We start from the raw sequence: 57,671 nt of genomic DNA, 5'->3' as shown, positions 1-57,671 counted from the left end.
CCGAGTAGTAGTAGGCGTCGCCGACCCGGATGATGTCGCCGTCGGCGAAGTCCTGCCAGACCACCGGGTTGGTGTAGTTGCCGCCCGGGGTCGGCGTGGGGGTGGGGGTCGGGTTCGTTCCGCCGACCTGGACGAACTGCCACTGCTGGTTGGCGCCGCCCCAGTCGTCGTACTGGACGATGTTGGCGCCGTCGGCGGTGGAGGCGCCCTGGACCTCCAGGGCCTTGTTGCTGTTGCGGTTGATCAGGCGGACGTGGCCGCCGTCGGAGTCGGCCAGGCGCCACTGCTGGTTGGTGCCGTTGAGGTCGCTCCATTGGACGACGGCGCCGCCGTTGGCGGTGGAGAAGCCGCTGACGTCCAGCACCTTGCCCGAGTGGCGGGACTTGACGCGGTAGTAGCCGCCGCCGGAGTCGACGAACTGCCACTGCTGCTGGTTGCCGTTGTTGCGGGTCCACTGGGTGATGCGGGCGCCGTCGTTGGTGGCCAGGTTGTAGACGTCCAGGGCCTTGCCGCTGGTGCGGTTGACCAGGACATACCAGGCGTTGGTGTCGACGGTCGCCGCGGTCGCGGAGGAGGTGGCGAGGGTGAGCATCGCGCCGGTGAGCACGATCGACGTTATTGCGGCGATCAACACGCGCAGGCGATTTCGCCTGGTAGGACGCATGATTCTCCTTTCAGGAACTTGTTAGCGCTAACACGGCGATCATGAAGTTACTCGGGAGGTGGTGTCCTGCCGGTTCCCGGCGCTCGACGAGGTGCTGATCGGGTCGACGCGCGACACGCGATCGTCGTCACGAGGACGGTCGGCCGCCGATGCGGCGAGGGGCCGGCGGCCGTTCCGTGACGGGTGGGCGTCCGGGGAGGGGATGCGTCCGACGCTTCCGGGCCGCTCAGGGGCCGGACGTCGGCCGCCACAGGTTGTTACCGCTAACATTTCGGGTTCCGGATATCCATGGCCTGCTCCTGGGGGGTGGTGTCGGAGTACATCCGACCGGTCGGGCGGCGTCAACGAGCCGCGATCCTCGCTGATTCGGGCGTCGCCGTCGATACGCTTTCCTGCCTGGACATTCGCCGGGAAGGAGATCACCCGACGAAGCCCGCGAAAGTGAAAGTTTCATAGAAGTTACGACTTGGCAACCATAAGTTTCGGACCAAACCGCGCCAACTTTCGTGACCTGGCTGTCAGATGTGGCGATTCCTCTTCCGATCTGCTTCCGACACTCGTCGGGCCGACGGCAGAAGTGCCCCTGGGAGGGAAGTTCCCGCGGCGGCCGTGAGCGGCGGAACGATCGTGATCGGTACCGTGGGGCTTCCCGGTGCGACCGCGAGCGCAGGGCTCCTGCCACCGGCTCGGCACCGTTCGCCGGTCGAGGCGGGCGCCACGACGGCCGTCATGGTGATCCATTCGATCCGGGAGGCCGCCCCGGCGAACGCGCGTCGAACCGGGGCGCGAGCGCGTCGTCCGCGAAAGTGCTACCGCCTCAGGAGGATTCGAAACATTTCCTGGATATCACATAAGTTTCTGACGCGAATGATTGACAGCGTTCATGCCGTGGGCCTACCGTTGATCACGGTGTGTTAACGCAAACAGTCACGTTGAAAACGACTTCTGCCGCCTTCCGGTCGCCGTGCCGACCGCGAGCGGTGCCGGCCGCGACGAGCTCCAGGAGATGGCCGACGCCGCCCTGCGCAACCGGCCGCTCTCCTGGGAGTCGCCCGGCGTTCGTCCTCGCGGGCGACCGCTCGCCGTGACGGCCGGTTCCCGGAAACGGTCCCTCGCCGGAGCGCGATCGTCGCGAGGCCGGAAGGGCCCCGGCGGGCCTCGGGCCGGTTCGCGCGACCCGTTCTCACCCGGAAGCGGGATCGATCCCCAGCTGGGAGTCGCATCGGGCGAAATCCGGACCCGTGGCCGCCCCTTGCGGCGCGCCGGTGTCCGACGCCGACGAAATCGAGCGCCACCCGCGCTCTCGACGACTTAAGTGTGCCCCCAGGGCAGGGTGTTCACTCGTGGGCGAATGCACCGATTCGAGCCCAAAAAGGAACTTTTCGATGGATATCCCAGGAACCGATGATCCTCGAGACGAGACGTCTCGTCCGGGCTCTCTGGCGCGGGAGCGGTCCCGGCCGGCCGTCGACGGCTCCCGGCCGTTCGGCGCCCACCTCCGCATGAGCTGGTGGAAGCCGCTCGTGGTCATCGTCGTGCCGTCGCTGGTGATGGTGGTCCTGCAGGTTCTGTTCTACCAGGTCGTCGGCGTCATCGAGGGCAGCGACGACCCGCTGGCGGCCACCGTCACGCCGTTGAAGTTCCTGGCCGTCAACCTGAGCGTGGGCGCGACGGGCGTGCTGGCGATCCTGCTCCTGGCGTGGACGGCCAGGGTGCCGTGGCGCAGCCTGATCAGCTGGCCGCGAGCGTTCGACGCACGTCGTCTGGCGCGGTACCTGGCGGGCGCGGCTCTGCTGCTGGGCGCCGGGGTCGGTGTGGTGGCGCTGGTCGCACCCGACGCTCCGGGCTGGACCGCCTTCGGTTTCACCGCCACGACGGCCGTCGTGCTGGTGATCATGGTCCTGACGACTCCGCTCCAGGCCGCCGGTGAGGAGTTGATGTTCCGAAGCGCCATGCTGCCCGCCGCCGCGTCCTGGGTGCGCGCGGTTCGCCCGGCGCTGGCCGTCGGGCTCGTGGTCTCCAGCCTGGCCTTCGCGGTGATGCACGGGTCGACCGACCCCTGGCTGTTCGGATATTATGCCGTATTCGGCTTTTGTGCCGGGTTGATGGCGATCATCAGCCGCGGCATCGAGGCACCGGTCGCGTTCCACATCGCCAACAACCTCCTGGCGACAACGGTCAACACGTTGATGGCCGACGGCGAGGCCTTCCCCCTCGACCGGTCCACCGACACCGGCGACGCGTCCCTGCTGATCCTCGTCGTCGTCGACATCGGCATGGTCGTGTTCGTCTGGCTGCGCGAGCGGCGGGCGCGGGCCGCGAGCTAGTGCCGTCGCGGGCGTCGGGCAGGCCGAAGCACGCGACGACGAGGAGCGGGGGAGCATCGGTGGATCGCCCCCGCTTCGACGCCGGCATCCACCGAGAGGCGCCGCCGGACGTGCGGTGCCGCATGAGGAGGTGAGGAACCCATGACCTGGAGCACGCGTGAGATAGCCGAGCTGTCGGGAAGCACGGTGAAGGCGGTGCGCTACTACCACGAGATCGGTTTGCTCGACGAGCCCGACCGGGAGCCCAACGGCTACAAGCGGTACGAGGTCCACCACCTGACGCGACTTCTGCAGATCAAGAGACTGACCGGGCTGGGCGTGCCACTCGCCCAGGTGGCGGCGATGGAGACGGGCACCGACGGTCGCGCCTCGATCTTCCGGACCATCGACGCCGAGCTCGAGGCGACGGTGGAGCGGCTCCAGAACATCCGGCAGGAGCTTGCCGTGTTGTCCCGGCCGGGCGCGTCACTGGACGTGCCGACCGGGTTCGGCGGCGTCGCGGAGCATCTGCGCGACAACGATCGCGCACTCATCATGATCTATTCCCAGCTGTTCTCGGACGAGTCGATGGACGCGGTGCGGCGGACCCTGGAGGCGCATCCCAACCCCGAACTCGACGAGGAGTTCCGCGACCTTCCCGAGGACGCCGACGAGACCACACGGCAGGCCGTCGCCGAGCAGATCGCGCCGTTCATCGACGCGACCGCCGATCACGCGGTCACGTTGGAGCCCAAGGACTCCACGCCGCACAGGGCGGAAGCGGCCCGAAGCGCCGTCGGCCACGCCCTCCACGCCCTTTACAACCGCGCTCAGGTCGACGTGCTGCGCCGGGCGAACCTGATCAGCAAGGCCGGCGGCGCGCGCCCGGCACGTGATCGACATGACCCGGTGCCGATCGAGAGCGACGGCCACCCGTCGTAACGAACTCGGGAGCGTCCGCCGTTCTCACCTGCCGCGCGCAAGGGGGACACGGCCTGAAACCCGCCGGTCGCATCGCGCCGCGGAGTTCGGCGAGCGTCCGCCCGGACGACCTCGGCGGTCGGCACCGAGCCCCGATCGAGTTCGGGAATCAGCCCGCCCGACCCGCGAGAAGCCCGGTGGCGGCCCCGCCGCGACCGGTGGCCGGTCGCGGCGGGGCACACACGGATCGGGCCCGAGCGGGTGCCGGCCGTCACACGCCCGTGATCGTCCATTGGTTGTTGGTGTTGGTGTTCGGCGCCCACATGGCGACGTTGGAGCCGGCGGTGCCGTTGCCCATGCCGTCCAGGGCCGTGCCGGTGCCGCGGTTGATGATCTGGTTGCGGCCGTTGCCCACGCTGTTGAGGCGCCACTGCTGGTTGTTGGTGCCGCTCCAGGCCGCCTGCCGGGCGACGGCGCCGTTGGCGGTGTTGCCCCAGCTGTCGATGACCATGCCGTTGGTGCGGTTGACGATGCGGTACCAGCCGCCGCCCAGGTCGACGAGCTGCCACTGCAGGTTGGTGCTGCCGTCGTTGTTCCACTGCTTGAGGTTCGACCCGGAGGCGACGTTGCCGCCGCTGTCCAGGACCAGGCCGGTGGTCCCGTTGGCGATCCGCACGTAGGTGGGCTGCGGCGCGCCGGTCCCGGTCAGGCGGTATGTGCGGCCCGCCTGGCCGGTCAGCGCGATGACGTCGGACTCGGGTTTGGTGACGGTGACGGCGGCGCCGCTGCCGGTGTCGACCACCTGGTGGGTGCCGGTGAAGATCCGGTTGCGGACGTTGACGGTCCCGTCGCGGTCGAACCTGACGAGGATCTCGGTGGCCGCACCGGAGCTCCACGTCGTGTCCACGGTGTAGCCGCCACGCCCCCGCAGGCCCTGCACCTTCCCGGCCGGCCAGGCGGACGGCAGCGCCGGCAGCACGTGCAGCTCGCCGTTGTGGCTCTGCAGGAGCATCTCCGCGATGCCGGAGGTGGCGCCGAAGTTGCCGTCGATCTGGAACGGCGGGTGCAGGTCGAACATGTTCGGCGCGAGCCGGGCCGTCGTCACCAGGAGGCGGATCAGGGTGTGCGCGCGGGCGCCCTCCTCCATCCGCGCCCAGTAGTTGATCTTCCAGGCGAGCGACCAGCCGGTCCCGTCGTCGCCGCGCAGCTCCAGGGTGCGCCGCGCGGCGTTGTACAGCGCCGGGGTGCCGCGCTTGGTGATCTGGTTGCTGGGGTGCAGGCCGTACAGGTGGGAGACGTGCCGGTGGGCGGGCTCGGTCTCGATCCAGTCGTACAGCCACTCCTGGATGTTGCCGCGCGAGCCGGTCTTCATCGGGGGGAGCCGGTCCCGGGCGGACAGGACCCGGGTTCGGAAGTCGGAGTCGACACCGAGCGCCTGGCCGGCCTTGGCGCAGCCGTTGAACAGGTCGCGCAGGATCTGGTTGTCCATCGTGGGGCCGGCGCAGACGCTGACGCCGCTGTGGTGGGCCAGTTCCGGGGAGTTCGACGGGTTCGTGACCAGGAACCCGAGGCTCGGTTCCTGCACGAGGGTGTCGAGGAAGAACTGCGCGGCGCCCTTCATCGCCGGGTAGTACCGCTGGAGGAAGGCGAGGTCGCCGGTGAAGGTGTAGTGCTCCCAGATCAGGGTGGCCAGCCACGCGCCGCCGGTCTGCCACATGCCCCAGAACGCGCCGTCGACGACGGAGGTGGCCCGCCACGCGTCGGTGTTGTGGTGGGCCACCCAGCCGCCCGCGTTGTACTGGACCTGGGCCGTACGGGCGCCGGTGACCGCCAGATCGTTGATCATCGCGAAGACCGGCTCGAAGCACTCCGACAGGTTCGTCGTGTCGGCGGGCCAGTAGTTCATCGGCAGGTTGGCGTTGATGGTGTACTTCGAGTCCCAGGCCGGCGCCAGCGAGTCGTTCCAGATGCCCTGCAGGTTGGCCGGCTGGGTGCCGGGCCGGGAGGAGGAGATCAGCAGGTAGCGGCCGTACTGGAAGAGCAGCACCGAGAACTGCGGGTCGTTGACGCTGTTGTGCTGCGCGATCCGCACGTCGGTCGGCTGGTCGGCCGCCGAGGTGCGGCCGAGCTCCAGCGTCGTGCGCCCGAACAGCCGCTGGTAGTCGGCGACGTGCCGGGAGCGCAGGTCGGCGAAGCTCCTGGCCACGGCGGCGTTGAGGTGCTGGCGCGCGATGCCCTGGTAGTCGCCGCCGACGTCGCGGAAGTTGCGGTAGCTGGAGCCGATGGAGATCAGCACCGTCACGCTGGTCGCGCCCGTCACCTGCAGCGTGCCGTTCGAGCTGCTGACGCTGCCGCCCTCGACGACGGCCCGGGCCAGGCCCAGGAACCGGACCGCGCCGGTCTTGCCCTCCATGTTGCCCGAGACGCCGCTGAGCGCCACCGTCGCGCCGTCCGGGCTGGACCGCGTCGTCTGCTGGGGGCTGTCGAACGTCGCGGAGAACGAGATCGAGCCGGCCCTGTCGGCGGTCAGGCGCATCACGATCACCTGGTCCGGCGCGCTCGCGAACGTCTCGCGCTGGTGGCGCACGCCGTTCTTCAGGTACGACACCGTCGTGGTGGCCGTGGTGAGGTCCAGGTAGCGGTTGTACTCCGAGACCCCGGAGGTGTCGCCGAACGCGAGCCGCAGGTTGCCGACGGTCTGGTAGGCCAGCTGGCCCGCGGGGCTGCCGAGCATGTTCTGGTCGATCAGGGTCTGGGCCTGGCTCCACTGGTTCTGGAAGACCAGCTGCCGGATCTGGCCGAGCGCCCCCGCGCCCCGGGTGTTGCTCTGGTCGTACGGCCCGCCGGCCCAGACGGTGTCCTCGTTGAGCTGCAGCCGCTCGGTGTCGACGTTGCCGAACACCATGGCGCCCAGGCGGCCGTTGCCGATCGGCAGGGCGCGCAGCCAGTCGGTGCCGGAGCTCTCGTCGTACCACAGGGCCAGGTCGCCGGCGGCGGCCACCGCCGCGGGGGGCGCCGAGGCGGCTCTGGCGGCCGCGGTCCACTGCAGGGGTAACAGCATGGAGCCGGCTCCGGCCGCCCCGAGCTGCATCAGTCGCCTGCGGGTCAGATGGTTCTCGTCGGACATGGTCGTTCCAATCGGTTGGGGGGTGTGACACGAGGAACGGGTGTTCGGAGGAGACGTTCGGAACGGGTTATTCCTGGACTTTTCCTCCGGTGAGGCGGGACAGGACGAGGGCGATGAGGATGATGGCGCCGTTGAGGGCCTGGATCCACTGGGCGGGCACGCCGGCCAGGGTGAGGACGTTCTGGATCATGTAGAGGAGCAGGATGCCGGTGAACGCGCCGAACATGGTGCCCTTGCCGCCGTTGAGGCTGACGCCTCCGATGACGGCCGCGGCGAACACGGTGAAGATGGCGCCGTCGCCCTGGGCGGCGGCCACCGAGGCGAGGCGCCCCGACAGCAGCAGGCCCCCGAGGGCGGCGAGCAGGCTCGCGCCCACCAGGGCGGTCCACAGCACCCGGCCGGTGCGGATGCCGGCGGCCCTGGCCGCGTCCACGTTGCCGCCGATGGCGTACAGGGCGCGGCCGTAGCGGGTGAAGCCGAGCAGCACGATGCCGGCGGCGAACAGCAGCAGGCACAGCCAGATCGAGGCGGGCACGCCGAACCACAGGGCCGAGCCGAGATAGAGCATCGACGGCGGCAGGTTGAAGAAGGTCTGGCCGCCGGAGACGCCGGTGAGCAGGCCGCGCAGCACGATCAGCATGCCGAGGGTGACGATGAAGCCGTTGAGCCCGAACCGCACGATCAGCAGCGCGTTGACCACGCCGATCAGCGCGCCGACGGCCAGGGTGACCGGGATCGACCAGGCTCCCGGCAGCAGGCCCAGCCCGGCGCCCGAGCCGACGGCGACGGTGAGCCAGGCGGCCACGCCCGGCGCGAGGCCGAACGTCGACTCCAGCGAGAGGTCCATCTTCCCGGCGACCAGGACGATCGTCTGTGCCATCACCAGCAGCGACATCTCCGACATGGTCTGCAGGATGTTGATCAGGTTGTCGCCCTGCAGGAAGATCGGGTGGACGATCTGGCCGACGATCGCGATCACGATGATCGCGGGGACCAGCGCGAGGTCGCGCAGCCGGGCCAGCCGCACCCGTGGCCGCTCCCGCTCCGGGGCGGCGCTCTCCGCGGCGGGCGTGAGCGTTCTCTCAGGCGTCGAGGGCATCGAGCCGGACTCCTTCCATGGCCGCCACCACGTCGTGGTCGTGCCACCCGGCGGCCATCTCCGCGACGAGACGGCCCTGGAACATCACCAGCAGCCGGTCGCACAGTCGCAGGTCGTCGAGCTCGTCGGAGGCGATCAGCACGCCGCTTCCCCTGGCGGCGGTCTCCTCGACCTTGCCGAGCAGGAACTCCTTGGACCTCACGTCCACCCCGGCGGTGGGGGTGATCAGCACGAGCAGCCGGGGGTCGGAGGCCAGCGCCCTGGCCATGACGACCTTCTGCTGGTTGCCTCCGGACAGGCCCGTCACGGGCAGGCCGGGGCCGGGGGTCTTGATCGCCAGTTTGGTGATCAGGGTCCTGGCCAGCCGGTCCCGCCGGCGGCCGTTGATCAGGCCGGCCTCGCCGAGCCGTTCGGGGACGGTCATGGTGGCGTTGTCGGCGATCGACATCATCGGGACGAACCCCTGGTGGTGGCGGTCGCGGGGGACGAAGCCGACCCCGGCGGCGAGCGCGTCGGGCACGCTGCCGGGACGGGGGTGGCGGCCGGCGACCTCGATCGCGCCCGAATCGGCCGCGCGCAGCCCGGCGACGGTCTCGGCCAGCTCGGTCCGGCCGCTGGCGGCCGCGCCCGCCAGGCCGACGATCTCGCCGGCCCGCACGTCGAGGTCGATCTCCCGGTAGGCGTCGCCGTAGGACAGGTCGCGCACGCCGAGCACCGGGCCGGCGTCGGCGGGCACGGACGCCCGGGAGAACGCGGAGGCCAGGCCGGTGGCCTCTCCCGTCATCGCCGCCACCAGCTCGGCGTGCGTCAGGTCGGCCACCGCGGTGGTCAGGATGTGCCGGGCGTCGCGGAAGACCGTGACCGTGTCGCAGATCTCGTAGATCTCCCGCAGGTGGTGGCTGATGAACAGGAAGGTCACCCCCTGCTCCTGCAGGGCTCGGATGCGGGTGAACAGCCGGGCGATGGCGGCGGCGTCGAGCTGGGCGGTCGGCTCGTCGAGGATGATGAACCGGGCGCCGAAGGACAGCGCGCGGGCGATCTCCACGAACTGCCGCCGCTCGACGTCCAGCTCGCCGGCCGGCAGGCGTACGTCGACGTCCACCGACCACTCGGCGAGCAGCGTGGCCGCCTTGCGCCGCAGCGCGCCCCAGCTGATCAGACCGAACCGGTTCAGGTCGTGGCGGTGCAGGTAGAGGTTCTCCGCCACGGTCAGCTCGGGGATGATCGTGGACTTCTGGTAGACGCAGGCCACCCGCCGCCGCCAGGCGTCGCGGTCGGCGAGGCGCGGGGCGGCCTCGCCTCCGAAGCGCACCTCGCCCTCGTCGGGGGGCTGCAGCCCGGTGAGGATCGAGACCAGGGTGGACTTCCCGGCCCCGTTGCGGCCGACCAGGGCGTGGGTGCGGCCGGGCATGACCTGGATTCCGGCGCGGTCCAGCGCGACGGTCTCGCCGTACCTCTTGGTGACGCCCACCGCCTCGACCACGGGGGTGGGCGCCGGGTCAGCCGCCAAGGCTGTTGCCCCACAGCGAGGTGTCGTCGGGCTTGACGCTCGGGACGTCGCCGTAGGTGCCGCCGTCGGCGGTGACCAGGGGCGCGGAGAGCTGGTCCTCCAGCAGGCCGGGGCGCACCTGGACGATGGTGCTGTCGTGGTCGGTCGCGCCGGGCTTGAACGTCTTCCCGTCGATGGCGGCCTTGGTGTACTCCAGCGCGTACTTGGCGTACTGGTCGGCCGGTTGCGAGACGGTGGCGTCGATGTTGCCCGCGGCGATCTCCTTCAGCTCCTGGGGGATGCCGTCGTTGGAGATGACGAAGACGTGCTCGGGGTCGGACGGGGGGACCAGCAGCCCGCGCTGCTTGAGCACCTGGAGGGTGCCCGACAGGGCGAAGCTCGACTGCATGTAGACGCCCTTGATGTCGGGGTTGGCGGTGAGCTGCGTCTGGAGCTTCTGCGAGGCGACGGCGCCGTCCCAGTTGGTGGCCTCGCCGAACACCGTGATGCCGGGGTAGCCGGCCTTCATGCACTCGTTGAACGCCTCGGTGCGGTCGCGGCCGTTGATGGAGGCCAGGTCGCCCTGGAGCATGATGACCTTGCCCTTGCCGGACAGCTTCTCGCCGAGGAACTTGCACGCCTTCTCCCCGTAGGCCCGGTTGTCGGCGCGCACCACCATGTAGGCCTCGCCCTGCTCGGGGCGGGTGTCGACCATGACGACGGGGATCTTCTTGGCGGTGAGCTGCTGGAGGGTGGGGGCCACGGCGGCGGTGTCCTGCGGCGCCAGCACGAGGCCCTTGACGCCCTGGCTGACGAGGCTCTGCACGTTGGCGGTGAGCTTGGAGATGTCGTTCTGGGAGTTGGTGGTCTTCAGCTCCAGGCCGTTCTCGGCGCCGAACCGGGGGACGTACTTGATGAAGGAGTTCCAGAAGTCGGTGTCGGAGCGGGGGTAGTCCACCCCGACGACCGGCTTGCCGCCCTCGGGGGCGGCCGCCGTGCCGCCGCTCGTGCCGCCGCCGGTGTCGCCCCCGCAGGCGCCGGTCAGGCCGGCCGCCAGGGCGGCGGCCGCTCCCAGGGCGAGTCCTCGTCTCATGGTCGTTCCTTTCCTGTGCTGGGTCGCGGCGGAAGGCGGTGTGTGCCGCCGTCCACGGCCGGGCCGGTGACGAGCGTCTTCGACGGCCCCGAGCCCGTCGAGGACGCTCCTCACCTCACCCCTCCCGCGTCGGCGGCGGTGCCGTCGGCCGTGCTGCCGGCCGTGCTGCCGGCCGTGCTGCCGGCCGTGCTGCCGGCCGTGTCGGTGGCCCACCGGGGGCCGTGCGGGTAGGCGTACTCGGCGCGCGAGGCCGGACGCATCTCGGCGCCTCCGCCCGGTTCGAGGGGAGCGGCGTACCGGCCGTCCGTGATCACCACCGGGTCGGTGAAGTGCTCGTGCAGGTGGTCGATGTACTCGATGACGCGGTCCTCGGTGGTGCCGCTGACGGCCACGTAGTCGAACATCGCCAGGTGCTGGACCATCTCGCACAGGCCGACGCCGCCCGCGTGCGGGCACACCGGCACCCCGAACTTGGCGGCCAGCAGCAGGATGGCGATGTTCTCGTTGACCCCGGCGACCCTGGCCGCGTCGAGCTGCAGGACGTCGATCGCGCCCGCCTGCAGGAACTGCTTGAACATCACCCGGTTGTGGGCGTGCTCGCCGGTGGCGACCTTGACGGGCGCGACCCGCTTCCGGATGGCGGCGTGGCCGAGCACGTCGTCGGGGGAGGTGGGCTCCTCGATCCAGTACAGGTCGAACTCGGCGAGCGGGGCCAGGCGTTCGATCGCCTGGCCGACGTCCCACGCCTGGTTGGCGTCCACGGCGATGCGCACGTCGGGGCCGACCGCCTCGCGGGCCAGCCGCACGCGCCGCGCGTCCTCGGCCGGATCGGCGCCGACCTTCAGTTTGATGAGGCGGAACCCGTCGGCGACCGCCTCCTTGGCCAGCCGGACCAGCTTGTCGTCGGTGTAGCCGAGCCAGCCGGGGGTGGTGGTGTAGGCCGGGTAGCCCTCGGCGAGCAGGCGCGCGCGGCGCCCGTCGCGGCCCGGCTCGGCGTCGCGCAGGATGGCCAGCGCCTCCTCCCGGGTGAGCGCGTCCTCCAGGTAGCGGAAGTCGACGACGTCGACGATCTCCTCCGGCGACAGTTCCGACAGCAGCCGCCACAGCGGCTTGCCCGCCCCGCGCGCGCGAAGGTCCCACAGGGCGTTGAGCACGGCCCCCGCCGCCATGTGGATGACGCCCTTCTCCGGGCCGAGCCAGCGCAGCTGGCTGTCGCCGGTGAGCCGGCGCGACACCCCGCCGAGGTCGCCGAGCACCTCGGCCACCGGCCGTCCGACGACCAGCGGCGCCAGCGACCGTACGGCGGCGACGGCGATCTCGTTGCCGCGCCCGACGGTGAAGGCGAGCGCGTGCCCCTCCCGCCCGCCGCCGGTCCGCACGACCACGTAGGCGGCGGAGTAGTCGGGCTCGGGGTTCATGGCGTCGGAACCGTCGAGGTACCGGGAGGTGGGGAACCGGATGTCGTGGGCCTCGACCGCGGTGATCAGTTCCGTCACGGCGACCCGCTCTGGCGATACATGCGCACGAAGGTCTACCTCCAGCGGATGTTTCCGAAAGGTGAAGAGATCTTCACCACATGGACATGGGATGTCTTTGTAATCCTCCCGGCGCTACGTGTCTAGACCTTCCGGTGAAATAGCGTAAATATGCTGAATTCAATGAATATTTCAGGCGCTGTCGTACGGATGCGTCCCATGTTTGCCTTGCGGTGGATCTCCCTCCCGCGCGAACATAGGATGTCTGTTATGTTCCCGCGGTGACCCGCGTACCGATCGATCGACTTCACGACCGGAGGTCGTGCCCATGTCCCTGACCGACGAGGCGATCTCCCGCATCCGGGCGCTCGTCCAGTCGGGCGACCTCCCCCCCGGGGCGCGGCTCCCCCCCGAGCACCAGCTCGCCGCCCAGCTCGGCGTCTCCCGCAACCCGTTGCGCGAGGCGGTCAAGGCGCTGGTCGTGGCCCGGGTGCTCGACGTACGGCGGGGCGACGGCACCTACGTGACCAGCCTGGAACCCCGGCTGCTGCTGGAAGGGCTCGGGCTCGCCGTCGAACTGCTGCGCGACGACACCCTGCTGGAGATCGTCCAGGTACGGAGGATGCTGGAACCCGCGGCCACCGCGCTGGCCGCGTCCCGCATCTCCGCGGAGCAGCTCGCCGAGATCGGCGAGCACCTCGCCGCGATGCGCGCCGCCAGCGACGAGGTGGAGAAGCTGAACCACCATGACGCGGCCTTCCACCGCGCCGTGGTGCGGGCGACGGGCAACGAGACGCTGTCCACCCTGCTCGACGGGATCTCCGGCCGTACCCTGCGGATGCGGGTGTGGCGCGGCACGGTCGAGACCGGCAGCTCGCACAAGACCATCGCCGAGCACGAGGCGATCTACGACGCCCTGGCCGCCGGTGACGCGACACTCGCCCAGGCGGCGGCGCTGGTGCACATCGGCACGACCGAGACGTGGCTTCGCTCGGTGCTGGAGGACGTGGAGGGCTCCCCGGCCGGGGCCGACGGCGATCCGTCCCCGGCCGGTACTAAAATCGCCGACGGGCTCTGGCCGGAGCTCGGTGGTGAGGAGACACGATGAAGGTCCGCTTGGCCTACGGGGAGACCGGTCTGACGGTCGAACTGCCCGACGAGGCCACCACGGTGGTCACCCCCGTCCACCACCCGGCCGCGCCCGACCAGATGGGCGTGCTGCGGGCGGCCCTGCGCGACCCGGTGTCCGGGCCGCCGCTGCGCGAGAGGGTACGGCCCGGCCAGACCGTCGCCATCTCGGCCTGCGACATCACCCGCCCCCAGCCGCGGCACCTGATGATCCCGGCGATCCTCGACGAGCTCGACGGCGTCGTCGACCTCGGCGACGTGACCGTCCTCGTCGCGACCGGCACCCACCGCGGCAACACCGAGGCCGAACTGCGCGCGATGTTCGGCGACAGGGTCGTCGACTCCGTGCGGATCGTCAACCACGACGCCCGCGACCTCGCGTCCCTCACCTACCTCGGCCGCTTCGGCAAGGACGTGCCGGTGTGGCTGAACACCATCTGGGTCGAGGCCGACGTGCGGATCACCACAGGTTTCGTGGAGCCGCACTTCTTCGCGGGCTTCTCCGGCGGGCCCAAGCTGGTCGCCCCCGGCCTGGCCGCGCTGGAGACCGTGCTCACCCTGCACGACGCCGCGCGCATCGGCGACCCCCGGGCCACCTGGGGAGTGATCGAGGGCAACCCCGTGCACGACGACGTGCGGGCCATCGCCGAGGGCACCGGGGTGACCTTCGCCCTCGACGTGATCCTCAACCGCGACAAGGACATCGCGGCGGCGTTCGGCGGCGACATCCTGCCCATGCACGCCACCGCCACCACCGCCGCCCGCGAGGCCGCCATGCGACGGGTCGAGGCGCCCTTCGACGTGGTGGTCACCACCAACTCCGGCTACCCCCTCGACCAGAACCTCTACCAGGCGGTCAAGGGCATGTCGGCGGCCTTCCAGGTGGTCCGGCCGGGCGGAGTGATCGTCTGCGCCGCCGAGTGCCGCGACGGCTTCCCCGACCACGGCTCCTACCGCGAGGTCCTGGCCTCGGAGTCCTCCCCGCGGGCACTGCTCGACGCGATCGCCGCCCGGCCGGTGACCGTCCCCGACCAGTGGCAGGTGCAGATCCAGGCGCGCATCCAGGCGGGCGCGCGGGTGGTGATGCACACCTCCTACCTCAGCGACGCCGACCTGGCCACCGCCCACCTGGAGCAGACCGGCGACATCGCGGCCACGGTGACCGAGGCGCTGGCCGCCGCCGGGCCGGGCGCCCGCGTGTGCGTGCTGCCGGAGGGCCCGCAGACCATTCCCTACCTGTCCGGCGGCCGGGCGTGAGCGAACGCGCGACGGACGCGGTGGACGCGGTGGACGCGGTGGACCTGGGGTTCGCCCGGGTCGACGTGGACCGGGAGGCCCGCCAGGGGACGCCCGAGGTCGTCTACGGGCCGGGCAAGACCGCCGGGGAGATCGCCGCCATCGCCTCCGCCCTGCTCGCCCGCAACACCGGCCCGGTGCTGGCCACCCGGGTCGAGGAGACGGTCGCCGGGGCCGTCCTGGCGGCCGTGCCGGGCGGATCCCACGACCCGGCGGCGCGGCTGCTGGTGTGGCGGCCGGCGGCGACCGGGCCCTTCGCGGTAGTGGTGGTCACGGCGGGTACGTCCGACGGGCCGGTGGCGGCCGAGGCGGCGGCCGTGGCCCGGGCGCTCGGGCTGGACGTCACCGTGGTCCGCGACGTGGGCGTGGCGGGGATCCACCGGCTGCTCGCCGAGACCGACCGGCTGCGCGCGGCCGACGCGGTGATCGTCGTGGCGGGCATGGAGGGCGCGCTGGCCAGCGCCGTCGGCGGTCTGGTGGCGGCACCCGTGATCGCCGTGCCCACCTCCGTCGGGTACGGCGCGGCCCTGGAGGGCGTCACCGCCCTGCTGGCGATGCTGTCCTCGTGCGCCGCCGGCCTCACCGTGGTCAACATCGACTCCGGCTTCGGCGCCGCCATGGCCGCCCACCGCCTCGCATACACCTTCACCCGTCGCACCCGTCGCACCCGTCGCACCCGCCCGCCGTCCCCTCCCGTCCCCGCGCCCCAGGCGTCCCCGGGATCCCCGGAATCCCCGGGATCCCCGGGAGAAGAACGGTGATCTGCTGGGTCAACCCGTTCACCGGGCTGGCGGGGGACATGCTGCTGGCGGCGCTCGTCGACGCCGGGGCCCCGCTGGAGGGCATCCGCGCGGCGGTGGGATCGACCGGTCTCACCGGCTGGGAGCTGACGGCCGGGCGGGCGGTCAGCCACGGGCTGGCGGTGACCCGCGTACGGGTCACGGTCACCGACACGGCGACCGAGCGGCGGGCGGCCGAGCTGATCTCCATGGCCGGGGCCGCCCGCCCGGAACCGGTCGCCGCCCTCGCCACCGCCGCGCTGCGGGCGATCGCCGAGGCGGAGGGCCGGATCCACGGCACCGACCCCGGCCTGGTGCACCTGCACGAGCTGGGCGGCCACGACGCGCTCGTGGACATCGTCGGCGTGGCCGCCGCGCTGCACCTGCTCGGCGTCACGGCCGTGCACTGCGCCCCGATCCCCCTGGGCACCGGCACGGTGAGGACCCGCCACGGCGTATTGCCCGTACCGGCCCCCGCGACCGCCGCCCTGCTGGAGGGGGCCCTGGTGACCGGCAGCGACCTGCCCGGGGAGACCGTGACCCCCACGGGGGCGGCGCTGCTGCGCGCCATGGGGGCGCGCTACACCCCGCCGCCGGCGATGACCCCGGTGGCGACCGGCTACGGCGCGGGCACCCGGGAGCTCCCCGACCGCCCCAACGTCGTCGCCGTCACCGTCGCCGAGCCCGCCCGCGACGCCGGCACCGAACCCCTGGTCGTCCTGGAGACCAACCTGGACGACGTCACCGGCGAGGTGCTCGGCCACACGATCGCCCGGGCCCTGGAGGCCGGCGCCCTGGACGCCTGGGCCACCCCGGCCACCATGAAGAAGGGCCGGCCCGCGCACGTGCTGCACCTGCTGTGCCGCCCTCCCGCCGCACCGGCCCTGCGCGAGCTGCTCTTCGCCGAGACCGGCGCGCTCGGCGTGCGCGAGGTCGCGGTCGAGCGCACGGCCCTGCCTCGGCACACCACCGAGGTCGACCTGGAGGGCCACCGCGTGCGCGTCAAGCACGGACCCCACTCGGCCAAACCCGAACACGACGACGTGGCCGCCGCCTCGGCCGCTCTCGGCCTGTCCCTGCGCGAGACGGCCGCCCGGGCGCTGCGGCTGGCCCGCGAGCGGCCCCCTACGCGAGAGAGACCGGGTTGACTTCCTCCCCCTCGGAACGAGGGGGATTCCCACGGTCGCCCGTGAGAGTTCCTGCTTCATCGCCGGTCGCCCGCCAGAGAGGACTCTGTGAGGTCTTACACCAGCTCCACAGGCGTTTCACCTCTCCGCCAGCCTGGCGGCGAGGATGTTCTTCGCGGCGTTGACGTCCCGGTCGTGGATGGCGCCACAGGCGCACGCCCAGTCCCGGACACCCAACGGCATGGACCGCTGGATCGTGCCGCACGCCGAGCACAGCTTCGACGAGGGAAACCACCGGTCGACGACGACCAGCTCCCGCCCGTACCAGGCCGCTTTGTACTCCAGCATCGTGCGCATCTGGCGCCAGGAGGCGTCCGAGATGGCGCGGGCCAGAGTGTGGTTTCGCATCAGGTTGCGCACGGTGAGGTCTTCGATCACGACCGTTTGGTTTTCACGGACGAGACGACTGGTGACCTGCTGCAGGTGATCACGCCTGCGGTCGGCGATGCGGGCATGCACCCGCGCCACCTTGAGCCTGGCCTTGGCCCGGTTGGCCGAGCTTTTCTCCTTGCGGGCGAGGCGCCGCTGAGCCTTGGCCAGCTTGCGGCGGTCGGCCCCCTCATGCCGAGGGTTGACGATCTTCTCGCCGGTGGAGAGCGTCACCAACGCCGTGATCCCCGCATCCACGCCGACCACCTTGGTCGTCGGGGTGAGCGGCCGGATCGTGTCCTCACACAGGAGGGAGACGAACCAGCGGCCCGCCGCATCCTTGGTTACGGTCACCGTGGACGGCGCCGCGCTTTCGGGCAGGGGACGCGACCACACGATGTTCAGCGGACCGTCCATCTTCGCCAGCGTGAGCCGACCATCCCGATAGGTGAACGCCGAGCGGGTGTACTCGGCGCTGAGCCGGGACTTCTTGCGGGACTTGAACGTCGGATACCTCGCGCGCTTGGCGAAGAAGTTCGCGAACGCCGCCTGCAGGTGCCGCAACGCCTGCTGCAGCGGCACCGACGACACCTCGTTCAGGAACGCGAGCTCCTTGGTCTTTTTCCATGCGGTGAGTGCAGCCGAGGACTGCACGTAGGAGAGCCTACGGTTTTTGAGGGTGTAGGCGCGAGTTCGTTCTTCCAGAGCCTTGTTGTAGACGAGGCGGGCACAGCCGAACGTGCGAGACAGCTCCGCCGCCTGCTCGTCTGTCGGGTAGAAGCGGAATTTGAACGCCCGCTTTACAATCTGCGCCACGCCTCACACGATGCCACATGAAGCCGACTGTGGACGTGTGTTCGATCCCAGACCTGCGGCACTGCGCCGCGTTTCCTCCCTGGCCTGAAGGCCGGGGTCTCCACGCTGGAGGTATTCGATGACCTTCGACGCCAAGATCACCGCACTGCTCGACCGGCTGGCGGCCCTGCCCTCGCTCGCCGTCGCCTTCTCCGGCGGAGCCGACTCCGCGCTGGTGCTGGCGGCGGCGGTCCGGACACTCGGGGCCGGGCGGGTACTGGCGGTGACGGGAGTCTCCGACAGCCTGGCGGCCGAGGAACTCGCCGTGGCCCGGCGGTTCGCGGCCTCCCTCGGCGTACGGCACCTGCTGCCGGCCACCGCCGAGACCGAGAGCCCCGGCTACCGCGCCAACGGCCGCGACCGCTGCTACTTCTGCAAGTCGGAGGTGCTCGACGTGATCGGCCGGGTGGCGGCGGAGCACGGCTTCGCGCACGTCGCCACCGGCACCAACGCCGACGACGCCGTGGACCCGTTCCGGCCGGGGATCAGGGCCGCCGACGAGCGCGGGGTGCTCGCCCCGCTGCGCGACGCCGGCCTGACCAAGGCCGAGGTACGACGGGCCAGCAAGGCGTGGGACCTGGTCACCTGGGACAAGCCGGCCGCGCCCTGCCTGGCCAGCCGGGTCGCCTACGGCCTGGAGGTGACGCCGGCTCGGCTGCACCGGATCGAGACGGCCGAGCGGGCGGTGCGCCGCCTGCTGGCCCAAGCGGACCTTCCGGTCACCGACCTGCGGGTACGCGACCTCGGCGACCGGGTGAGAGTGGAGGTGCCCGCCGACCTGAGGCCCCGGGCCGCCGGGCTGCCGGGCCTGGTGCCGGCCGTACGCGAGGCCGGTTTTCCCGGCGCCGAGGTGGAGGTGGCGGCCTTCCGCTCCGGAGCCCTGAACACCGAGCCGTCCCGCCCTTGAGAAGAGACCTACCGGGATCCGAGACCGGAGCTTCCTCACCGGTCTCGGATCCCGGCCGATCGCCTACGCCCCGCCGAGCGGGACCGGGCGGATCCGCTCCCGGTGGACCGCCCCCGTCACGGCGGTCCCACCGTGACGGGCGGGCGACGTGCCGGTTCCCGCTGTCCGTTCCGCTGTCCGTTCCGCGGTCTCCCGCTTTCGCTCATGATCACACCTGGGCGCGCAGCCACTGCTGGTTGGTGCCGGTGCCGCAGGTCCACTGCACGGCCTGGGTTCCGTTGGCGGTACCGGCGTTCAGCACGTCGAGGCACTTGTCGCTGTGGCGGGCGACGAGACGCACGTAGCCGTTGCCGGCGTCCTGGAGCCGCCACTGCTGGTTGGTGCCGCCGTTGCAGGTCCACTGGACCACCCGGGCGCCGTCAGCGGTCGCGGTGGCACCACCGTACACGTCGAGGCACTTGCCGCTGCTGACGCTCGTCACCGTGTAGTGGCCGCCGCCGGCGTCCTGGAAACGCCAGCGCTGGTTCGCCTGCCCGTTCGCCGTCCATTGCACGATGTCCGCGCCGTCGGTCGTCGCGGCGTTGTTGACGTCCAGCAGCTTCGCGCTGTGCCGTGCGGTCAGCGTGTAGGTGGCCGGTGTCGGGACGGTGGTCTGGGGAGCCAGCCGGTAGATCCCGGAACCGTGGGGAGGCAGCAAACGGGTGAACGTCCCGGCCGAGGTGCCGAGGTTCGCGCCGGACCACAGGTCGGTCACGACGGCCGAGCCTATGCCGAGGTCGGCGAGGTTCACCGACACGTTGGCCGTCGCGCTCTCCCGGTTGAACAAGGCGACGTACCGGTGGTCGCTGTTCGGCACGTCGGCGGTCCACACCTGCCGGGTCCCTCCGTAGAGCCGGCGGTTGCCGGTGCTGTGCTGGTCGACCGCGAGCACCGCGGAGTTGGTCATCAACGCCAGCTCCGACGCCCGGTTCTCGACGAGGTTGCCACCCCACATCAGCGGCGCCCGGTTGATCGCCCACAGGGTCATGAGCGTGCGCTGCTCGTCGGCGGTGAGGTTGGAGTACCGCGGCGAGCCGACCGGGCCGTACTTCGACAGCCGTCCGATCGGGATCATGTCCGGGTCGGGCCAGGCTCCCGTCGTCCGGTGCGGCGTCCAGTTGTGCAGCTGGTCGAACAGCGCGTCGAGAGCCGGCCAGTTGTCCCAGAGATCGTTGACGATTCGCCACATGTGCGCGTTCGCCCGTACGTGCGACCCGCCGGCCAGCGGCGTCGCGCCGGGCGACAGGCTCAGCACCATCGGGCGGCCGCTGCGCTGGATCGCCAGCCGGTACCCCTCGACCTCCGCCTGCCGGTAGGTCGGCGCGGCGATGTCGTCCACCTTCACGAAGTCGACCCCCCACGAGGCCAGCAGCTGGAACACCGAGTCGAGGTACGCCTGCGCGCAGGGGTTGGTCATGTCCAGACCCCACATGAGGTTGAGCCAGGCCGCGGTGGTGTTGTTGGCGATCTGGCCGGCGCGGCAGCTGGTGCCGAGGATCGGCACGTTGTCCGCGACCGCCTGCCGGGGAACGCCCCGCATCAGGTGTACGCCGAACTTCAGCCCCCGCGCGTGCACGTGGTCGGCCAGCGGCTTGAACCCGTTGGCGCCGGTCGCCGAGGGGAACCGGGTGGTGTCGGGCAGCAGCCGCCCGTTGGCGTCCATCCGGAGCCGGGGTTGCAGGTTCGCGTCCTGGTTGGGGCTGCCGTTGTGCTGCCCGGGGTAGTACCAGGCCCAGTCGATGACGACGTACTGCCAGCCGTGCTGCCGCAGGTTCGTGGCCATGTAGTCGGCATTGGCCCGGACGTCGGCCTCGGTGACCCTCCAGTTGAACGAGTCGTAGCTGTTCCATCCCATCGGCGGGGTGTCGGCGACGCCGTTGTCCCACGTCAGCGCCCGCTCCGCCGAACCGCTGCCGACCAGGTTGGCCACGAGCATGAGCGTCGCGGCCACCAGGACGGCCGTCCGGCGGAGTACCGGATGGACCGTGCGTTTGTCGTGCATTGGACCTCCAGGGGAATCGGGGCGGGGGTGAGGGCCCTCTCAGGAGGGTTGGTCCCCGGCGGCGCCCGGGCGTCTGTTCCCGGGGGTGGCCGGGAGCCGGAGGCTCGTGCGCCGGTGGCCGGACGGCGCCCGGGTGTCGCCGTCCGGGAGGCTCGCCCGGACGCCGAACCGGCCCCGGCCGAGGGCCGTGCGCTCCCCCTTGCCGTCGTCGATGTCGCCGGTCCGGTGGAGGTGCGCGCCTTTGAGGTCGTCGGTGCCGAAGGCGACGTAGGGCGGCCCGGAGGGGGAGCGGGGGGACACGGACATGCGAACTCCGGAGGCGAAGGGGCCACGAGTGCCCGGACGTGATCGTTGACGTGCCTGCCGGGGCGCGCCCCGGAGATCGGAGAGGAGCGGGGGGTCGGCGCCGGCTTCGTCGGCCGGACTGCTCATCGGGCGTGCCGCCGCGTGAGTGGCGACGGCGATCCGCCGGACGCGGAGACGGTGGTGGAGTCCGCCGCTCTTAGGTCGACTTCGTTCTCGATGAGGGCGGAGTGCGGCGACATGATGTGTTAGCGCTAACAAAAACGGGCGTGACGCACACCCGGGATCCGAATCGCAACACGGGAGACCCTTTCGGGAGAATGAGGGGGCGGGCAGCGTTCGTCGCACCCTTCAACGGGATGGCGGTAAATTTCGCAAGACTTTCATGACCCTCGTGTGAGACTGTAAATTGACGGGGCATTCCAGACAAGAGCTCTTTCGAAAGATGCCCGAAACAACCGGGGAACCCGCTGCGGCACCCGTGGGCGAGCGGGGGCGGGCCGCCCGGAGCCGGCCTGGCTCGCCGGGGGCGTGGACCAGCGCCGGAATCCGGGCCGGGAGGACTCGCGGCGAACCTGCCGCGTACGACGGGGGGTCGCCGCCGTCCCTGAGCGTTTCCCCCCGAAGCCGGTCCCGCACGATGCGATCGGGTGTCCGTGAGGGCGGCCGAAGGCCCGCCGGGGTGGGAGTGCGGGGAAAGGGCCGAGGGTCTTTCCTTGACGCGGATCGGCCGCATCGTATTGGCTCCGCACGCCCCCTTCCCGCCGGAAAAATGAAGCGGCCCACCGGCGAACTTTATGTGAGCGCTAACACCACCGGCGGTCCCATGCGCACATCCGGGGCGAATCCCCGGCGCCGCCGAAGGGGCACCGCCGGGGGCGGCGTTTCCTTCTCGGCCGGGCCGAGGCCACGGGCGCCGGATTCGAAGTGGCCGAGGTCACGGCGCCGGATTCGAAGTGGCCGAGGCCGGCCTTCCCGGTCGTGACGATGCGGGCGGCGAGCCGCCGGCCTGGCCGTACCACGACCTCATCGACGGTGCCCGGGACAGGGCCGGCGACCGGGTGCGGTTCGCGCCCCGGTCACCGGCCTCCCCGTGGCGCGCCGGGCGCGGTCAGCGTCAGCGACCTGTCCAGGACGTGGTCGGCCTCACCGGCCCGGAAGACCACCGACGCCCTGACGGGCACCCGGCCGGCCTGGGGCGCGAACTGCTCGGGGGCCGTGATCCTCCACCTCTCGGTGTCCGAGGCGCCGGGGGGCAGCACACGCCTCACCGGCCTGCCGGAGCGTTCGGCCCGCCAGCCCTCGGGGACGGTGATCGAGACGGCCAGGCCGGTGACCGGACGGTCGCCCAGGTTCTCCACCGTGGCGGTGAGGGTGGCCGGATCACCGGCGCCCACGGCGGCCGGATCGGCCGCGAGGAAGGCGCCCACCGGGGGACGCCGCGGGTCGGGGGCGCCGCGGTACGGGCCGGTGGGGCCCGCGTTGTAGATCACCCGGCTCGCCTCGATCGGGAGGTTGCCGCCGGCGACGGTGACGTTGCCGCGGACGACGTTGCCGCGCTCGCCGTCGTCGATGCCGGTGACGGCGGGGTCGGTCACGTGGTTCCCGATCAGCGTGAGGTCGCCGGTGTGGTTGCCCTCGCGGGTGTTGGCGTGCGCCCACCGCCCCGCGGTGCCGAGGAACACGTTGCGGCTCACGCTCAGATAGCGGGAACCCTCGTCGAAGTACAGGCCGTGCTGCCCGCTGTTCTCGCAGTAGTTCTCCTCGACGCGGCTACGGGGTATCGCCGAGAGCGTGTAGACGCAGCTCGCCTCCGACAGCGCCCGCACGACGTCGCGCACGTGGTTGCCCGCGATACGGACGTCGCTCAGCGTCGTCGGCGTGTCGTGGACCGGCCGGAAGTCGTAGAGCCCCCGGCCGAGGTAGTCGGGGCTGCCTCCCGGGTCGTTGGCGCCCCAGCCGTAACCGACCCCGATGCCTATGTATGGCATGTCGGAGACGTGGTTGTGTTCGACGGCCAGCCGCGTGACGTAGCTGGCGAAGATCGCGGCCTGGTCCAGGTATTCCAGCGCGGTCGCGTGGACGCGGTTGTCGCGGAGCGTGATGTCGCTGTTGACCATGCGCGGGTCGGACGGGTGGTGCGCGTCGGGGCCCACGCCGCCGGCCACGATGCCACCGCCGGAGCTCGCGGTGAACGTGCTCCCCACGACCGAGACCCGGTGCGCGCCCAGTCCCACGCCGGTGGCGCAGGCGCCCGCGTCGTTGCCGATTCCGAGCCCGACGGAACCGAGGTTGACGAAGGCGCAGCCGACGAACGTGATGTCCTCCGCCGCCGACACCTGCACCGCCGCGGCGGCCTGCTCCCAGCCGTCACGAGAGGCCTCGAACCCCGCGCAGCCGGAGGAGCACGAGGTGAACGCGTCGGCCGGCCGGTGGGGCTGGACGCCGCTGACGAACACGCCGGTCTGCTGGTTCGCGTACCCGTCGGGCGAGCCGGGACGCAGCCACGTGGTGCCGGTGAAGGTCAGGCCCTCGAAGCGCAGGTCGCGGGCGGGCTCGTCGTAGGTGCCGCCGACCTGGAGCAGCGACTCCAGCCGCGGCAGCTCCACCCGCGCGCGCGAGATCTCCTGCCCGGGGAGGGGCTTGTAGTAGAGCGTTCCCGTCGCGGTGTCCAGGTACCACTCGCCGGGGTCGCTCAGAAAGCCCCTGGAGTTGAGCAGGAAGAACGCAGGCGTGCGGAACGGAGCCTGGACGGTGTCGTAGCCGTAGGTGTTGTTGTCCCAGGCCGGCTGCCGCATGACGACCGTCGAACCGGAGACGCTCCGCACCGGCGAGAACCGGTTGGTGAACGTCAGCCTCGCCTGGAAGTCGATGCGCCCCTGGTCGGGCAGGGCGGCCAGGTAGGCGAGGTCCGGGTTGTCGACGGTGAAACCGGTCGGGGTCAGCGTGATGTCGCCGGGTGCCAGCTCGATCCGGGCGCGCTGCGCAGGGATCCCGTCGACGTAGAGCTGCCGGCTGTCGAACCCGGTGCCGACGTGGGCCCGGTAGACATCCGTGGCAGCGCCGCCGGGGCCGTCGGGCTCCCAGCCGGTGACGGGCCGGGCGCCGCTCAGCACGGGCCGGGCTCCGCGCGCCGCCCTCCAGGTCACGGTGTGCCCGCCGCGGCCGGAGTCGGCGGCGCCGAGGCGCAGCGGCGAGGCCAGCCGGTAGGTCCCGTCCAGGAGCAGGACGGTGACGTCGCGGTCCCCCTCGGCCGCGACGTCACGCGCCCGTCTGCGTGCCTCCTCCAGGGTCGCCAGCGGCCGGTCCGCACTACCCGGCCCCTCGTCGTCGGCGTTCCCGGCCCCGGTGGGCGCGACCACGATCACGCGGCCCGCCCGGGTCGCGGCCGGTTTACGTCCGTGCGGCACGGGTGACGGACACACGTGCGTTCCCTTCTTCCGGTACGGGATGCGTCATGGGCGGCCGGCGCCGGAGGGCGGGCCTCACCTCAGCGTCCGGTGCTGACCGTCCATGACCAGGGGGGCGAGCAGGCGCTGCTGCGCGAGGTGGCCGTTGTCGGACACCGCCAGCAGCCGCCGGCCGGCCTGTTCCGGCCGGACGCCGGGACCGTCGGCCGACAGGGTGCCCGGCCGCCGGGTGATCCCCGTGATGACGCCCTCGTCGATCGTGAGGCCCAGGCCGGGCGAGTCCCCGAGGACGAAGGCGCCGCCCTCGACGTACAGGTCGACGGACACGCCGAGCGGCGGCCGCAGGTCCTGCAGCTCGCTGGCGATGTGGTTCGGCACCGACGTCGCGGCGTGCAGCAGGCCGGCCGGGACGTTGCCGACCGGGCTGACCGGCAGGTCGTGGGCGTGCGCCAGGGCGGACACCCGCAGGAAGTGGGTGATCCCCCAGACCACGGCCGTCTGGACGATGTCGACGGCACCCGAGGCCAGCAGCGGACGGTACTGCTCGAGCCCGGTGAGGTTCTCCCCGGTGGCGACCGACGCGCGGATCCCGCGGCCGACGACGGCCAGGCCCTCGGCGTCCCACCGCCGGACGGGCTCCTCGACCCAGGTGAGGTCCAGGGTGCGCTCGAGCTCGCAGACGTGCCGGATCGCCTGCTTGCGCGACCAGGCCTCGTTCGCGTCGAGCATCAGGCCCGGCCGCGTCCCGCGTCCCGCCTCGGTCAGGACCTCCCGGACCAGCGTCAGGCGATGCCGGTCACTCTCGACGTCGAGGCCGCCCTTGAGCTTGGCCGCCCGCAGGCCGTGCCGGGCGTAGACCTCGTACACCGAGACGAGCTCGTCGTCGGTCAGGCCGATGTCCAGGCCCGAGGCGTAGGCCGGGACCCGCCTGTCACGACCGCCCAGCAGGCGCCAGAGCGGTTCGCCGGCCGCCTTCGCCTTGATGTCCCACAGGGCGGTGTCGAGCGCGCCGATGGTCCCGAAGACCGCCCCCGCGTGGCCCGCCTTGAAGGTCTGCCGCAGCATGCGGTCGTACAGCGCGGTGACGCCGCGCGGATCCTCCCCCTCGATGGCGGCGAACACGCTGTCCAGCTCCACGTGCGGCCCGACGCCGACGCCGGTGATCCCCTCGTCGGTGTCGACGACGATGATCGAGACCGGAACGACCCCGTCGGCGTAGACGCCGTTGGCGTCACCGACCGGGCGATCCCATTCCTGGACCGTCGTGAAAGTGCGATACCCCGAAATACGCATGTCAGCCCTTCGTGGAACCGGCGGTGACGCCGTCGGCGATCTGACGTTGGAGGAAGAGATAGACCATCAACACGGGTACCGCGGCGATCAACACCCCGGAGGCGAAGGTGGGGATGTCGTCGGAGTACTGCCCGCGCAGCGAGGTGACCCCGACCATGAGGGTGCGATGGTCGGCCGAGGGCATCATCAGCAGCGAGATGAGCACGTCGTTCCAGCAGAACAGGGCGTTGAGGATGCCGACCGACAGCAGGGCCGGAGTGCCTATCGGCAGCATGACCCGCCGGTAGACGCCGTACGTCGTGTTCCCGTCGATTCTCGCCGCGTCGACGATCTCCCCCGGAACGGTCTTGTAGTAACTCGTCATCAGGAAGATCGTGAACGGGAGGAACTGCGCGACGTAGGCCAGGATCAGCCCCGGGTAGGTGTCGATGAGACCGCTGTCCGCCATCACCCGGGCGAGCGGCACCATGATCACTTGGAACGGGATGAACAGTGCCGCGAGGCAGCCCAGGAAGAGCGCCTTGGAACCGCGGAACCGCAGCTGGCTCAGCGCGAAGCCCGCCATCGACCCCAGGAGCAGCAGCAGGACCACCGAGATCGTCACCACGACGAGCGAGTTGACGAAGTACCGCCCCATGCCGACGCTGGTCCACGCGGTGACGATGTTGTCCGGCTGCAGGGAGGCCGCCGGGGAGAACCGGTCGAGGACGTACTCGCGCCGGGTCTTCATCGCGACGTTGGTGGTGAACACGAGGGGATAGATCGTCGCCAGCGCGAGGAGCGCCATCGGGACGGCGAGCACCCACCTGGTCAGGCGGCTGCCGGACATCAGTCCTCCCTTCCGGCGCGGCGGAGCACGCTGATCTGCATGAGCCCCACCACGAGCATGATGAGGAAGAGGACCGTCGACGCGGCCGAGGCGAGCGCGGGGCGGTTCATCTGTCCCTGCTGGATCCAGACGTAGTACTCCGGCAGGTAGGTGGACCCCTCCGGCCCCCCGCTGGTCATGACGTACAGCAGGCCGAACATGGACGTCAGCATCCCGATCATCGTGGTCACGAAGACGAACTGGATGGTGCGGGTCAGACCCGGGATGATCACGTGCCAGATGATCTGGGGGAGCGACGCGCCGTCCACCCGGGCCGCGTCCAGGAGCGCGGGGTCCAGGGTGGCGAACCCGGCGAGGAACACCACCAGCGCCATCCCGAACGTCGCCCAGATGTGCACGCCGACGACCGCGAACATGGCGACGTCCGGGTCGCCGAGCCAGTCGACCGGGCCGATGCCGACCGTCGCGAGGGCGGTGTTCAGCGGGCCGTCGAAGGCGAGCATGAGGTTGAAGATCGCACCGACGATCACCGGTGAGAGCACGGCCGGGAAGAAGTAGACGCTGCGGAAGACCCGGTGGCCGGGCACGCGCAGGTAGATGAACGTCGCGAGCAGGCCGGGGATGGCCACCGCCACCGGAAGCAGCAGCACCAGCAGCCCGACGTTGCGCAGCGCGCTCTGGAACGTCGCGTCCTGGAACATCTCCAGGTAGTTGTCGAGGCCGACCATCATGCCGTTGCGCTCGCCGTCGCCCGTGAAGGAGAAGTTGACGCCGAGCAGCAGCGGCCACAGCCGCAGCGCCACGATGATCAGCAGGGCCGGGGCCACCAGGACGTAGGGCGCGAGACGCTCGGAACGCCACGCGCGGGAGGAGGGCCGGGGAACGGTCCCGGTGTCGTCGCGGCGTTCCCGCGGCCCCGTCTCCCCTCCGCCGGTCCGTCCGGGACCGACCGGGCGGACCAGCGGTGAGGAATCTCGGATCGGCACAGGATCAGCTCGCCCGATCCGAGGCGGCCAGCTGCTCCACCACCTCGTCGACGGTCGCCGATCCGCTCAGGAGCTGCTGGGAGAGCCTTCCCATCAGGTCCAGGGTCTTGGAGGACAGCGCGACGTGCAGGGCGGGCTTGCCCTCCTTGAGCTGCGACACGAGCGTGCCGACGGCCGCGGGGCCCTGCGTCACGTCGATCGTGGTGTCGGACGCGATCGCGCCGGCGTCGGCGTAGAAGGAGGTCAGGGCGTCGGTCGTGGTCAGCGACCGCACCATGTCGGCGGCCAGCTTCGGGTCCTTCGCCCACTTCGCGACCGCGTAGCCGATGCCGCCGTCGTACGCGAGGCTCGGGGTGGTTCCGGCGGTGACGACCGGGGACGACATGACGCCGACCTTGTCGGCCCCCAGGAACTCGCTGAAGTCCTTCCAGTGCCCGATGTCCGACATCAGCCCGATGATGTGGGCGGCCTTGCCGGAGTTGAAGACCGTGAAGGCGTCGTTGAACATCGCGGTCGAGTTGGCCCCCTTGTTGTTCAGCCCCGAGTCGCCGGCCTCCTTCCACAGCTTGAAGATCTGCTTGACGTTGGGGGAGTCCCAGGCGCGCTTGCCGGCGATCCAGTCGTCGTACTCCTGCGCCGTCAGGATGCCCGAGCCCAGGCCCGACATGAAGAACTGGATGCCGGCGCCCTCCTTGTTGCCGAGCGCGAAGCAGTCGGCCCCGGTCTTCTGCTTGATGGTGGCGCAGTCGTCGACGAACTCCTTCCACGTCGTGGCGGGGCTCGCCGGGTCGAGTCCGGCCTTCTCGTACAGCGTCCTGTTGTAGTAGATCGGGTGGCCCTGCAACGTCACCGGCGCGCCGTAGATCTTGCCGTCCTTGCTGAAGGCGTCCCAGCCCGCCAGGCGCTCCTTGTCCTCGGCCACGTACTGGTCGAGCGGGAGGAGCGAGTCCACGCGGTCGCGGATCTGGCCGCCCCCGTTGAAGAGCATGACGTCCGGTCCCGTACTGGACTGGATGGCCGCGCCCAGCAGGGTGTAGTACTGGTCGAACGGCTGGGCCACGAACTCGACCGTGACGCCGGGGTGCTTCTTGGCGAAGTCGTCCTTCGCCTTCTGGACGTAGGAGGCCGCGGCCGCGTCGCCGGACTTCCAGTCCCAGACCACGAGCTTCGTGACCTTGCCGGAGTCGCTCGGCGACGACGTGGGCCGGGTGGCGCTTCCGCAGCCGGTCAAGGCCAGACCCGCGACCAAGACGGCGGACCACAGTGTTCGCTGCTTCATTGCTGTTCGCTTTCCAGAGGACGGCCGGCTCGCCCGGCCGCGGTTTGAGGCGAAACGTAATTCGTATGACGTCTGACGTCAATATGTGTGGCATATACTGACGTCGAAATGTGGCGCCGCCCGCGGCACCGGAGGAGATATGACGACATCGCAGGAGTCGCCGCCGAGCGCCGCGCCCCCGCCGGCCTGGGTACGGCGGCCGGCCAACCTCGCCAGAGCGGTGACGGCGGAGCTGGTGGAGCGCATCGTGCGGGGGGTGCACCCCCCGGGCACGCCGTTGCCCGCCGAACCCGCGCTGTGCGACGCCTTCTCGGTCAGCCGGACCGTCGTCCGCGAGGCGGTGAAGATCCTTCAGGAGAAGGGGCTGGTGCAGGTCCGCCAGGGCAGCGGCACCATAGTCACCCCGCCGACGAGGTGGGACATGCTCGACGAGCTCGTCCTCGCGGCGACCATCGCCGAGGACGAGAGCCTCGCGATCCTCGACGACCTCGTCATCACCCGGCGCGTGCTGGAGTCCGACATGGCGAACCTCGCCGCCCGCTTCGCGGACCAGGACACCGTCGACCGGCTGCGGGCGCTGGTGGATCGGATGGACGAGCTCGTGGACGACCACGTCACGTACGCCGAGCACGACCGCGCCTTCCACGACGTGATCATGCAGGCGTCCGGGAACCGCATCGCCCGGGGCGTGGTGCGGGCCCTGGAGAGCCAGGTCATCAACACCGCCCGCTACATGGGCCAGCCCCAGCGGGCCCTGTGCGTGGCGTCCAACCTCGGCCACCGCCGCATCTACGAGCGCATCGCCGCCCACGACCCCGACGGCGCCGCCGAGGCGACGTTCAACCACATCACCGACGCCTGGCTCGTCCGTCGCGGCGGGCCGGGCGAACCCGTACGCCTGGAGCGTTGAGCGCGGACCCCGCTCGGTCATGACGGCCTCCGGTGGCTACGAACGCGCTTTTCCCCGCGCGGGGCCGCCGGGGAGGTTCGAGGGCTCGGTGGCGGGGGCCGGGTGGCGCAGGCCCAGGGCGGTGATGCGCCGCACCAGGGCCTCGCGCCGCACCCGGACCCGCCGGCCGCCGTCGTGGCCGGCCAGGGTGGCGGCGCGGACCTCGGCGATGACGTGGGAGTGCGGGACGTTGAGCACCGCGGCGGCCGTGGCGACGCTCACCAGGGGCTCGTCGGGCAGCATCGCCAGCCGCTCGGCGATCATCCGCTCGCACGACTCGGCCGCGAACCACACGGTGGCGTCACCGACGCCGAGGTGGAGGATGAGGCCCTCGCGTTCCAGATACTGCAGGAGGTCGTCGATGTCGCCCGGCCCGCTCATACGGCGTTCTTCCCTCGTGTCGGTGGTGTCGTCGGGGTGGGGGAGGCCCGGCACCGCGTTCCGGTGACGTCGTCCCCCGGGCCGCCCCGGACAGGTGGGTTCGTCCGGGGCGGCCCCCTGTCCCGGCCTTCCGCGGCCGGGACGTTCGGTCGATGGCCCTCGCCGGGACGGCGGACCGTCCCGGCGAGGGTGTGAGACGGGCTGGATCAGCTGCGCAGGGTCCACTTCTGGCTGGTCGTGCCGGTGCAGGACCACAGCTGGACCTTGGTCCCGTTGGCGGTGCCGAAGTTGCTGGCCTCCAGGCACTTGCCGGACTGCACGCCGGTGATGCTGCCGTCGGCGTTGACGTTCCACTGCTGGTTGGTGCCGCCGTTGCAGTCCCAGATGATCACCTGGGTGCCGTTGGCGGTGCCCTGTGCGTTGGCGTCCAGGCACTTGTCGCCGTACACCTGCAGCTGCTTGCCCGAGGTGTGGGTGAAGCGCTGGTTGGTGCCGCTGCCGCAGTCCCACAGCTGGACCTGGGTGCCGTTGGTGGTGGTCGCGTTCGGGACGTCGACGCAGCGGTTGGACTGGGTGCCGACGAGCTGCACCCCCTGCTGAGGGGTGCTTCCCTGGGGTCCGGCGGCCGCCATCACGGCCTGGGCGCCAGAGGGCCAGTTGCCGTTGGTGACCGTGACGTTGTTGTTCACGACGTTGCCGCGGTCGCCGTTGGTCACGTTGGTGCTGCCGTTGGTCGACCAGTTGCCGGTGACGGTGAAGTTCCCCATGTTCTCGGCGTACCAGTAGTTGGCGGTGGCCCAGGTGCCGGTGGAGGAGAAGACGTTGTTGCGGGCGGTGTAGTACCGCGATCCCTCGTCGAAGTAGACGCCGAAGTGGCCGTTGGTCCGCAGGCAGTAGTTGTCGCTGATCAGCCCGCCCGTGTTCGCCGACAGGGTGTAGATGCATCCGCCGTCGTTCATCTGCTGCATGACGTCGTGCACGTAGTTGCCGGAGAGCCGGTTGTCGGACGCGGTGGTGGGCGTGCTGTACCGCGGCTGGTAGTTGTACAGGCCGCGGCCGGCGTAGTGGTCGCTGCCGCCGGCGTCGTTGGCGCCCCAGCCGTACCCGATCGACATGCCGGTGTAGGGCATGTTGTAGACCTCGTTGTCGGTGACGGCGGCGGTGCTGACGTAGGTGGTCAGGACCGAGACGATGCCCCGATACTCCACGCCGAGGTCGTGGATGCGGTTGTCGCTGACGGTGACGTTCCGGTTGACCATCCGCTGGTCGCCGGGATGGTGCGCGTCGGCGCGCACGCCGCCGACCACGATGCCGCCGGCCGAGTTGCGGGCGATCTCGGAGCGGGTGACGGTGATGTTGCTCGCGCCCAGGCCGACACCGCTGGTGTGGCCGTTGGCGTCGTTGCCGATGCCGATGGCCGTCTGCCCCAGGTTGAAGAACTGCGAGTCGCTGAAGGTGATGTTGTTGGCGGCGGAGACCTGCACGGCGGCGGGCATCTGGTACCAGTTCGGCCGGGTGGCCTCGAACTGCGGGCACCCGTTGTGACAGGAGGTGAAGGCGGGCCGGCTCCAGTTGCCGGCCATGTAGACGCCGGTCTGCTGGTCCACGTAGCCCTGGTTGCCACTCGGCGCCATCCAGGTCGTGCCGGTGAACGTGATCCCGGTGAACGCGATGTGGTGCGCGGGCGCGTCGTAGGTGCCCCCGACGTTCACCAGGGACTGCAGCACCGGCAGCTCCACGCTGACGCTGCTCATGTTCTGCCCGGAGAGCGGGATGTAGGAGAGCGCGCCGGTCCAGGGTTCGATGTACCACTCGCCCGGCGAGTCGAGGAACTCGTAGGCGTTGGCCAGGTAGAGCGGGCCCGCCCGGTGCGGGCTGGTGAAGGTGTCGTAGCCGAAGTTGTTGTTGCTCCAGCCGGGCTGCTGCATCGTGATGAAGTTGCCGGTGATGTTCTGCACCGACACGTACCGGTCCGTGAACGAGTTGACGCTCTCCATCTGGACCCGGCTCTTGTTGGCGAGGTTGTTCAGGTAGCCCAGGGCGCCGTTGGTGAAGGACAGGCCGCTGCTGTTCGCGGTGAAGTCCGCCCGGTTCACCTGGGTGCGGGCGCGGGTGGCGATGGCGCCGTCGACGTACAGCTGCCGGGTGTCGGTCCCGGCGCCGACGTTGGCCCGCCAGATGTTCTTCCCGGAGTCGGCGAGCGACCAGCCGGTGACCGCCCTGGCGCCGCTGATCACGGGACGGGCGCCCGAGGCGGCCTGCCACCTGACGGTGTGGCCGTTGTTGCCCGAGTCGGCGGCGGTCAGCCGTAACGGCGCGGAGAGCCGGTACGTCCCGGCCGCCAGCTCCACGACGATGTCACCGGACATCGCGCCGGTGAGCGCCCGCACCGCGGTCTGCGCGGCGGGCAGCGAGCACGGCTGGGCCGCGGAACAGGTGGTGCCGGTGCCGGAGGGAGAGGCGTACAGGGTCGTGGTGGCCGCCAGCGCGGGGGAGACCGGCGCCACCAGAGCGGTCGCGGCGGTCAACCCGATCGCGGCCGCTCCGGCCAGCACCAGCCTCCGCATCGCGGGGTAGGAGAATTCGAACACGGGACTTCCTTATGTGGGGGGTGGGGTAAACGGCCGGTGAGACATCCCGCTGGAGCCGGTCCGGCGGGTGTGACTCCTATCCCGTCGTGCACGTGGCCGGTACGAACGGCGAGACATCCCGCTGGAGCTGGTCCGGCGGGTGCGACCCCGGCGTTCGCGGCACCGTCGCGCCGAGCGCGCGGCGCGCTCACGGGCCGGGTGACACTCCTCGGGCGCGGCCGTCCGCACGCGGACGGCCGCGCCGGCCCGCCGGGACGGGCACGCGGGAGTGGCCCTGCCATGAGAGGGGATCCCTCGCCGGGGCGTCGCTTTCCCCGGCGAGGGATCCTGGAGGTGCCTCGAAGCGTCAAGGAAGGGGGTCAGGTCCGGGTCCAGCGCTGGTTGGTGCCGCCGTTGCAGGTCCAGATGGAGAGTTTGGTGCCGTTGGCGGTGGCGCTGTTGGGGACGTCCAGGCATTTGTTGGCGCCGATGGCGGTGATGGTGCCGTCGGAGTTGAGGCGCCATTTCTGGTTGTTCTGGCCGTTGCAGTCCCAGATCTGGACCAGGGCGCCGTTGGCGGTGCTCTGGCCGGCCACGTCCAGGCACTTGTTGCCGTAGACCCGCAGTTCACCGGCGCCGGTGGTCGCCCACTGCTGGTTGTTCTGGCCGTTGCAGTCCCAGAGTTGTACCTGGGCGCCGTTGGCCTGGGAGACGCCGCTCACGTCCAGGCACCGGCCCGAGCCCACACCCCGGATCGGCCCCGCGGTCCCCGGCGTCGGGGTCACCGTCGGCGTCGGCGTCGGCGTGGGGTCGGGGGGCTGGGTGCCCCCGAACTGGGAGAAGAACCTCCACACCTCTCCCTTGGTCCAGGTCGTGACGCCGCTCTCGGCGTAGGTACCGTCGACCGGGCCGGGCATGTGACCGTTGTCGAAGGCGGCCCACACGACCGGGTACCCGGATCGGCACCCCGAGTAGGTGGTGGTGATGTGCGTCCTGCTGCCCGACCCCGGCTCGGGCGGGTTCTGGGCGGTGCAGCCGTTGTTCCTGACGAACCTGTCGCGCAGCGACCGTCCCTGGGAGATGTTGAGGACGTTGTCGGTGATGCCGTGCAGTCCCATGTACGCGATGGGCTGGCTGCCGTCGCCGCACCCGCTGAGCTGCGCGCCGGCGTAGACCGCGACCGCGCGGAAGACCGTCGCCCTGCTGCACGCGAGCGAGTAGCTCATCCCGCCGCCGTAGCTGAAGCCCATGGCGAAGCGCTGCGAGGTGTCGACGCACAAGGAGGAGTCGAGCAGCCTGTTCAGGTCGTCGACGAGGACCACGTCCTCGTTGCCGGAGTTGGCCCAGCCGTTGCCGATGCCCTGGGGCGCGACGAAGATCCCGTTGTTGTTCGACTGCTGCCGCATGCCGTAGAAGGACCAGGGGTAGCCGCTGGTGCCGCCCGAGTCGACGTCGTTCATCGTGCCGCCCCGCCAGTGGAACCCGAAGAACACCCGGTAGGGCGTGGTGTTGTTGTAGTTGTCGGGCAGCCTCAGGATGTAGGAGCGCGTCTTGCCGCCGCTCTGGATCGTGTGCGTGCCGCTCGCCAGCGCCGGGGCCTTGCCGCACCCGGCGGTCGGCGCGAGGGCGGCGGCAGCCGTGGACGACGCGGTCGCGCCGACGCTGTTGCTCAGCGCCGCGTGGCCCGTGGCCAGGACGAGGAGTGCCGCGACCGCGATCGCCCCGAGGAGGGATCCGCGCTTGGCTCGGATATCGACACGTCTGGATGGGGACACCACTTTGATCTCCTTCATTGGGGGGTGGGAGCCGCAGCCGGTCGGCGAGGCGGCTCAACGCCGTTTCGTCGGCCCACGCGCCGACACCACGTCCGGCGGGTCCTCGCCGGTGTCGCCGAACAACCGCGCCCTGGTCCGAGGTGGCCGGAACCGTTCGCGTCACCGCCATGGAGTGCCCCACTCCAGACGCGGTCCAGCCGATGGGGAACCTCCGACAGGAGGCGTCCCGGAGACTTAGCTACTAATTACGTTCCTCACGCCGAGGCGCGTCAAGACCTTAAGCCCACTTATTTCTGACTCCTCACAGGGGAAGCTTTGTCAGGGTGGGAACTCTTTCGAGACTAATCGCAGGTAGAGGGCTTTTCCTTTTCTCTCGTCGGTTCAAGGATCCGGCGATGCGGCCAGATGTATAGCATTCAATGCCCCGGAGGTCGGGAAAGTTTGTGGTGATCCGGACCCCGGTTGGTCGTACCCTTGAGGAGGTGGTGGCAGGGAGGGAGCGGCAGCGTGGTCGATACTCCGCGCGCGGAAGGCGTGTACCGGCCGGGCTATGAGGTGGCCGCGGAGCAGGTGCTGGAGTTGATCAGCCGGTTGCGCCTGCGGCCCGGCGACCGCATGCCCACCGAGAACGAACTGGCCCGGCAGCTGGGCACGAGCCGGACCGTCGTGCGCGAGGCGGTGAAGATACTCTCCGCGCTCGGCCGGGTACGCGCCCAGAAGGGCCGCGGCCTCTACGTGGCCGACGACGAGGGCATGCTCGGCACCGGGCGCTGGGCGTCCTTCTTCCTGCCCACCGACCTGGACCACGTCTACATGCTCTTCGAGTTCCGGCGGGCCCAGGAGATGGAGACCAGCCGGCTGGCCGCCCGCCGCGCCACCCCGGCGGAGCTGGGGGACATCGAGAAGTCGGCCGGGGTGTGCCGCTACGGGTTCGACAACGGACGTGAGGACCTGTTCAACGAGGGCGACGACGCCTTCCACGCCGCCATCGCGACGGCCTCGCACAACATGTTCCTCCAGATAGCGGTGCGGGAGGTCCGCCGGCTGCAGGCCCAGTCCAACCTCATCGGGCTGCGCGGCTCGATAGGCGGGCACGCGGCCAAGGCCGTCGAGGAACACGACGCCATCTACCAGGCCATCCGCGCCGGCGACCCGGAAGCGGCGGCCCAGGCCGCGGCGACACACATCGACAACACGCTGGACGACTACCGCAGAGAGATCCAGCAGCGCATCTTCTCGTCGACGGACTGACTCCTCGCAGGCGGACCACGCGGACGGCGTGCCCGACGCCGTCGCGCCGGTCACCCGCGGACCGGTCTCCGGTCGGATCGTGCGAAGAACCCGCCCAGGGCCGCCCGGCCGGGACGGCCGGGCGGCCCTGGGCGGGGTCAGGTCCGGGTCCAGCCGCTGGTTGTTCTGGCCGTTGCAGTCCCAGAGTTGTACCTGGGCGCCGTTGGCCTGCGAGACGCCGCTCACGTCCAGGCACCGGCCCGAGCCCACACCCCGGATCGGCCCCCGCGGTCCCCGGCGTCGGGGTCACCGTCGGCGTCGGCGTCAACAGGCGGCTTCGGCATGGAGAGGCGGGCCGGGCACCGGGGCTCCGGTGGTTTCGACGATGTGACCCGGGCGGGCTCGGCCTCGTACCGAGCCCGCCCGGGTCGGTTCCGCCCCGGTCCTGGTCGTGTTCACCCGATGGGGTGTGTCCTCGCGGTGGACGTCAGGAACAGCCGGTCCGTGTCATCCGCTCAGCGCTGCAGTGTCAGCAGGCCGGGCCGGTAGGGCAGCAGGCCGTAGTCCACGCCGTTGGAGTTGGGGTTGCGGCCCTGGTAGAGGAGTTGGAGGTTGCAGGGGTCGACGGTCATGGTCTGGTCGGCGTTGGTGCGCAGGAGTTCGCCGTGGCTGATGTCGTTGGTCCAGGTGGCGCCGCTGTTGGCCTTGCCGGCGAAGGGGTTGCTTTCGGTGGTGGCGTTGGGGGTCCAGGTGCCGCCCAGGCTGGTGGCGGTGAAGGAGCGGAAGTAGCGGCCCTGGGAGCCGATGGCTTCGACGATCATGAGGTAGCGGTTCTGGTTGGCCAGTTTGTAGACCTGGACGGCTTCGAAGAGGTTGTTGGTGGTGTCGCTCATGATCACTGTTGAGGTGGAGCCGAAGCTGCCGGGGAAGTTGCCGATGGGCATGCTGGCCCGGTAGATCTTGCCGTTGTCGCCGGCGAAGAACAGGTACATGTTGGTGCTGTCGCCGATGACGGCCTGGTCGATGGGTCCGGTGCCTGATCCGGTGATGCTGCCGGAGAAGAGGGTTTGGGGGGCTGACCAGCCGTTGGGGTTGGTGGGGTCGCTGGAGGTGCGGTAGGAGAAGGCGGGTCCGCCCCATTGGTAGGCGAGGACCCAGATGTTTCGTGGGGCGAAGTAGAACAGGCTGGGGGCCACGGTGCCGGAGGACATGGTGTTCTGGCCGGCCGAGGCCATCTCCGACCAGTTGGTGAAGAGGTTGAAGTTCATCGAGCCCCAGCTGGTGCCGAAGTCGTGGGTGGTGGCGTAGACGAGCTGGCGGCCCTGGTAGGGGGCGACGGTGAAGTCCTTGAGCGAGACCCATCCCGACTTCGGGTTGGCCAGCACACCGGTCGAGTTCCACCGGTACGTCGACGGGAGATTGCACGTGCCGCCCGGATCCGGTGTCGGCGTCGGCGTCGGGTCGGTGGTTCCCGGGGTGCCGTTCCAGGTCCACTTCTGGTTGTTGCCTCCGTGGCAGGCGTAGATCTGGATCAGGGTGCTGTTGGCGGTCCCGTTGTTGGCGGCGTCCAGGCACAGTCCGGACTGCACACCGGTGATGCTGCCGTCGGTGTTGATGCGCCACTTCTGGTTGTTGCCTCCGTGGCAGGCGTAGATCTGGGCCTTGACGCCGTTCGCGGTGCCGGCGGCGTCCAGGCACTTGTTGCCGTAGACCCGGAACTCCTGCGCGGAGGTGTAGGTCCACTGCTGGTTGGGGTTGGTGTGGCAGTCCCACAGGGTCACCTGGGTGCCGTCGGTCGTCGAGGAGTTCGGCACGTCCACGCAGCGGCCGGAGGCCACGCCCCTGATCTGCCCGGTACCGCCACCCGCGGTCGGGGTGGGGGTGGGGGTCGGATCGGGGTCAGGGTTCGGGTCGGCGGCGTTGAGGGCGTTGAGGACCGAGGTGTAGGCGGCCTTCTTGTTGCCCGAGGTGTCGAAGAGCAGCGGGCTGGTGTTGGCGCCCAGCCAGGAGTCGCTGTCGCGCACGCCCCAGACGGTGATGCCGGTGCAGCGGGCCACGGCCAGGCAGTCGTTGGTGACGGCGGCGTAGGTCTGGGCCGAGCCGCCCTGGATGTCGAGCTCGGTGATCTGCACGTCGACGCCGAGGGCGGCGAAGCTGGAGATGGTGGTGCGGTAGTTGCTGTTGTAGGCGCTTTGGCTGTTGAAGTGTGACTGCAGGCCGACGCAGTCGATCGGCACGCCGCGCGCCTTGAAGTCGCGGACCATGTTGTAGACGCCCTGGGTCTTGGCCCAGGTCCAGTTGTCGATGTTGTAGTCGTTGTAGCAGAGCTTGGCGGCCGGGTCGGCGGCGCGCGCGGTGCGGAAGGCGACCTCGATCCAGTCGTTGCCGGTGCGCTGCAGGTTGGAGTCACGCCGCCCGCCGGAGTTGCCGTCGGCGAAGGCCTCGTTGACCACGTCCCAGGCGTAGATCTTGCCCTTGTAGTGGTTCATCACGCCGTTGATGTGGTTGATCATCGCCTGGCGCAGCGCGCTGCCCTCCATCGACCGCATCCAGTTCGGCTGCTGGTTGTGCCAGGCCAGGGTGTGGCCACGCACCCGCTTGCCGTTCTGCACCGCCCAGTTGTAGACGCGGTCGCCGTTGGTGAAGTTGAACTGGTTCTGGTTGGGCTCGGTGGCGTCGATCTTCATCTCGTTCTCGGCGGTGATCATGTCGAACTCGCGGTTGGCGATCGTCGTGTACTGCGAGTCGCCGAGCCTGCTCGTCGAGATGGCGGTGCCGAAGTAGCGCCCGCTCTGCTGGGCCGCCGCGCCCAGCGTGGACGCCGCCGCGCCGGCGGAGGCGGCGCCGCTGGAAGCGGCACCTGCGGAGACCTGGCCGGCCACCGCCGTGAACGTGCCGAGCACGAGGGTACCGAGGGCGCCGACGATCAGGGCCCGGCGCAGGCCGCCGAGGGGTCGCCGGGTGCCGGGCGGGGGTATGGCGTTCGTGTCCATGCCTGAGCCTCCATAGATGCATCACGGAAACGCGGAAGCGGACGGTCGCGAGGGGACGTCCGCGGGATCGACGCCGCGTTCCGTCGTCAGGGAACGCACACCACCGGGGCGTCGTGATCGACGGCCCCTGCCGCCCACCACCGATTTGGCATGGGGCCGTCTCGGGGACTCAGTGTGGAAACTATTACAAAATGTGTCAAGCTCATCTAGCGAGCTTCTTTACCGCTGTTTGCTACACATGTCGTGCACCTGCGTCGATGTCTTCCGGCCCCCTGAAAGCCGCGGTCCTGTCGCCCGAGGCCGGACGGCTTTCGTGAAATTTTCATCACATCGGCCTGTCCGGCCTGATGCTGTGCCCGCAAAACACCAGATGGGCCATGCCCGCCTCTCGCTGCTTCCGGCGCGCTATGTTTCGTACTCTTGACAGCTTCTCTCCGTCTGGTGTTTGCTCCGCTCCACCACCACAACCGTTCGACAGAAAGAAGCCAAGGCCGACAGGCGGAATGTTAGCGCTCACATCCTCCCATTCCTCCCATCCTCAAAACGCGTGTTCAGCGACCGCGAATCCCCGGCGGACACCACATCCACGGGGTTGCCCCTCGCGGTCGCCGATCCCTTGACCGGAGGCTTTCCCGTACGGAGAAAGCCCAGATCGACCTGACGCGTCGGGCCTGGCGGCTTACGGGTGGTCGGCGGACATCCGCGATGCGCCCGAGCCGTCAGGCCCGACCGTCAGGCCTGCCACCGCATGACATTCGTCGGCGAGTGATCCGAACACAAACTGTTGGCGCTACACGAGCTGTCAGCGGCGACCGCTCTCAGCTGCCGGAAAGAGGTTGAGCATGCGCGGGTGGAGACGGTGGGTCGGGGCGGCGTTCCTGGCCGTGACCATGGTCGCCCTGGGCGCGGTGACGCAGGCGAGCGTCGCCGGCGCGGAGTCCAACGGCGGGGTGCGGGTCATGCCGCTGGGCGACTCGATCACCGAGGGCACACAGGTGCCCGGCGGATACCGCATCGGCCTGTGGCAGCGGCTGGTCTCCGGCCGGTACACGGTGGACTTCGTCGGGTCGCAGTTCAACGGGCCGGGCAGCCTGGGTGACCACGACCACCAGGGACACCCCGGCTGGCGTATCGACCAGATCGACGCGAACATCACCAACTGGGCGCGGACCCAGAATCCGCGCACGGTGCTGCTGCACATCGGCACCAACGACATACTGCAGAACTACAACGTGTCCGGAGCGCCCCAGCGGCTGTCCACCCTGATCGACCGCATCACGACGGCGGTGCCGGACGCGGACGTGTTCGTCGCCACCATCATCCCGCTGTCCAACTCCGGGCAGGAGGCCGCCGCCCGCACCTTCAACGCGGCCATCCCCGGCATCGTGCAGAACAAGGTCAACAGCGGCAAGCGGGTCCACCTGGTCGACATGCACGGCAAGCTGACCACGTCCGACCTGATCGACGGCATCCACCCCACCGCTGGCGGCTACGACAAGATGGCCGCCGCCTGGTACGCGGCACTCCAGTCGGTCTCCGGCAGCATCGGCCAGCCCGGCGACCCCGGCTCGACGCCGACCCCCTCGCCCGTGAACGGGCTCCGCGGCGTGGGTTCGGGCAGATGCCTGGACGTCGCGAACGTCTCGCAGGCCAACGGCGCCCTGGCGCAGATCTGGGACTGCAACGGCCAGAACAACCAGCGGTGGACGCAGACCGGCGCGGGTGAGCTGCGGGTGTACGGCAACAAGTGCCTGGACGTGGCCAACATGAGCACCGCCGACGGCGCCGTGGTGCACATCTGGGACTGCAACGGCCAGAACAACCAGAAGTGGCGCCTCAACAGCGACGGGAGCATCACCGCCCTCGGCGCGAACAAGTGCCTGGACGTGCCCAACCACTCCACCGCCAACGGTGTCAAGCTCCAGGTCTGGTCCTGCAACGGCGCCGCCAACCAGCGCTGGACCCGCGTCTGACGCGGGCGGGGATCCGCGGGGCGGTCTCACACCGGAACGGTGGGAGACCGCCCCGGCGATGTGTGGAATCGATCGCCGGTCCCTCGCCGTACGGGGAAGTCGTTGCGGCTCTCGTACGTGATGCGCGCGGTTGTCGACGCGATGAGGCGTTAACGCTCACAGTCTTCCTGGGTCACATGAGAGGAGCGCCGGTGGGATCTGGCCCGAGGCGTCGCCCGCCCATCATGGCGGACGTGGCGAAGGTGGCGGGCGTGTCGCATCAGACGGTCTCGCGTGTGCTCAACGAGCATCCCAACGTCAGCGAGGAGACCAGGAACCAGGTTCTGCGCGCGATCGACCTGCTGGGCTACCGGCGTAATCTCGTCGCGCGAGCACTGGTCACCAGGAACTCCCGCCGCCTGGGTGTCGTCAGCTTCGACACGACGCTGTACGGTCCCGCGAGCACGGTCTACGGCATCGAGCAGGCCGCCAGGAACGCGGGCTACTTCATCAGCATCGTGAGCCTCCGGACCATCGACAGGGCGAGAGTGCTCGAGGCCATCGGCTACCTGACCGAGCAGGGCGTGGACGGCATCGTCGTGGTCGCCCCGCAGCGTTCGGCGGCCGAGGCCCTGGAGGAGATACCGCCGGGCATGCCGGCCGTGGCCGTCGAGGGAGGCCGGACGGACAGCGTGTCGGCGGTCAGCGTCGACCAGGTCAAGGGCGCCGTCCTGGCGACCCGGCACCTGCTGGACCTGAAGCACGAGACGGTCTGGCACGTCAGCGGCCCGGCCAACTGGCTGGAGGCGGAGGGCCGCGCGCACGGTTGGCGCGAGGCGCTGACCGCCGCCGGCCGTCCGGTTCCCGACCTCCTGGCCGGCGACTGGAGCCCGCGCTCCGGCTACCGCGCCGGGCAGCGGCTGGCCGCGATGACCGACGAGGTCACCGCCGTGTTCGTGGCCAACGACCAGATGGCCCTGGGCGTGCTTCGTGCCTTCATGGAACAGGGAGTGAGAGTTCCCGGCCAGATCGACATCGTGGGGTTCGACGACATTCCGGAGGCGGAGTTCTTCTTTCCTCCCCTCACGACCATCAGACAGGACTTCGGGGCCGTGGGCAGGCGCAGCATCGACGTGCTCGTGCGGCAGATCGAGACGGAGGGGCCGTACGTGCGTGAGCGTCACGTCGTGTCTCCCCGTCTCGTTCTCAGGGCCAGCACGTCGGCGGTGCGCTAGTCGCCCACGGAGGCTTCGCCGAGGTGATCGGGGCGGATCCGAAGTTCGAGATCGCCGCTTCGCAGACCGGTGACTTCACCCGGGCCAAGGGCAAGGAGGTGATGGAGGCGTTCTTGAAGTCCACCCCCGACATCGACGTGCTGTACGCGCACAACGACGACATGGGGCTGGGCGCGATCGAGGCGATCGAGGGCGCGGGCAAGGTGCCGGGCAAGGACATCAAGATCATCACGGTCGACGCGGTGAAGGACGGGATGCAGGCCCTGGCCGACGGGAAGATCAACTACATCGTCGAGTGCGGCCCGCTGCTCGGCCCCCAGCTGATGGACCTGGCCAAGAAGGTCGTCGCCGGCCGCGGGAGCTCACCGGACGCGCCAGTCCTCCTTCCGCGGCGGATAGGAGAAGGTCTGGGGACCGGCCCAGTCCTCCCCGACGACGCGGTAGCCGTGCGCGGCCTCGCTCGCGGTGTGACCGCGGCCGATGTCGACGGTGTCGGCGGTCGACCAGGCACCGCCGACCTCCTGCTCCACGGTGTAGAGGAACTCGTTGAAGCCCGAGGGGGACACGCACGTGTTGACGACGGCGAGCGAGCGCCGCCCCGCCGTCAGGTGCGGCGGGATGGCGACGACCTGGTCCCTCCACTTGTAGACGCCGTCCTCGAGCAGCGGCCGCCATTCCGCGGCCGGGGTCCCGTTGACGGTGATGGTGGCGTGCTGCAGGCCGACGCCCACGTCCAGCCGGCGGACCAGCCGTACGCCCGTGTTGGCGGGGTCGACGGTCACGGTGAACCGGCTCGACCCTCCGCGGGGGAACGCGCGGCCGTCGTCGCTGACGATGTGGGCGGGGCTCACGAAGTGGCCGGGCACTCCCTCGTACACGCCGTGTCGCGGCGCCGTCCCCCGGTTGACGACGACGCTCAGGGCCACCGCGGCCACCGGCACGGCCGCCGCCGCGAGCAGGACGACCCGGCGCCGGCGCCGGAGGAGGGCGCGAGGCGTTCTCGTGTCGCCGGGTGCGGCCGTGACCTGGGAGGGCTCGGCGCCGTGATCCTCCCTGGGTGCTACCGCTCCGGCGGGCAGCCGGCTGACACGCACCCGCTCCCACGCCCGTTCCCACGCCGGGAGCCGGTGGTCGGGGACGCGGCATCCCCGCAGGAACGCCATCATCACCGCCTTCTTGGGGAAGCGCCGACCGGCCAGCATGTCGGCGCAGGTGGCACGTGGCAGCCGCGTTCCGCCCGCTCTGTCGGCCCGTGCCTGAAGCTCCCGAAGTGACACGTCGGCCCGCGCGAACTGCTCGGCCAGCAGCTTCACCAGGTCCTCGTGACAGGTGACCGACTCCGGCCCGCCCCCGGCCGCCTCCCCCGCGAGCCGAGGCGCCTGGTCGCCCTGATGGGTATCGCTCATCGTCTCCCCGACCCCGCTCTCTCCCGACCGGGCCGTTCGGCCTCACCGACTGCGCCAGACAGTGTACGTACGATTACCCAACGTGTCCGGGCCCGCTGACGCGACGTCCGGAACCGGCCGAGGCCGGAGGTCCTGCCGGTCCTCGGGACGACGGTGGGCCCCCTCATGGCGCCGTCCCGTCCGTCCCTGGGGAACGCGCGGCACCGTGACGGGGCCGTGCGGGAGGAGGGGAACCTTCTGGGAAGCTGGACGGTGACGCCTCACCGGGAACGCGGGAACCCCCGGCAGGGACGGACACCGGTGGCCCCGGGAGGTGGAGAAGGTCCGAGCGTCGCCGGCCGGTGGTCCGGAGGCGACGCCACATTCGTTTCGGAGGCACCCATGGCAGTGGGCACGGCGAGCGGGCGGCGGCGGACGATCGCGACGTTGCTCATGATCGGAGCCGTCACCGGCTGCAGCGTCGGCGCCGGCGGCGAGAACCGGTCCGGCGGGGCCACCGGTCCCGCCGTCGTCGCGAGCGGCGCGGCCAGCGTGCCGTCGGGAACGCCGGATCTCGGTGCCGGGGAAGAGGTGGTACGGGGCATCGACGTCCCGTGGGGACTGGCGTTCCTGCCGGGTGGCGACGCGCTGGTCGCCGAGCGCGACACCGGCCGGGTGCTGCGGCTGACGCCCGGGGGAGCGCCCCGCGCCGTGTACGAGGTGCCGGGGGTGGTCGCGAGCGGTGAGGGAGGCCTGCTGGGCCTCGCCGTCTCGCCGGACTTCTCCGACGACGGCCTGGTGTACGCCTACCTCACCGCCGAACAGGACAACCGCGTCGTCAGTTTCCGGCTCGACGGCGGAGAGCCGCGGCTCGTCTTCGACGGCATCGCCAAGGCCGGGTTCCACAACGGCGGGCGCATCGCCTTCGGCCCGGACGGCCTGCTCTACGTCGGCACCGGCGACGCCGGGGAGACCTCGCTGTCCCAGGATCCGGCGAGTCCCAACGGCAAGATCCTGCGCCTGACCGCCGCCGGGGACCCGGCCCCGGGCAACCCGACGGAGGGTTCGGCGGTGTACAGCCTCGGACACCGCAACGTGCAGGGACTGGCCTGGGACGCGGCGGGACGGCTGTTCGCCACCGAGTTCGGGCAGAACGAGCTCGACGAGGTCAACCGCATCGAACCGGGGCGCAACTACGGCTGGCCGGCCGTCGAGGGGAAGGGCGACACCGCCGGAGGACGCTACACCGATCCTCTCGTCACCTGGTCCACCGACGAGGCGTCACCGTCGGGCATGGCCATCGCGGGTGGCACGGCGTACGTGGCGGCGTTGCGCGGCGAGCGGTTGTGGGCCGTCCCGCTGGCCGGTGACAGCGCGGGGAGGCCCTCCGCCCATTTCGAAGGGCGCCACGGCAGGCTGCGGACCGTACAGGTCGCACCGGACGGGGCGTTGTGGGTCACCACCTCCAACACGGACGGCCGCGGCGACGTGCGGGACGGCGACGACCGCGTCCTGCGGTTCCCGGCCCGCTGAGCCCCGGCCCGGCGCGCGCGCCGCGATGCCCGGCGACCCGGCGACAGGCCCGCCGCGTCGAGCGGGCCGCTCCGCCGTCACGGGGGCGGATCATCGCCGGATCACCGGCCGCGGCGGCGGTCCCGGCGCCGCGCCGACACCGATCCCGCCACCACAAGATCATATCCAAGCGATCTTGTCGTCGAACCGGCCCGGGGGCGGGCTCGTCCTCGGACCGAGGGGCGGTGGTCCGGTACGTCGCGCGGGCGGGCGTCCTCGTGGGTTCCGTGCGGGTCCGAACGTGGGGTGGGGGAGGGTGCGTGGGCGGGCGTCCCCGTGGGTTCCGTGCGGGGCTGAGCGTGGGGTGGGGGAGGCCGGCGGGGCCCGGGAGGCGGCGGCGGGTAGAATTGTGGCACTCCAAGGATCGCGCTCCCCGGAAAGACGTCGCAGTAAGGGAGCGTGCCGCGCACGGTGACCGTGCCCGGTGCTGGAGGGGCGGCAGTTCTTTCCGCGTGCCCTTCTGGAGGTTGGATTCCATGAACGTAGGTCTTGGCCTGCCCATCGGCGATCCGTCGTCGCTGCTCTCCTGGGCCCGGCGCGCCGACGCCGGTCCCTTCACCACCCTCGGCCTGCTCGACCGCCTCGTCTACGCGAACCCCGAGCCCCTGGTCACGCTGGCGGCCATCGCGGGGGCCACCTCGCGGATCCGCGTACAGACCGAGGTGCTGCTCGGTCCCCTTCGCGAGTCGGCGCTGCTCGCCAAGCAGGCCGCGACCCTGGATCTCATGTCCGGCGGCCGGTTCACCCTCGGCGTCGGGATCGGGACGCGCCAGGACGACTATCTCGCGGCGGGGGTCGACGTCCGGGGTCGCGGGCACCGGCTCGACCGGCAGCTGGCGACGCTGCGGCGCGTCTGGTCCGGCGGGCGCTACAGCGAGGAGGTCGGCCCGATCGGCCCGGCCCCCGTCCGCGAGGGCGGTCCGGAGATCCTGATCGGCGCCTTCGCGCCCGCGGCCCTGGAGCGCGTCGCCCGCTGGGGGGACGGCTACCTGTGCGCCGCGCCCGCCGGCATGGCCGGCCAGCTCATGCGCGACGTCGAGAGGTGCTGGACCCAGGAGGGACGGCCCGGACGGCCTCGCATCGTCGCGCAGGCCAACGTCGCCCTCGGCCCCGAGGACACCGTCCGGGACGCCACGGAGGAGATCACCTCCTACTACGGCTTCCTGGGCGACACCACCCGGGTCGTCGAGAACATGCTCACCACGCCGGAGCGGATCCGCGAGGCGATCACCGCGTTCACGGACCTCGGCGCCGACGAGGTGATGCTCTACTGCTGGGCCCGCGACGCCGACCAGGTCGACCGTCTCGCCGACGTGGTGTCCTGACGGTCACGGCGGAGGACCCGTGAGGCGGGGCCGGGGCTCGTGGCGCGCCGGGGTGGCGCGCCACGAGCCGTGGCTCACCGGGTGAGGGTGATGGTGTCGACGTCGAACAGGAACCCGCCGCCCCCGGTGAAGGTGAGGAACAGCGGCCCCGAGGCCGGCCCGGTCAGCGGGGTGGAGACGTTCTGGAAGGTCTCCCAGCCCCCGGTGTTCGGTACGGAGACCGAGCCGAGGACGGTCCCGGTGGCCGATCCCGAGCGGACCTGGATGGTGCCGCCCGACCCGGCGGAGGAGATGCGGGCGCCGAAGGCGGTGGCGCCCGCCGTGCTGATCGAGGAGTAGCCGACCCAGTCGCCGTTCTCGATGAACCCGGCCGTCCTGCCGCCGCTGGCCGGGCCGTGGTCGGCGATCTGCACGCCCGAGTTGGAGGTGTAGGACTCCGCCTCGGCCGTGGTCTGGATCGGGCCGGTGCCGCCCAGCTCCTTGATCCGGACGTTGCGGAAGGAGACGTCGTCGCCCGTGCCGTGGTTCTGGATGCCGATGTGCCCCTCGCGGATGCTGCGGGCCGGGTCGGTGTTGGTGAAGTCGTTGATCCTGACGCCGTTGAGGAAGACCTGGAGCCGCTCGCCCTGGACGAGGAGCTCGTAGGTGTTCCACGCGCCCGGCGGGTTCAGGGCCGCGTCGCGGGCCGCGACGTCGGCGGCCTTGATCGCGTAGATGGACCCGGTGGTGCGGTCGACCGCGTCGGTGGCGTCGATCTGGACCTCGTACCCCTTGGAGGTGTTCGTGGGGTCGGAGGCCGACATGCCCACGAAGACGCCCGAGTTGTCGTCCCCGGCTACCTGCCAGTCCAGCTTCAGCGAGTAGGAGAAGTACTTCTTCGCCGAGTACCACAGCACGCCCATGCCCCCGGTGGAGGTGAGGGTGGCGTCGGTGTTGGTGAAACCGCCGGGGCCGCTCTGCGTCCAGCCGGTGGTCGAGCCGTTGTACAGGCTCGTGTAGCCGGTCTCCGGGCGGCAGTCGGCCTTGGCCGTCCCGGCCGCGTACCGGATGCCGCCGAGCAGCAGCGACCGGAAGCCCGCCTCGGTGTACGAGCTCGCCGTGTGCCCGAGCCCGGTGTAGAACGAGCGCCCGGACGCGATCGGACGGCACCAGGTGATCGGGTGGTCGCCCATGTCGCCGCCGCTGTAGCTGCCCTCGTCCAGGTTCTGCAGCACTCGCGCGCTGTTGCGAGGGTTGGTGCGGTAGTTGTACCACTCGTCGCTTCTCGACCAGGTCGCCCCCAGGTGGGCGGTGGCCGCGTGCGCGCGGTCCTCGGTCCGGACCGTCGCCTGCTGGATGGCCGGGTGCCCCTTGAACCAGGCGCCCGCCAGGTTGCCGTAGTACGGCCAGTCGTACTCGGTGTCGGCGGCGGCGTGGATGCCGACGTAACCGCCGCCCCCGTTGACGTAGGACTCGAAGGCGCTCTGCTGGGTGCCGTTGAGCACGTCACCGGTGGTGCTGAGGAACACCACCGCCTTGAAGCGCGCCAGGTTGGACGTGGTGAAGGCTCCCGCGTCCTCGGTGGCCGTGACGGTGAAGTTGTTGGAGGATCCCAGGTCGCGGATCGCCTGGAGGCCCGCGGGGATCGAGTCGTGACGGAAGCCGGCCGTCTTGGAGAAGACCAGCACCTGGTAGGCGGGGTCGGCGGCCTGGGCCGCGGTGGGAACGAGCATGGCCGCGCCGACCATCGTGGCCACGGCGGTCGCCAGGCCACGCCGGACGAGCCGCCGGTTCCAGAGTCGAGAACGTTGTGACATGGAGGTCCTTTCCTGACCTGGGGGGTAAGTCAGGCAAGGCGCGCGCCGCCGCGCTGGTTGCCGTGGTGCTCGCTGCTTTATTTGTCGCGAAGAGCAATTAACCGGTGCGTAACACGTGTATACCGTGCCACGTACCCCGATGGAAGGTGAGAAATCGGCCACCGGCGAGGATGACGCGTCGCGGGCCGGGCGCGTCGGCCGGGGAAGCGAAGGGCGGCGCGTTCGCCGGGGGGAGGTCAGGTGACGGGGACGATCCTCGCCTCGACGAGGCGGCCCTCCTCGACGCGCAGCGTGCCCAGGGTGCCGTGGGGCTGGCGGCGGCGGTCGGTGGGCGACCCGGGGTTGAAGATGCGAAACCCGTCGTCCTCGTGGTCCAGCGGTATGTGGGAGTGCCCGAACACCACCAGGTCGGCCCCGGGGAAACGGCGCCGCATCCGGGCGAGCCGCCCCTGGGCCGCGCCGCTGTCGTGGATCATCGCCACCCGCAGCCCGCCGAGATCCAGCTCCAGCGTCTCGGGGGCCACCACGTCCGGCCCGTCGTTGTTGCCCTTGACCGCGCGCACCGGGGCGTAGGCGGCGAGCTCGTCCAGGACCCCGGCGACGCAGACGTCACCCGCGTGCAGGATCAGGTCCGCGCCCCGCAGGTGCCCGGCCACGGCCGGCGGACACGACTTCCACCGCCGGGGCGCGTGGGTGTCGGACAGCACCACCACGTTCATACCCTCATGCTCCCACCGCCACGGCGGGAAGGCCCCTCCGCTCTCGGGAGAGGTTCTTTCCCGAGAGCGTCCGGGGCGCGTGTTCCGGCTTAGATCGCGCGGGCGACGGCGATCGTCGACCCGCTCCGCTGGCCCGCCTCGTAGAACATGTACTCCACGCCGCCGTCGGTGCCGAAGGAGGGCGCCGCGCTGCGGCGGTTGTCGGGGGCGCCGGTCAGGGGCCGGTGGAAGACGCCGAGGTGGACCTCCCGGTCGAAGGCGTTGCCGACCTCGGTGAGGAACATGTTCCCGCTGTTGCCGTGGTAGACGACGTACGCGGTGCCGTTGCGCTTGAGCAGGTGGGGCCCGGACAGGTCGCTCTGCCCGTCGGGGCCGGGCGAGACCAGCGGGGTCGGGTCGAACTGCCAGCCCTCGCCGTTGGAGGACCAGCCCCAGAAGATCTTGCGGGAGCCGCCGGTGACGCCCATGAAGACCATGACGTATTTGTTGCCCAGCCCCGGGACCGCGTGCTCGAAGACCCGGGCGTAGGAGGTCTCCGTCGACCCGGGGATCGCCGCGGTGGTCAGCACCGTGCCGTGGTAGGTGAAGCGCACGCCGTCGGTCGACCAGGCCATCCGGGTGGTGTTGTTCTCGCCGTGGAAGTACATGCGGAACCGCCGGTCGGCGGCGTTCCAGATGATGTGCGGCGACGAGACGTGGCTGACCGAGTAGTGCGGTGACCAGGTGTTGGGGATGATCGGGTTGTTCGGGTACTCGGTGAACGGGCCGCCGAGCGAGTCGCCGTAGGCCAGGCAGATGCCGCCCGGCCGGTCGTGCGGGGCGTAGTAGAGGTAGTAGCGCCCCAGCGGGCTCGCGATCTTGTCGTACATGCCCCGGACGCAGGGGAAGATCAGCTCGTTGGTCGGGTTGTAGCGCAGGCTCGCCTTGTCGAACGGCGTGCCGATGTACCGGTACGAAGGAAACCCGGCGGGTCCCAGTGCGGCGGCTCCCGTGATCGCCGCCGTGGCCGTGCCGGGGAGGGCGAGCCCGAGGCCGCCGGCCACGCCGGCGCCGACCGCCGCGCGCAGGAGTCCGCGGCGGTCCATGAGGGGTTCAGACATTGACTGTCCCTTCGCGACAACTTTCACCGTGAGTGATGGTGAGGACGTCTCTCTGATCGCAAAGGTTCGGTCAGCCGCGCCCGTCCGTCAAGGTGCTAATACGGATTATCACCGGCTTGATTTCCATTTCATGATCCTGGCCCGCACCCCTTGACAGGATCCGGTGGCGGATTGCAGGATGACGTCCCAACCTCGCTAATGCGCATTATCACCAGATGGGACGCTACGGATCGTGACCTCCCCCGGCCGCCGACTCACCCAGCAGGACATCGCCCGCATCGCGGGGGTGAGCCAGACGACGGTGTCGCTCGTCCTCAACAACCGGACCGACGCCGAGGTGCGCATCGCCCCCGAGACGCGCGAGCGGGTGCTGAGGGTGATCAGGGAGACCGGATACGTCGCCGACCCCGTCGCCCGGCGGCTCGCCGAGCGGCGCAACCGCATCCTGGGTGTCTTCACCTACGAGGCGGTCTTCCCGACCGCGAGCGCCGACTTCTACCACCCCTTCCTGCTCGGCATCGAGGAGTGCGCCGAGGAGATGGGCTGGGACCTGCTGCTGTTCACCAGCGCCAAGGCCGCGGGGGAGCGGCGCCGGATCTTCAACGAGGACAGCCGGGTGCGGCTGGCCGACGGCTGCGTGCTGCTCGGGCGCGCCGTCGACCGCGACGACCTGGCCCGGCTGCTGGCGGAGGGCATCCCCTTCGTCTCCATCGGCCGCCGCGACGACGCGGGGGGCCCGGTGCCGTACGTGGGCGCCGACTACTCGCCCGCGGTGCGTGCCCTGGTCGACCGGGCGGCGGGGCTCGGCCACCGGAGGCTGGCCTACGTCGGCACCGGGGCGGGCGCCGAGTCGCCGGCCGACCGCATGCGCGGCTTCCGTGAGGCGGTGGCCGCCGTCGGGGCCGAGGGGTCGCACGTGCCGGTGACCGGCAGGACCCCCGAGGAGATCCTGGGGGAGCTGACGGGCACCGGGGTGACGGCGGCCTTCGTCGAGGAGCCCGCCGACGCCGTGGCGATCGTGCACGCGGCGGGCGAGCGGGGCCTGTCGGTCCCCGGCGACCTGTCGATCCTCGCGCTGGGCGCCCCGACCAGGCCCGTCCGGGTCGACGTCGACCTCACCGGGTTCCGCATCCCCCGGCAGGAGATGGGCCGCAGGGCCGTCGAGCTGCTGGCGGAACTGCTGGAGAGCGGAGGGGGGACGCCGCAGGAGCTGCTGGCCTGCGAGCTGGTCGAGGGATCCACGCTCGCCCCGGCCCGCGACTGATCGAGCGACGAGACCACCAAGAGCGGCGAGAGCGCCGGGAACGGCGAGAAGGCAGTGAGAACGACGATGATGGGAGAGACCCCCGACGTGGTGGAGATATCGGCGGACGCGGTGGTCGTCGGCGGCGGGCTGGGCGGCGTCGCCGCCGCCCTGGCGCTGCTGCGGGCCGGGCGCACCGTGATCCTGACCGAGGAGTACGACTGGCTCGGCGGGCAACTGACCAGCCAGGCCGTGCCGCCCGACGAGCACTCCTGGGTGGAGCGGTTCGGCGTCACGGCCTCCTACCGGGCGCTGCGCGAGGGCATCCGCGGCTACTACCGCGACCACTACCCGCTGACCGCGCGGTCGCGGGCCTGGCGGGAGCTGAACCCGGGCGCCGGGCACGTGAGCCGCCTGTGCCACGAGCCGCGTGTCGCGGTCGCGGTGATCGAGGCCATGCTCGCGCCCTATCGGGGTTCGGGGCGGCTGCGCGTGCTGCAGCCGTACCGACCGGTCGGCGCGGAGGTCGACGGCGACCGGGTGCGGGCCGTGCGCCTGGAGCACCGGGACGGGGGCGGGGAGGTCACGGCCGTCGCGCCGTACGTGCTGGACGCCACCGAGACGGGCGAGCTGCTGCCGCTGACCGGCACCGAGTACGTGACGGGGTTCGAGTCGCAGGGCGACACCGGCGAGCCGAGCGCGCCCGCCGAGGCCCAGCCGATGAACATGCAGGCCGTCTCGGTGTGCTTCGCGATCGACCACGTCGACGGCGACCACACCATCGACAGACCCGCCGCCTACGAGTTCTGGAGGAGCTACCAGCCCGACTTCTGGGGCGACCGGCTGCTGTCCTGGCGCTGCCCGCACCCCAGGACGCTGGAGATCGTGGAACGCTCCTTCACCCCCAACCCCGACGACGACCCGCTGCTGGTGGAGGCCGACCAGCGGCTCAACCCCGGCGACGCGAACCTGTGGACGTTCCGCAGGATCGCCGCGCGCCGCAACTTCGCCGACGGCGCCTACGACAGCGACATCACGCTGGTCAACTGGCCGATGATCGACTACCTGGAGGGCCCGGTCATCGACGTGCCGGACGCCGCCGCGCACGTGGCCGCCGCCCGGGAGCTGTCGCGCTCGGTGCTGTACTGGATGCAGACCGAGGCGCCGCGCGCCGACGGCGGGACCGGTTTCCCCGGCCTGCGCCTGCGCGGCGACGTCACCGGCGGCGGCGAGGGCGGGCTGGCCCAGGCCCCCTACATCCGCGAGTCGCGCCGCGTCCGCGCCCTGTACACCGTGGCCGAGCAGGACCTGTCGCTCGCGGTGCGCGGCGACAAGGGCGCGGTGAGCTACGCCGACTCCGTCGGGGTGGGGATGTACCGCATCGACCTGCACCCCTCCACGGGGGGCGACAACTACATCGACGTGGCGAGCTCGCCGTTCGAGATCCCTCTCGGCGCGCTCGTACCGCAGCGGATGACCAACCTGCTGCCCGCGTCCAAGAACATCGGCACCACCCACATCACCAACGGGGCCTACCGGCTGCACCCGGTGGAGTGGAACGTCGGCGAGGCCGCGGGCGCCCTCGCCGCCTTCTGCCTGGACAACGCCACCACCCCGCACGCCGTACGCGAGGACGAGGGCCTGCTCGCCGACTTCCAGCGGCGGCTGACCCGCGACGGCGTCGAGCTGCGCTGGCCGCAGGTGGCCGGTTACTGACCGGCCACCGGCCGCGCGAGCGGCACCGACCGGACGGGCGACCGGTCACCCACCACGACCGCCGGGGGATTCCCAGCAAGGAGATCGGACCATGAGACCATTCGGAAAGCCCGCGGCCGTCGCGCTGGCGGCGCTGCTCACCCTGACGGCGTGCGGCGGGGGAGGCGAGGCTCCCGCCGCGCAGGGCCCGCAGCCGCTGCGCATGACGATCTGGACCTCCAACGAGGCCCACCTGAAGCTGTTCGACGAGATCGCCGCCGAGTACAGGAAGACCCATCCCGAGGTCGGCGAGATCAAGTTCGACCCCATCCCCTTCGAGAGCTACACCACCACCCTGACCACCCAGATCGCCGGAGGCAACGCCCCCGACCTGGCCTGGATCCTGGAGAGCTCCGCGCCCGACTTCGTCTCCTCCGGCGCGCTCGCGCCGCTCGACGAGACGCTGGGCAAGGCCCAGGGGTACGAGTTCGACGACCTCACCCCCTCGGCCGTCAAGCTCTGGCAGGCCGAGGGCAAGCTGTACGCCTACCCGTTCTCCACCTCGCCGTTCGGGGTGTTCGTCAACACCGACCTGCTCAAGAAGGCGGGCCAGAAGACCCCCGCCGAGATGATCGAGGATGGCACCTGGACCTGGGAGAAGGTCGCCGCCCAGAACGCCGCGGTCGCGGCCGAGACCGGCAAGGCGGGCATGGTCGTCCGTGACTTCGACTACAAGGGCTGGGACAACCTCGCCACGGTGTGGGGCGGCTGGGGCGCGCGGGCCTGGAGCGAGGACGGGAAGACCTGCGGGTTCGACAGCCCCGAGATGGTCGAGGCGATGACGTTCCTGCACAAGTCGATCTTCACGGACAAGGCCTTCCCCGGCCCCGGCACCACGGCCGACTTCTTCGCGGGCGACTCGGCGATGACCATCACCCAGATCTCCCGCGCCTCGCTCCTGCAGGACGCGAAGTTCGGCTGGGACCTGGTCCCGCTGCCCGCCGGGCCCAAGGGCGAGTACTCGGTGATCGGCCAGGCGGGCCTGGGCGTCTTCAAGAAGTCCGCCAACGCCGCGGCGGCCACCGACTTCCTCGCCTTCTTCACCAACCCCGCCAACTCGGCCAGGCTCGCCGCCTACTTCCCGCCGCCCCGGGCCTCCCAGCTCACCGCGGACACCATGGCGAAGAGCAACCCGCTGCTCAAGCCCGACCAGCTGCAGAAGGTCGTGATCGGCGGCATCGAGAAGGGCGTCGTGAAGCCCAACCACACCGGCCAGGCTGAGCTGTCGCAGACCGTGCGGGCCGCGCTCGACCCGCTCTGGCAGCCCGGCGCCGACGTCAGGGCCGTGCTGGGCGGCGTGTGCGCCAAGATCCAGCCGATGCTGGGCGCGTGACGTGGCCGCGTCACACCCCGGATCCGCGGTGACCGGCCGGGCCGACGCCCGGCCGGCCCCCGGCGGGCGGGCCGCGGAGGGCGGTGATCGGATCGTGGACAGCGGTGATCGGGCCGCGGGGAGCACGGGGGGCGCCGGGGACGGCGGTCCGGTTCGCCGGGTCTCCCGGAACGGCGGGGGCCGGGCGTTCTGGACCGTGCGCCGCCGCGACAACCTGGTCGGATACCTGCTCGTCGCCCCTCAGCTCCTCGGCAGCCTGCTGTTCGTGCTCCTGCCGCTCGGGCTCGTCCTGTGGTACAGCCTCCACGAGTGGAACGTGCTGGCCGGGACCTTCGAGTTCGTCGGCGGGGAGAACTACGACAAGCTGCTCGCCGACGCCAACCTGCGCGAGGTGCTGGGCGGGACCGCCCTGTTCTCCGTCGGCCTGGTCGTGCTCAACCTCGGCCTCGCCCTGGTCCTGGCGATCCTGCTCAACCAGCGGCTGCGCGGGACCACCTTCTTCCGTACGGTGTTCTTCTCGCCCGTGGTGGTCTCGCTGGTCGCCTGGACGATCGTGTGGCAGTTCCTGCTGCAGGACGACGGCGGTCTCAACGGCCTGCTCGCCGCCGCCGGGGTCGACGGCCCCAACTGGCTGCGCGGCGAGGGCACGGCGATGCTCTCGGTGATCGTCGTCCAGGTCCTCAAGAACGTCGGCCTCAACATGGTGCTGTTCCTGGCCGCCCTCCAGGGGGTGCCCGCCCAGCTCTACGAGGCCGCCGAGCTGGACGGCGCCGGGGCGTGGACCCGCTTCCTGCGGATCACCGTCCCCCTGATCAGCCCGACCATCCTGCTCACCTCGATCATCACCGTGGTGGGGTCGCTGCAGGTGTTCGCGCAGATCGCGGTGCTCACCCAGGGCGGGCCCGGCATGTCGACGACCGTTCTCGTCTACTACCTGTACCAGCAGGCTTTCCAGTTCCATCACTTCGGGTACGGCGCGACGCTGTCGGTCCTGCTGTTCGCGATCGTGGCGCTGCTCACCGTCGTGCAGTGGCGGATGCGCAGAAGGTGGGTCTTCAATGAAACGTGAGATACCGGTACGGCTGAAGACGCTCCTGTACGGCCTGCTGTGCGTGTTGTGCGTGCCGTTCGTCTTCCCGACCTGGTGGATGGTGACCTCGTCCCTCAAGCCGGTCAGTGAGATCTTCGCCTTCCCGCCGAGGCTGCTGCCCGCCGACTGGGACTTCTCGGCCTACGGGCAGGTCTTCGAGCTGCAGCCCTTCGCGGGCCAGTACTTCAACAGCCTCTACATCGCCCTGATCGTCACGGCTGGCACGATGGCGGTGGCCGCCATGGCCGGGTACGCCTTCGCGCGCATCCGCTTCCCCGGCCAGAACGTGCTCTTCGTCGTCGTGCTGCTCGGGTTGCTCATCCCGAGCGAGGTCACGATCGTCCCGCTGTTCCAGATGTTCCACGGGCTCGGGCTGACCGACACCCACTGGCCGCTGATCCTGGTGCCGATCCTCGGCGCGCCCGGCGTGCTGGCCACCTTCATCATGAGGCAGTTCTTCATCAGCCTGCCCGGCGAGCTGGAGGAGGCCGCCCGGGTGGACGGGCTCGGCCGGTTCGGCACCTTCTACCGGGTCGCGCTGCCGCTGGCCCGCCCCGCGCTCGGCGCCGTCGCGATCTTCACGTTCCTGCACAGCTGGAACCTCTACCTCGAACCCATCGTGTACCTCTCCTCGCCGGAGAGATTCACCCTCCCGCAGGCGCTGACCCAGTTCGTCGACGCCTACGGCGGGCCGATGTGGAACGTCCAGCTCGCCGCCGCCTCGATGACGGCCCTGCCGGTGCTGGTGGTGTTCGTGCTCGCGCAACGGCAGTTCATCGAGGGCCTGGCCCACACCGGCCTGAAGGGCTGAGAATCCCCCGGCCGCGCTCACCCGCCGATCGCGTCGAGCTCCTTGAGGGCGTCGGCGGGCAGCTCGACACCGGCTCCCGCGACGTTCTCGCGGAGATGGGCCACCGACGACGTACCGGGAATGAGGAGGATGGTGGGCGAGCGGCGCAGCAGCCAGGCGAGGGCGACCTGGAAGGGCGTCGCGCCGAGGCGGGTGGCGACGCCGTCCAGGACGCCGGACTGCAGGGGGCTGAACCCGCCGAGGGGGAAGAAGGGCGTGTAGGCGATGCCCTCGCGGGCGCAGTGGTCGACGAGCTCGTCGTCGGCGCGGTGGGCCAGGTTGTAGAAGTTCTGCACCGTCACGACCGGGGCGATCGACCGCGCCTCGGCGAGCTGCTCCGGCGACACGCCGCTGACGCCGAGGTGCCGGACGAGGCCCTGCTCCCGCAGCTCCGCGAGCACGGTGAACGGTTCGGCGATCGAGCCGGGGACGGGGTCCGTCATCCCGCCGACCCGGAGGTTGACGACGTCGAGCGCGTCGAGCCCGAGGCGTTCGAGGTTCTCGTGGACGGCGGTGACCAGCTCCTCGCGCGACAGGGCCGGCGGCCAGGACTTGTCGGGGGCGCGCCGCGCCCCGACCTTGGTGACGATCCGCAGGTCGTCCGGGTAGGGGTGCAGGGCCTCGCGGATGATCTCGTTGACGACGTACGGGCCGTAGTAGTCGCTGGTGTCGATGTGGGTGATCCCCAGCTCGACCGCCTCCCTCAGCACCGCGATCGCCTCCTCACGGTCTCGCGGAGGTCCCCAGACACCGGGGCCCGCGAGCTGCATGGCCCCGTAGCCCACCCGGCTGAGGGTGAGGTCTTCGGCGAGTTCCAGGCTTCCACCGGGTAGTGGCGTCGGCATTGTCGGTCCTCTCATCGGTTTTTCGTGATCTCGGTGGTTCCCGTGACGCGGGGCCGGACGCCCGCCGGAGTCCCGGAGCCTCTCGCGACACGCGGTCGTACGGGCCGGAACCGGGCCGGCGGGCGGGGACACCCGGCCATCCCGAAGTGTCCACCGGCCGCCCGGGGCCAGGAAGTGTCCTGGTCATCCTGGGAGTGTCAGGGCCAGGCTGGTCGATAGCCGCCTTGCCGCCGTCGGAACATGGGCGGGGCGGGCCCGGGGAAGATCGCCGGACCGGGTCAGGCCCGGGTGAGCGCCTGACCTGGTCAGGCCCGGGGGTCCACGTGGATCTTGGGGCCGGGGCCTGCCCCCGCCGGGCGGGAGCCGGAGAGGATCTCGCCCACCTCGTCGAGCCCGACGACGGCCGCCACCAGCGGCCGGGGGTCCACCGCGCCCGAGGCGTAGTGCTCGATCGCCCCCGCCAGGCCGGGCGAGGCGCTCAGGATGCCGACGGCCGTGACGTCCTTGAGCACCAGAGTGCGGGTGTCGACGGCGCTGGGTGTCGACGACAGGCCGATGTAGACCACCCGCTTGCCCGGCTCCACCAGGTCGGCGGCGAAGGAGGGCAGGCCGGGGGAGGTGGAGGCGTCGATGACGGCGTCGAACGGGAGATCGGGAAGCCTGTCCGAGGTCCAGGCCCCGTGCACCCCGAGGGTGCGGGCGAACTCCAGCGACGGCTCCGACAGGCCCAGGACGTG

Annotated in this window: 41 protein-coding genes and 2 pseudogenes (2 of these 43 running past the window's edge); 19 read left to right on the top strand and 24 right to left on the bottom strand. The window is 70.8% G+C overall.

The window, feature by feature from the left end:
- On the bottom strand, positions 1-664 hold the start of the coding sequence (locus tag ACFYWM_RS10695) for a family 43 glycosylhydrolase (RefSeq protein WP_389911886.1). The gene continues 1,415 nt to the left of window position 1, outside the view; only the first 664 of its 2,079 coding nucleotides appear in the window; it begins with the start codon at positions 662-664; the stop codon falls past the left edge of the window.
- 1,502 nt (positions 665-2,166) lie between these two features.
- On the opposite strand from ACFYWM_RS10695, the gene ACFYWM_RS10690 reads away from it, so the two are divergent.
- The gene (locus tag ACFYWM_RS10690) at positions 2,167-2,991 is read left to right on the top strand and encodes a CPBP family intramembrane glutamic endopeptidase (RefSeq protein WP_389911883.1); all 825 of its coding nucleotides are present in this window, start codon (positions 2,167-2,169) and stop codon (positions 2,989-2,991) included.
- Between the two features lie 141 nt (positions 2,992-3,132).
- Positions 3,133-3,912: a MerR family transcriptional regulator gene (locus tag ACFYWM_RS10685; RefSeq protein ID WP_389911880.1), complete on the top strand. Its 780-nt coding sequence runs from the start codon at positions 3,133-3,135 to the stop codon at positions 3,910-3,912.
- 250 nt (positions 3,913-4,162) lie between these two features.
- Here ACFYWM_RS10685 and ACFYWM_RS10680 read toward each other — a convergent pair whose 3' ends face one another.
- From ACFYWM_RS10680 to ACFYWM_RS10660, 5 genes are all read right to left on the bottom strand, one after another.
- On the bottom strand, positions 4,163-7,018 hold the full coding sequence (locus ACFYWM_RS10680; protein WP_389911877.1) for a glycoside hydrolase N-terminal domain-containing protein: 2,856 nt from the start codon (positions 7,016-7,018) through the stop codon (positions 4,163-4,165).
- 67 nt (positions 7,019-7,085) lie between these two features.
- Positions 7,086-8,117, bottom strand: coding sequence for an ABC transporter permease (locus ACFYWM_RS10675; protein WP_389911874.1), 1,032 nt, complete (start codon positions 8,115-8,117; stop codon positions 7,086-7,088).
- On the bottom strand, positions 8,101-9,627 hold the full coding sequence (locus ACFYWM_RS10670; RefSeq protein ID WP_389911871.1) for a sugar ABC transporter ATP-binding protein: 1,527 nt from the start codon (positions 9,625-9,627) through the stop codon (positions 8,101-8,103). The genes ACFYWM_RS10675 and ACFYWM_RS10670 overlap by 17 nt, the downstream gene beginning before the upstream one ends.
- The gene (locus tag ACFYWM_RS10665) at positions 9,617-10,699 is read right to left on the bottom strand and encodes a sugar ABC transporter substrate-binding protein (RefSeq protein ID WP_389911868.1); all 1,083 of its coding nucleotides are present in this window, start codon (positions 10,697-10,699) and stop codon (positions 9,617-9,619) included. The genes ACFYWM_RS10670 and ACFYWM_RS10665 overlap by 11 nt, the downstream gene beginning before the upstream one ends.
- A 110-nt stretch (positions 10,700-10,809) precedes the next feature.
- Positions 10,810-12,195, bottom strand: a complete 1,386-nt coding sequence (locus tag ACFYWM_RS10660) for an enolase C-terminal domain-like protein (RefSeq protein ID WP_389911865.1) — start codon at positions 12,193-12,195, stop codon at positions 10,810-10,812.
- Positions 12,196-12,502: 307 nt separating this feature from the next.
- Here ACFYWM_RS10660 and ACFYWM_RS10655 point away from each other — a divergent pair, with 307 nt between their 5' ends.
- From ACFYWM_RS10655 to larC, 4 genes are read left to right on the top strand one after another with little or no spacing between them, the layout of a single operon-like run.
- A complete protein-coding gene (locus ACFYWM_RS10655) occupies positions 12,503-13,282 on the top strand; it encodes a FadR/GntR family transcriptional regulator (protein WP_389911862.1) in 780 nt (259 codons plus the stop codon).
- On the top strand, positions 13,279-14,559 hold the full coding sequence (larA, locus tag ACFYWM_RS10650; protein ID WP_389911859.1) for a nickel-dependent lactate racemase: 1,281 nt from the start codon (positions 13,279-13,281) through the stop codon (positions 14,557-14,559). The genes ACFYWM_RS10655 and larA overlap by 4 nt, the downstream gene beginning before the upstream one ends.
- Positions 14,556-15,359 (top strand): nickel pincer cofactor biosynthesis protein LarB, encoded by an 804-nt coding sequence (gene larB, locus ACFYWM_RS10645; protein ID WP_389911856.1) that lies wholly within the window; start codon positions 14,556-14,558, stop codon positions 15,357-15,359. The genes larA and larB overlap by 4 nt, the downstream gene beginning before the upstream one ends.
- On the top strand, positions 15,356-16,525 hold the full coding sequence (gene larC, locus ACFYWM_RS10640; RefSeq protein ID WP_389911853.1) for a nickel pincer cofactor biosynthesis protein LarC: 1,170 nt from the start codon (positions 15,356-15,358) through the stop codon (positions 16,523-16,525). The genes larB and larC overlap by 4 nt, the downstream gene beginning before the upstream one ends.
- Positions 16,526-16,558: 33 nt before the next feature.
- On the opposite strand, the pseudogene ACFYWM_RS10635 reads toward larC, so the two are convergent.
- Positions 16,559-17,749: pseudogene (locus ACFYWM_RS10635) on the bottom strand (RNA-guided endonuclease InsQ/TnpB family protein); the annotation flags it as partial.
- A 118-nt stretch (positions 17,750-17,867) separates the two neighbouring features.
- Here ACFYWM_RS10635 and ACFYWM_RS10630 point away from each other — a divergent pair.
- Positions 17,868-18,695, top strand: a complete 828-nt coding sequence (locus tag ACFYWM_RS10630; protein WP_389911850.1) for a TIGR00268 family protein — start codon at positions 17,868-17,870, stop codon at positions 18,693-18,695.
- A gap of 208 nt (positions 18,696-18,903) precedes the next feature.
- Here ACFYWM_RS10630 and ACFYWM_RS10625 read toward each other — a convergent pair whose 3' ends face one another.
- The 7 genes from ACFYWM_RS10625 to ACFYWM_RS10595 form a co-directional block, all read right to left on the bottom strand.
- Positions 18,904-20,736 carry an RICIN domain-containing protein gene (locus tag ACFYWM_RS10625; RefSeq protein WP_389911848.1) on the bottom strand — a complete coding sequence of 611 codons (1,833 nt, stop codon included), beginning with the start codon at positions 20,734-20,736 and terminating at the stop codon, positions 18,904-18,906.
- Positions 20,737-20,775: 39 nt separating this feature from the next.
- The gene (locus tag ACFYWM_RS10620) at positions 20,776-21,042 is read right to left on the bottom strand and encodes a hypothetical protein (RefSeq protein WP_389911845.1); all 267 of its coding nucleotides are present in this window, start codon (positions 21,040-21,042) and stop codon (positions 20,776-20,778) included.
- 1,076 nt (positions 21,043-22,118) lie between these two features.
- Entirely contained in the window at positions 22,119-24,407 is a 2,289-nt protein-coding gene (locus tag ACFYWM_RS10615) for an NEW3 domain-containing protein (protein WP_389911843.1), read from the bottom strand.
- A gap of 117 nt (positions 24,408-24,524) precedes the next feature.
- Positions 24,525-25,742: a mandelate racemase/muconate lactonizing enzyme family protein gene (locus ACFYWM_RS10610; RefSeq protein ID WP_389911840.1), complete on the bottom strand. Its 1,218-nt coding sequence runs from the start codon at positions 25,740-25,742 to the stop codon at positions 24,525-24,527.
- 1 nt (position 25,743) lies between these two features.
- Complete coding sequence (locus ACFYWM_RS10605) at positions 25,744-26,571, bottom strand: carbohydrate ABC transporter permease (protein ID WP_389911837.1); 828 nt, start codon at positions 26,569-26,571, stop codon at positions 25,744-25,746.
- A complete protein-coding gene (locus ACFYWM_RS10600; protein WP_389911834.1) occupies positions 26,571-27,557 on the bottom strand; it encodes a carbohydrate ABC transporter permease in 987 nt (328 codons plus the stop codon). Before ACFYWM_RS10600 ends, ACFYWM_RS10605 begins: the two co-directional genes overlap by 1 nt.
- A gap of 4 nt (positions 27,558-27,561) precedes the next feature.
- A complete protein-coding gene (locus ACFYWM_RS10595) occupies positions 27,562-28,836 on the bottom strand; it encodes an ABC transporter substrate-binding protein (RefSeq protein WP_389911831.1) in 1,275 nt (424 codons plus the stop codon).
- A 139-nt stretch (positions 28,837-28,975) separates the two neighbouring features.
- Here ACFYWM_RS10595 and ACFYWM_RS10590 point away from each other — a divergent pair, with 139 nt between their 5' ends.
- Complete coding sequence (locus tag ACFYWM_RS10590) at positions 28,976-29,746, top strand: FadR/GntR family transcriptional regulator (protein ID WP_389911828.1); 771 nt, start codon at positions 28,976-28,978, stop codon at positions 29,744-29,746.
- A gap of 36 nt (positions 29,747-29,782) precedes the next feature.
- Here the strand turns inward: ACFYWM_RS10590 and ACFYWM_RS10585 are convergent, their stop codons facing one another.
- The 3 genes from ACFYWM_RS10585 to ACFYWM_RS10575 all read right to left on the bottom strand — a co-directional run bounded on the left by ACFYWM_RS10585 (position 29,783) and on the right by ACFYWM_RS10575 (position 34,511).
- The gene (locus ACFYWM_RS10585) at positions 29,783-30,166 is read right to left on the bottom strand and encodes a hypothetical protein (RefSeq protein ID WP_389911825.1); all 384 of its coding nucleotides are present in this window, start codon (positions 30,164-30,166) and stop codon (positions 29,783-29,785) included.
- A gap of 206 nt (positions 30,167-30,372) precedes the next feature.
- Positions 30,373-32,757 carry a ricin-type beta-trefoil lectin domain protein gene (locus ACFYWM_RS10580; protein ID WP_389911822.1) on the bottom strand — a complete coding sequence of 795 codons (2,385 nt, stop codon included), beginning with the start codon at positions 32,755-32,757 and terminating at the stop codon, positions 30,373-30,375.
- Positions 32,758-33,116: 359 nt separating this feature from the next.
- Positions 33,117-34,511, bottom strand: a complete 1,395-nt coding sequence (locus tag ACFYWM_RS10575; RefSeq protein WP_389911819.1) for a lectin — start codon at positions 34,509-34,511, stop codon at positions 33,117-33,119.
- Positions 34,512-35,018: 507 nt separating this feature from the next.
- On the opposite strand from ACFYWM_RS10575, the gene ACFYWM_RS10570 reads away from it, so the two are divergent.
- Positions 35,019-35,762, top strand: coding sequence for a FadR/GntR family transcriptional regulator (locus ACFYWM_RS10570; protein ID WP_389911816.1), 744 nt, complete (start codon positions 35,019-35,021; stop codon positions 35,760-35,762).
- Positions 35,763-36,256: 494 nt separating this feature from the next.
- Here the strand turns inward: ACFYWM_RS10570 and ACFYWM_RS10565 are convergent, their stop codons facing one another.
- Entirely contained in the window at positions 36,257-38,734 is a 2,478-nt protein-coding gene (locus ACFYWM_RS10565) for a non-reducing end alpha-L-arabinofuranosidase family hydrolase (protein WP_389911814.1), read from the bottom strand.
- Between the two features lie 842 nt (positions 38,735-39,576).
- On the opposite strand from ACFYWM_RS10565, the gene ACFYWM_RS10560 reads away from it, so the two are divergent.
- The 3 genes and pseudogenes from ACFYWM_RS10560 to ACFYWM_RS10550 all read left to right on the top strand — a co-directional run.
- Positions 39,577-40,707: a lectin gene (locus ACFYWM_RS10560; RefSeq protein WP_389911811.1), complete on the top strand. Its 1,131-nt coding sequence runs from the start codon at positions 39,577-39,579 to the stop codon at positions 40,705-40,707.
- Between the two features lie 224 nt (positions 40,708-40,931).
- Positions 40,932-41,921 (top strand): LacI family DNA-binding transcriptional regulator, encoded by a 990-nt coding sequence (locus tag ACFYWM_RS10555; RefSeq protein WP_389911922.1) that lies wholly within the window; start codon positions 40,932-40,934, stop codon positions 41,919-41,921.
- 23 nt (positions 41,922-41,944) lie between these two features.
- Positions 41,945-42,265, top strand: a pseudogene (locus tag ACFYWM_RS10550) (substrate-binding domain-containing protein); the annotation flags it as partial.
- 18 nt (positions 42,266-42,283) lie between these two features.
- On the opposite strand, the gene ACFYWM_RS10545 reads toward ACFYWM_RS10550, so the two are convergent.
- Positions 42,284-43,327: a hypothetical protein gene (locus tag ACFYWM_RS10545; RefSeq protein ID WP_389911927.1), complete on the bottom strand. Its 1,044-nt coding sequence runs from the start codon at positions 43,325-43,327 to the stop codon at positions 42,284-42,286.
- A gap of 381 nt (positions 43,328-43,708) precedes the next feature.
- On the opposite strand from ACFYWM_RS10545, the gene ACFYWM_RS10540 reads away from it, so the two are divergent.
- Positions 43,709-44,839 carry a PQQ-dependent sugar dehydrogenase gene (locus ACFYWM_RS10540; protein WP_389911808.1) on the top strand — a complete coding sequence of 377 codons (1,131 nt, stop codon included), beginning with the start codon at positions 43,709-43,711 and terminating at the stop codon, positions 44,837-44,839.
- 515 nt (positions 44,840-45,354) lie between these two features.
- On the top strand, positions 45,355-46,203 hold the full coding sequence (locus ACFYWM_RS10535) for an LLM class flavin-dependent oxidoreductase (protein WP_389911806.1): 849 nt from the start codon (positions 45,355-45,357) through the stop codon (positions 46,201-46,203).
- 74 nt (positions 46,204-46,277) lie between these two features.
- Here ACFYWM_RS10535 and ACFYWM_RS10530 read toward each other — a convergent pair whose 3' ends face one another.
- The 3 genes from ACFYWM_RS10530 to ACFYWM_RS10520 form a co-directional block, all read right to left on the bottom strand.
- Entirely contained in the window at positions 46,278-47,999 is a 1,722-nt protein-coding gene (locus tag ACFYWM_RS10530) for a ThuA domain-containing protein (protein WP_389911804.1), read from the bottom strand.
- A 236-nt stretch (positions 48,000-48,235) separates the two neighbouring features.
- A complete protein-coding gene (locus ACFYWM_RS10525; protein ID WP_389911801.1) occupies positions 48,236-48,718 on the bottom strand; it encodes a metallophosphoesterase family protein in 483 nt (160 codons plus the stop codon).
- Between the two features lie 89 nt (positions 48,719-48,807).
- Positions 48,808-49,818 (bottom strand): hypothetical protein, encoded by a 1,011-nt coding sequence (locus tag ACFYWM_RS10520; RefSeq protein ID WP_389911798.1) that lies wholly within the window; start codon positions 49,816-49,818, stop codon positions 48,808-48,810.
- Positions 49,819-50,050: 232 nt separating this feature from the next.
- Here ACFYWM_RS10520 and ACFYWM_RS10515 point away from each other — a divergent pair, with 232 nt between their 5' ends.
- The 5 genes from ACFYWM_RS10515 (at position 50,051) to ACFYWM_RS10495 (ending at position 56,050) form a co-directional block, all read left to right on the top strand.
- Positions 50,051-51,082, top strand: a complete 1,032-nt coding sequence (locus ACFYWM_RS10515; RefSeq protein WP_389911794.1) for a LacI family DNA-binding transcriptional regulator — start codon at positions 50,051-50,053, stop codon at positions 51,080-51,082.
- Between the two features lie 54 nt (positions 51,083-51,136).
- On the top strand, positions 51,137-52,777 hold the full coding sequence (locus ACFYWM_RS10510; RefSeq protein WP_389911791.1) for an FAD-dependent oxidoreductase: 1,641 nt from the start codon (positions 51,137-51,139) through the stop codon (positions 52,775-52,777).
- A gap of 91 nt (positions 52,778-52,868) precedes the next feature.
- Positions 52,869-54,149, top strand: a complete 1,281-nt coding sequence (locus ACFYWM_RS10505; protein WP_389911788.1) for an ABC transporter substrate-binding protein — start codon at positions 52,869-52,871, stop codon at positions 54,147-54,149.
- Between the two features lies 1 nt (position 54,150).
- Positions 54,151-55,218 carry a carbohydrate ABC transporter permease gene (locus tag ACFYWM_RS10500; RefSeq protein ID WP_389911785.1) on the top strand — a complete coding sequence of 356 codons (1,068 nt, stop codon included), beginning with the start codon at positions 54,151-54,153 and terminating at the stop codon, positions 55,216-55,218.
- A complete protein-coding gene (locus tag ACFYWM_RS10495) occupies positions 55,208-56,050 on the top strand; it encodes a carbohydrate ABC transporter permease (RefSeq protein ID WP_389911782.1) in 843 nt (280 codons plus the stop codon). The genes ACFYWM_RS10500 and ACFYWM_RS10495 overlap by 11 nt, the downstream gene beginning before the upstream one ends.
- Before the next feature lie 17 nt (positions 56,051-56,067).
- On the opposite strand, the gene ACFYWM_RS10490 is transcribed toward ACFYWM_RS10495, so the two are convergent.
- Both ACFYWM_RS10490 and ACFYWM_RS10485 read right to left on the bottom strand, forming a co-directional pair.
- Positions 56,068-56,934: an oxidoreductase gene (locus ACFYWM_RS10490; protein WP_389911779.1), complete on the bottom strand. Its 867-nt coding sequence runs from the start codon at positions 56,932-56,934 to the stop codon at positions 56,068-56,070.
- Between the two features lie 305 nt (positions 56,935-57,239).
- On the bottom strand, positions 57,240-57,671 hold the 3' end of the coding sequence (locus ACFYWM_RS10485; protein ID WP_389911776.1) for a zinc-binding dehydrogenase. It continues 585 nt past the right edge of the window; 432 of the gene's 1,017 nt are visible here — the last part of the coding sequence; its start codon lies beyond the right edge, outside the window; it ends in the stop codon at positions 57,240-57,242.

This window comes from Streptosporangium sp. NPDC002721 (assembly GCF_042888905.1).
In the GTDB taxonomy this organism is placed as follows: domain Bacteria; phylum Actinomycetota; class Actinomycetes; order Streptosporangiales; family Streptosporangiaceae; genus Streptosporangium.
This window is presented reverse-complemented; position numbering and strand designations above follow the sequence as displayed.

Coding starts and splice junctions, on each gene's coding strand:
- ACFYWM_RS10690 (WP_389911883.1), top strand. CDS start 2,167: ATGAGCTGGTGGAAGCCGCTCGTGGTCATCGTCGTGCCGTCGCTGGTG.
- ACFYWM_RS10685 (WP_389911880.1), top strand. CDS start 3,133: ATGACCTGGAGCACGCGTGAGATAGCCGAGCTGTCGGGAAGCACGGTG.
- ACFYWM_RS10680 (WP_389911877.1), bottom strand. CDS start 7,018: ATGTCCGACGAGAACCATCTGACCCGCAGGCGACTGATGCAGCTCGGG.
- ACFYWM_RS10675 (WP_389911874.1), bottom strand. CDS start 8,117: ATGCCCTCGACGCCTGAGAGAACGCTCACGCCCGCCGCGGAGAGCGCC.
- ACFYWM_RS10665 (WP_389911868.1), bottom strand. CDS start 10,699: ATGAGACGAGGACTCGCCCTGGGAGCGGCCGCCGCCCTGGCGGCCGGC.
- ACFYWM_RS10655 (WP_389911862.1), top strand. CDS start 12,503: ATGTCCCTGACCGACGAGGCGATCTCCCGCATCCGGGCGCTCGTCCAG.
- larA (WP_389911859.1), top strand. CDS start 13,279: ATGAAGGTCCGCTTGGCCTACGGGGAGACCGGTCTGACGGTCGAACTG.
- ACFYWM_RS10630 (WP_389911850.1), top strand. CDS start 17,868: ATGACCTTCGACGCCAAGATCACCGCACTGCTCGACCGGCTGGCGGCC.
- ACFYWM_RS10625 (WP_389911848.1), bottom strand. CDS start 20,736: ATGCACGACAAACGCACGGTCCATCCGGTACTCCGCCGGACGGCCGTC.
- ACFYWM_RS10620 (WP_389911845.1), bottom strand. CDS start 21,042: ATGTCCGTGTCCCCCCGCTCCCCCTCCGGGCCGCCCTACGTCGCCTTC.
- ACFYWM_RS10610 (WP_389911840.1), bottom strand. CDS start 25,742: ATGCGTATTTCGGGGTATCGCACTTTCACGACGGTCCAGGAATGGGAT.
- ACFYWM_RS10605 (WP_389911837.1), bottom strand. CDS start 26,571: ATGTCCGGCAGCCGCCTGACCAGGTGGGTGCTCGCCGTCCCGATGGCG.
- ACFYWM_RS10595 (WP_389911831.1), bottom strand. CDS start 28,836: ATGAAGCAGCGAACACTGTGGTCCGCCGTCTTGGTCGCGGGTCTGGCC.
- ACFYWM_RS10590 (WP_389911828.1), top strand. CDS start 28,976: ATGACGACATCGCAGGAGTCGCCGCCGAGCGCCGCGCCCCCGCCGGCC.
- ACFYWM_RS10585 (WP_389911825.1), bottom strand. CDS start 30,166: ATGAGCGGGCCGGGCGACATCGACGACCTCCTGCAGTATCTGGAACGC.
- ACFYWM_RS10565 (WP_389911814.1), bottom strand. CDS start 38,734: ATGGACACGAACGCCATACCCCCGCCCGGCACCCGGCGACCCCTCGGC.
- ACFYWM_RS10560 (WP_389911811.1), top strand. CDS start 39,577: ATGCGCGGGTGGAGACGGTGGGTCGGGGCGGCGTTCCTGGCCGTGACC.
- ACFYWM_RS10555 (WP_389911922.1), top strand. CDS start 40,932: ATGGCGGACGTGGCGAAGGTGGCGGGCGTGTCGCATCAGACGGTCTCG.
- ACFYWM_RS10545 (WP_389911927.1), bottom strand. CDS start 43,327: ATGAGCGATACCCATCAGGGCGACCAGGCGCCTCGGCTCGCGGGGGAG.
- ACFYWM_RS10540 (WP_389911808.1), top strand. CDS start 43,709: ATGGCAGTGGGCACGGCGAGCGGGCGGCGGCGGACGATCGCGACGTTG.
- ACFYWM_RS10535 (WP_389911806.1), top strand. CDS start 45,355: ATGAACGTAGGTCTTGGCCTGCCCATCGGCGATCCGTCGTCGCTGCTC.
- ACFYWM_RS10530 (WP_389911804.1), bottom strand. CDS start 47,999: ATGTCACAACGTTCTCGACTCTGGAACCGGCGGCTCGTCCGGCGTGGC.
- ACFYWM_RS10525 (WP_389911801.1), bottom strand. CDS start 48,718: ATGAACGTGGTGGTGCTGTCCGACACCCACGCGCCCCGGCGGTGGAAG.
- ACFYWM_RS10520 (WP_389911798.1), bottom strand. CDS start 49,818: ATGTCTGAACCCCTCATGGACCGCCGCGGACTCCTGCGCGCGGCGGTC.
- ACFYWM_RS10505 (WP_389911788.1), top strand. CDS start 52,869: ATGAGACCATTCGGAAAGCCCGCGGCCGTCGCGCTGGCGGCGCTGCTC.
- ACFYWM_RS10495 (WP_389911782.1), top strand. CDS start 55,208: ATGAAACGTGAGATACCGGTACGGCTGAAGACGCTCCTGTACGGCCTG.
- ACFYWM_RS10490 (WP_389911779.1), bottom strand. CDS start 56,934: ATGCCGACGCCACTACCCGGTGGAAGCCTGGAACTCGCCGAAGACCTC.